The organism is Aeromonas sp. Marseille-Q5825, assembly GCF_946892685.1.
In the GTDB taxonomy this organism is placed as follows: Bacteria; Pseudomonadota; Gammaproteobacteria; order Enterobacterales; family Aeromonadaceae; genus Aeromonas; species Aeromonas rivipollensis.
The window spans coordinates 173015-229934 of sequence record NZ_CAMPOU010000002.1; the positions used below are offsets into that span (position 1 = coordinate 173015).

At 62.7% G+C, this 56920-nt stretch carries 53 protein-coding genes, 1 tRNA gene and 1 other RNA gene (2 of these 55 cut by a window edge); 29 read left to right on the top strand and 26 right to left on the bottom strand.

What is annotated here, in order from left to right; all coding sequences use genetic code 11:
- Both rpsA and cmk read right to left on the bottom strand, forming a co-directional pair.
- Positions 1-238, bottom strand: partial view of a 30S ribosomal protein S1 gene (rpsA, locus tag OC537_RS07530; protein ID WP_005327816.1) — the start only. It extends 1433 nt beyond the left edge of the window; only the first 238 of its 1671 coding nucleotides appear in the window; its start codon is at positions 236-238; the stop codon falls past the left edge of the window.
- 93 nt (positions 239-331) lie between these two features.
- Positions 332-1024: a (d)CMP kinase gene (gene cmk / locus OC537_RS07535; protein WP_042649706.1), complete on the bottom strand. Its 693-nt coding sequence runs from the start codon at positions 1022-1024 to the stop codon at positions 332-334.
- 261 nt (positions 1025-1285) lie between these two features.
- On the opposite strand from cmk, the gene ribA reads away from it, so the two are divergent.
- Positions 1286-1879, top strand: a complete 594-nt coding sequence (gene ribA, locus OC537_RS07540) for a GTP cyclohydrolase II (protein WP_106886607.1) — start codon at positions 1286-1288, stop codon at positions 1877-1879.
- Positions 1880-1951: 72 nt separating this feature from the next.
- Here the strand turns inward: ribA and OC537_RS07545 are convergent, their stop codons facing one another.
- Positions 1952-2863, bottom strand: a complete 912-nt coding sequence (locus OC537_RS07545; RefSeq protein ID WP_262110646.1) for a LysR family transcriptional regulator — start codon at positions 2861-2863, stop codon at positions 1952-1954.
- A gap of 93 nt (positions 2864-2956) precedes the next feature.
- Here OC537_RS07545 and OC537_RS07550 point away from each other — a divergent pair, with 93 nt between their 5' ends.
- Entirely contained in the window at positions 2957-4177 is a 1221-nt protein-coding gene (locus OC537_RS07550) for an MFS transporter (RefSeq protein ID WP_262110647.1), read from the top strand.
- Positions 4178-4190: 13 nt separating this feature from the next.
- Here the strand turns inward: OC537_RS07550 and OC537_RS07555 are convergent, their stop codons facing one another.
- The 5 genes from OC537_RS07555 to OC537_RS07575 form a co-directional block, all read right to left on the bottom strand.
- Positions 4191-4745: a VOC family protein gene (locus OC537_RS07555; RefSeq protein ID WP_262110648.1), complete on the bottom strand. Its 555-nt coding sequence runs from the start codon at positions 4743-4745 to the stop codon at positions 4191-4193.
- Complete coding sequence (locus OC537_RS07560; protein ID WP_042650272.1) at positions 4739-5503, bottom strand: hypothetical protein; 765 nt, start codon at positions 5501-5503, stop codon at positions 4739-4741. Before OC537_RS07560 ends, OC537_RS07555 begins: the two co-directional genes overlap by 7 nt.
- Before the next feature lie 159 nt (positions 5504-5662).
- Positions 5663-6388 carry an oxygen-insensitive NADPH nitroreductase gene (gene nfsA / locus OC537_RS07565; protein WP_262110649.1) on the bottom strand — a complete coding sequence of 242 codons (726 nt, stop codon included), beginning with the start codon at positions 6386-6388 and terminating at the stop codon, positions 5663-5665.
- 67 nt (positions 6389-6455) lie between these two features.
- Positions 6456-8018 carry an AbgT family transporter gene (locus tag OC537_RS07570; protein WP_042650274.1) on the bottom strand — a complete coding sequence of 521 codons (1563 nt, stop codon included), beginning with the start codon at positions 8016-8018 and terminating at the stop codon, positions 6456-6458.
- 153 nt (positions 8019-8171) lie between these two features.
- Complete coding sequence (locus OC537_RS07575) at positions 8172-10112, bottom strand: putative bifunctional diguanylate cyclase/phosphodiesterase (protein WP_163157413.1); 1941 nt, start codon at positions 10110-10112, stop codon at positions 8172-8174.
- A gap of 322 nt (positions 10113-10434) precedes the next feature.
- Here OC537_RS07575 and OC537_RS07580 point away from each other — a divergent pair, with 322 nt between their 5' ends.
- The 4 genes from OC537_RS07580 to OC537_RS07595 all read left to right on the top strand — a co-directional run bounded on the left by OC537_RS07580 (position 10435) and on the right by OC537_RS07595 (position 13616).
- On the top strand, positions 10435-10983 hold the full coding sequence (locus OC537_RS07580) for a DUF2982 domain-containing protein (protein ID WP_234571021.1): 549 nt from the start codon (positions 10435-10437) through the stop codon (positions 10981-10983).
- 77 nt (positions 10984-11060) lie between these two features.
- Positions 11061-12005 carry a LysR family transcriptional regulator gene (locus OC537_RS07585; protein WP_106886601.1) on the top strand — a complete coding sequence of 315 codons (945 nt, stop codon included), beginning with the start codon at positions 11061-11063 and terminating at the stop codon, positions 12003-12005.
- 46 nt (positions 12006-12051) lie between these two features.
- Positions 12052-13074, top strand: coding sequence for a response regulator (locus OC537_RS07590; RefSeq protein ID WP_262110650.1), 1023 nt, complete (start codon positions 12052-12054; stop codon positions 13072-13074).
- A gap of 110 nt (positions 13075-13184) precedes the next feature.
- Positions 13185-13616, top strand: coding sequence for a PAS domain-containing protein (locus OC537_RS07595; RefSeq protein WP_042650276.1), 432 nt, complete (start codon positions 13185-13187; stop codon positions 13614-13616).
- A 66-nt stretch (positions 13617-13682) separates the two neighbouring features.
- Here OC537_RS07595 and ltaE read toward each other — a convergent pair whose 3' ends face one another.
- From ltaE to OC537_RS07610, 3 genes are all read right to left on the bottom strand, one after another.
- Entirely contained in the window at positions 13683-14699 is a 1017-nt protein-coding gene (gene ltaE, locus OC537_RS07600) for a low-specificity L-threonine aldolase (protein WP_262110651.1), read from the bottom strand.
- 86 nt (positions 14700-14785) lie between these two features.
- Entirely contained in the window at positions 14786-15493 is a 708-nt protein-coding gene (locus OC537_RS07605) for an SDR family oxidoreductase (protein WP_262110652.1), read from the bottom strand.
- A 74-nt stretch (positions 15494-15567) separates the two neighbouring features.
- The gene (locus OC537_RS07610) at positions 15568-15975 is read right to left on the bottom strand and encodes a transcriptional regulator (RefSeq protein WP_025327205.1); all 408 of its coding nucleotides are present in this window, start codon (positions 15973-15975) and stop codon (positions 15568-15570) included.
- 178 nt (positions 15976-16153) lie between these two features.
- On the opposite strand from OC537_RS07610, the gene OC537_RS07615 reads away from it, so the two are divergent.
- Positions 16154-17053: an aldo/keto reductase family oxidoreductase gene (locus OC537_RS07615; RefSeq protein WP_262110653.1), complete on the top strand. Its 900-nt coding sequence runs from the start codon at positions 16154-16156 to the stop codon at positions 17051-17053.
- 76 nt (positions 17054-17129) lie between these two features.
- Here OC537_RS07615 and OC537_RS07620 read toward each other — a convergent pair whose 3' ends face one another.
- Together OC537_RS07620 and OC537_RS07625 are read right to left on the bottom strand one after the other, a co-directional pair.
- Positions 17130-17408 (bottom strand): RNA recognition motif domain-containing protein, encoded by a 279-nt coding sequence (locus OC537_RS07620; protein WP_081805676.1) that lies wholly within the window; start codon positions 17406-17408, stop codon positions 17130-17132.
- Between the two features lie 211 nt (positions 17409-17619).
- Positions 17620-18162 (bottom strand): hypothetical protein, encoded by a 543-nt coding sequence (locus OC537_RS07625; protein WP_262110654.1) that lies wholly within the window; start codon positions 18160-18162, stop codon positions 17620-17622.
- Positions 18163-18325: 163 nt separating this feature from the next.
- Here OC537_RS07625 and mepA point away from each other — a divergent pair, with 163 nt between their 5' ends.
- The 21 genes from mepA to nuoN all read left to right on the top strand — a co-directional run bounded on the left by mepA (position 18326) and on the right by nuoN (position 38936).
- A complete protein-coding gene (gene mepA, locus OC537_RS07630; RefSeq protein ID WP_262110655.1) occupies positions 18326-19069 on the top strand; it encodes a penicillin-insensitive murein endopeptidase in 744 nt (247 codons plus the stop codon).
- 42 nt (positions 19070-19111) lie between these two features.
- A complete protein-coding gene (locus tag OC537_RS07635; RefSeq protein WP_262110656.1) occupies positions 19112-19717 on the top strand; it encodes a LemA family protein in 606 nt (201 codons plus the stop codon).
- Positions 19714-20436, top strand: a complete 723-nt coding sequence (locus OC537_RS07640) for a TPM domain-containing protein (RefSeq protein ID WP_163147524.1) — start codon at positions 19714-19716, stop codon at positions 20434-20436. Before OC537_RS07635 ends, OC537_RS07640 begins: the two co-directional genes overlap by 4 nt.
- Positions 20437-20456: 20 nt before the next feature.
- Complete coding sequence (locus tag OC537_RS07645; RefSeq protein ID WP_106886594.1) at positions 20457-21074, top strand: TPM domain-containing protein; 618 nt, start codon at positions 20457-20459, stop codon at positions 21072-21074.
- Between the two features lie 177 nt (positions 21075-21251).
- Positions 21252-21339 (top strand) — tRNA-Ser (locus OC537_RS07650).
- Between the two features lie 225 nt (positions 21340-21564).
- Positions 21565-21693: non-coding RNA, RtT sRNA (locus OC537_RS07655), on the top strand.
- Between the two features lie 348 nt (positions 21694-22041).
- Positions 22042-22800, top strand: a complete 759-nt coding sequence (locus tag OC537_RS07660) for a flagellar motor protein (RefSeq protein ID WP_025327212.1) — start codon at positions 22042-22044, stop codon at positions 22798-22800.
- Positions 22775-23653 (top strand): MotB family protein, encoded by an 879-nt coding sequence (locus tag OC537_RS07665; protein ID WP_041204280.1) that lies wholly within the window; start codon positions 22775-22777, stop codon positions 23651-23653. Before OC537_RS07660 ends, OC537_RS07665 begins: the two co-directional genes overlap by 26 nt.
- A gap of 258 nt (positions 23654-23911) precedes the next feature.
- Entirely contained in the window at positions 23912-24316 is a 405-nt protein-coding gene (locus tag OC537_RS07670; protein ID WP_025327214.1) for an NADH-quinone oxidoreductase subunit A, read from the top strand.
- Between the two features lie 29 nt (positions 24317-24345).
- Positions 24346-25020 (top strand): NuoB/complex I 20 kDa subunit family protein, encoded by a 675-nt coding sequence (locus OC537_RS07675; RefSeq protein ID WP_025327215.1) that lies wholly within the window; start codon positions 24346-24348, stop codon positions 25018-25020.
- Between the two features lie 2 nt (positions 25021-25022).
- The gene (nuoC, locus tag OC537_RS07680) at positions 25023-26828 is read left to right on the top strand and encodes an NADH-quinone oxidoreductase subunit C/D (protein ID WP_262110657.1); all 1806 of its coding nucleotides are present in this window, start codon (positions 25023-25025) and stop codon (positions 26826-26828) included.
- A 65-nt stretch (positions 26829-26893) separates the two neighbouring features.
- Positions 26894-27460, top strand: a complete 567-nt coding sequence (nuoE, locus tag OC537_RS07685; protein ID WP_262110658.1) for an NADH-quinone oxidoreductase subunit NuoE — start codon at positions 26894-26896, stop codon at positions 27458-27460.
- The gene (gene nuoF / locus OC537_RS07690; RefSeq protein ID WP_262110660.1) at positions 27457-28824 is read left to right on the top strand and encodes an NADH-quinone oxidoreductase subunit NuoF; all 1368 of its coding nucleotides are present in this window, start codon (positions 27457-27459) and stop codon (positions 28822-28824) included. Before nuoE ends, nuoF begins: the two co-directional genes overlap by 4 nt.
- 58 nt (positions 28825-28882) lie before the next feature.
- The gene (nuoG, locus tag OC537_RS07695; RefSeq protein WP_163147520.1) at positions 28883-31612 is read left to right on the top strand and encodes an NADH-quinone oxidoreductase subunit NuoG; all 2730 of its coding nucleotides are present in this window, start codon (positions 28883-28885) and stop codon (positions 31610-31612) included.
- Positions 31609-32577, top strand: coding sequence for an NADH-quinone oxidoreductase subunit NuoH (gene nuoH / locus OC537_RS07700; protein ID WP_262110661.1), 969 nt, complete (start codon positions 31609-31611; stop codon positions 32575-32577). The genes nuoG and nuoH overlap by 4 nt, the downstream gene beginning before the upstream one ends.
- A gap of 7 nt (positions 32578-32584) precedes the next feature.
- Complete coding sequence (gene nuoI / locus OC537_RS07705; RefSeq protein WP_005324242.1) at positions 32585-33127, top strand: NADH-quinone oxidoreductase subunit NuoI; 543 nt, start codon at positions 32585-32587, stop codon at positions 33125-33127.
- A 9-nt stretch (positions 33128-33136) separates the two neighbouring features.
- Positions 33137-33688, top strand: coding sequence for an NADH-quinone oxidoreductase subunit J (gene nuoJ / locus OC537_RS07710; RefSeq protein WP_163137819.1), 552 nt, complete (start codon positions 33137-33139; stop codon positions 33686-33688).
- On the top strand, positions 33685-33993 hold the full coding sequence (gene nuoK / locus OC537_RS07715; protein ID WP_041205926.1) for an NADH-quinone oxidoreductase subunit NuoK: 309 nt from the start codon (positions 33685-33687) through the stop codon (positions 33991-33993). The genes nuoJ and nuoK overlap by 4 nt, the downstream gene beginning before the upstream one ends.
- A complete protein-coding gene (nuoL, locus tag OC537_RS07720) occupies positions 33990-35837 on the top strand; it encodes an NADH-quinone oxidoreductase subunit L (RefSeq protein ID WP_262110663.1) in 1848 nt (615 codons plus the stop codon). Before nuoK ends, nuoL begins: the two co-directional genes overlap by 4 nt.
- Before the next feature lie 68 nt (positions 35838-35905).
- On the top strand, positions 35906-37423 hold the full coding sequence (gene nuoM / locus OC537_RS07725) for an NADH-quinone oxidoreductase subunit M (RefSeq protein WP_234566860.1): 1518 nt from the start codon (positions 35906-35908) through the stop codon (positions 37421-37423).
- Between the two features lie 49 nt (positions 37424-37472).
- Positions 37473-38936, top strand: coding sequence for an NADH-quinone oxidoreductase subunit NuoN (gene nuoN / locus OC537_RS07730; RefSeq protein WP_106886588.1), 1464 nt, complete (start codon positions 37473-37475; stop codon positions 38934-38936).
- A gap of 241 nt (positions 38937-39177) precedes the next feature.
- Here nuoN and purL read toward each other — a convergent pair whose 3' ends face one another.
- A complete protein-coding gene (purL, locus tag OC537_RS07735; protein ID WP_262110664.1) occupies positions 39178-43071 on the bottom strand; it encodes a phosphoribosylformylglycinamidine synthase in 3894 nt (1297 codons plus the stop codon).
- A 149-nt stretch (positions 43072-43220) separates the two neighbouring features.
- Between purL and mltF the strand changes: the two genes are divergently transcribed.
- Positions 43221-44714, top strand: coding sequence for a membrane-bound lytic murein transglycosylase MltF (gene mltF, locus OC537_RS07740; RefSeq protein ID WP_163137815.1), 1494 nt, complete (start codon positions 43221-43223; stop codon positions 44712-44714).
- A gap of 344 nt (positions 44715-45058) precedes the next feature.
- Here the strand turns inward: mltF and OC537_RS07745 are convergent, their stop codons facing one another.
- From OC537_RS07745 to pepB (OC537_RS07800), 12 genes are all read right to left on the bottom strand, one after another.
- On the bottom strand, positions 45059-45292 hold the full coding sequence (locus OC537_RS07745) for a zinc ribbon domain-containing protein (protein WP_106887926.1): 234 nt from the start codon (positions 45290-45292) through the stop codon (positions 45059-45061).
- An 87-nt stretch (positions 45293-45379) separates the two neighbouring features.
- Positions 45380-46879 carry a ribosome biogenesis GTPase Der gene (gene der / locus OC537_RS07750; RefSeq protein WP_106886585.1) on the bottom strand — a complete coding sequence of 500 codons (1500 nt, stop codon included), beginning with the start codon at positions 46877-46879 and terminating at the stop codon, positions 45380-45382.
- Between the two features lie 74 nt (positions 46880-46953).
- On the bottom strand, positions 46954-48138 hold the full coding sequence (gene bamB, locus OC537_RS07755; RefSeq protein WP_106886584.1) for an outer membrane protein assembly factor BamB: 1185 nt from the start codon (positions 48136-48138) through the stop codon (positions 46954-46956).
- Positions 48131-48781, bottom strand: coding sequence for a YfgM family protein (locus OC537_RS07760; RefSeq protein WP_262110667.1), 651 nt, complete (start codon positions 48779-48781; stop codon positions 48131-48133). The genes bamB and OC537_RS07760 overlap by 8 nt, the downstream gene beginning before the upstream one ends.
- Positions 48782-48784: 3 nt before the next feature.
- Positions 48785-50062 (bottom strand): histidine--tRNA ligase, encoded by a 1278-nt coding sequence (gene hisS, locus OC537_RS07765; protein WP_106886583.1) that lies wholly within the window; start codon positions 50060-50062, stop codon positions 48785-48787.
- Between the two features lie 139 nt (positions 50063-50201).
- Positions 50202-51317, bottom strand: coding sequence for a flavodoxin-dependent (E)-4-hydroxy-3-methylbut-2-enyl-diphosphate synthase (gene ispG, locus OC537_RS07770; RefSeq protein WP_025327232.1), 1116 nt, complete (start codon positions 51315-51317; stop codon positions 50202-50204).
- A 10-nt stretch (positions 51318-51327) separates the two neighbouring features.
- Entirely contained in the window at positions 51328-52257 is a 930-nt protein-coding gene (locus OC537_RS07775; protein WP_262110669.1) for a RodZ domain-containing protein, read from the bottom strand.
- Positions 52247-53038, bottom strand: coding sequence for a PilW family type IVa pilus biogenesis/stability lipoprotein TapF (tapF, locus tag OC537_RS07780; RefSeq protein WP_106886581.1), 792 nt, complete (start codon positions 53036-53038; stop codon positions 52247-52249). The genes OC537_RS07775 and tapF overlap by 11 nt, the downstream gene beginning before the upstream one ends.
- 12 nt (positions 53039-53050) lie before the next feature.
- The gene (locus tag OC537_RS07785; protein ID WP_025327235.1) at positions 53051-54154 is read right to left on the bottom strand and encodes a bifunctional tRNA (adenosine(37)-C2)-methyltransferase TrmG/ribosomal RNA large subunit methyltransferase RlmN; all 1104 of its coding nucleotides are present in this window, start codon (positions 54152-54154) and stop codon (positions 53051-53053) included.
- A gap of 168 nt (positions 54155-54322) precedes the next feature.
- Positions 54323-54751: a nucleoside-diphosphate kinase gene (gene ndk, locus OC537_RS07790; RefSeq protein ID WP_005324280.1), complete on the bottom strand. Its 429-nt coding sequence runs from the start codon at positions 54749-54751 to the stop codon at positions 54323-54325.
- 270 nt (positions 54752-55021) lie between these two features.
- On the bottom strand, positions 55022-56314 hold the full coding sequence (pepB, locus tag OC537_RS07795; protein ID WP_262110672.1) for an aminopeptidase PepB: 1293 nt from the start codon (positions 56312-56314) through the stop codon (positions 55022-55024).
- Between the two features lie 103 nt (positions 56315-56417).
- On the bottom strand, positions 56418-56920 hold the 3' end of the coding sequence (gene pepB, locus OC537_RS07800; RefSeq protein WP_262110674.1) for an aminopeptidase PepB. It continues 802 nt past the right edge of the window; 503 of the gene's 1305 nt are visible here — the last part of the coding sequence; its start codon lies off the right edge, out of view — the gene reads right to left on this strand; it ends in the stop codon at positions 56418-56420.

Consider the following 56920-nt stretch of genomic DNA (forward strand, 5'->3'; position numbering starts at 1 on the left):
CGAAACCATCTTCGATAGAGTCCAGAGCCACGTCAACGGTGTCGCCTACGTTGATTTCCAGTTCGCCCAGGGCGTTCTTGAACTCTTCAGCAGGAATGGCAGACTCGGATTTCAGACCGGCGTCAACCAGTACAAAACCGTTCTCGATAGCAACGACGGTACCCTTGACGATGGAACCTTGACGGGTTTCAACGGCGTTCAGGGACTCTTCAAAGAGTTGAGCAAAAGATTCGATCATTGTTTGTGTCACAAATGAAACATCCACTCGCAATCCGGCACAAGCGGGGTTGTTTTAAATTATCTGCGCCATCCATGGTGCAGACGACTGACATCAGCTGGTGCTGACATCACCAAGTTGTTGCTCCGCATAGGCGAGCACCGTTGCCAGTACGTCATCTATGGTCATAGACGTTGAGTCTACCACAAGAGCATCTTCCGCGGGTTTCAGGGGGGCAACGGCGCGATTTCTGTCGCGATCGTCACGTTCCCGAATCTCGGTTAAAAGACGCTCAAAGTTAACATCAAAGCCCTTATCTTGCAACTGCTTATAGCGGCGCTGCGCCCGCTCTTCCGCGCTGGCATCGAGGAAAATCTTCACCTCGGCCTCGGGGAAAACCACAGTCCCCATATCGCGGCCATCGGCAATGAGCCCCGGCAACTGGCGGAAGGCACGCTGGCGGCGCAGCAGCGCCTCGCGCACGCGGGGGAAGACGGCGACCTTGCTGGCGGCATCGCTCACTTCCTGGGAGCGGATGGTACGGGAGACATCCTCCCCTTCCAGCACCACCTTGACCTGTCCGCCGTCGACCTGGAACTGCACGTCCAGATTGGCGGCCAGGGGCACCAGCGCGGCTTCGGCGTCGAGCTCCACATCGTGGTGCAAGGCCGCCAGCGCCAGCACCCGGTAGATGGCACCGGAGTCGAGCAGGTGCCAACCCAGCTTCTCTGCCAACAGCTGGCACAGGGTGCCCTTACCGGCGCCACTCGGGCCATCAATTGTCATCACGGGGGCCATCTGAGGCATAACTTTTCTCCTGCGCACTCGGCATGTTGACTGGTTGCACACATCCCTGGCGGGATGGGGTAATGGGCGCCGATTATACCCGAATGCACCGGCGCTGGCAGTTGTCAGGGCGCACAATTGCGCAAAAGTCGTCGCGATTGCGCCTATTATGACCAATCCAGTAAACCATCCCTCCTGCAAGGTTTTGTTCTTATGGTTGTTATGGACAAGGCGCGCTAAACTGGCCGCCTTTTTTAAGCAGTTGTAGTCAGGAGCAACCCTATGAGCAGCATTAGCCTGGTGGCTAAATCCAAGTTGCCAACCCCCTGGGGCACCTTCACGCTAGTTGGCTTTCAGGAAACCGGTACAGGCAAGGATCACGCCGCACTGGTGATGGGCGATATCGCGGACGGTGAGCCCGTACTGGGCCGAATTCATTCCGAGTGTCTGACCGGGGACGCCCTGTTCAGTCTGCGTTGCGACTGCGGCTTCCAGCTACAGGCCGCCATGGAGAAGATCGCCAAGGCCGGTCGCGGCGTCTTGCTGTATGTCCGCCAGGAAGGTCGTGGCATAGGCCTGCTCAACAAGATCCGTGCCTATCATCTGCAGGATCAGGGCGCCGACACCGTCGAGGCCAACGTGGCACTGGGCTTTGCCGCCGACATGCGCGATTACACCATCTGTGCCGATATGCTGAAAGCCTTGGAGGTCAAGAGCCTGCGCCTGATGACCAACAACCCGCGCAAGCTGAAGGCGATGGAATCCTTTGGCATTCCGGTGGCCGAGCGCGTCCCCCTGCAGGAGGGTCGCAATCCCCACAACGAGTTCTATCTCTCCACCAAGGCGAACAAGCTGGATCACCTGTTCAAGAAATGATGGCTCGCAGCCTGGCAGCGGAATGAAAAACGCCTCCCATCGGGAGGCGTTTTTGTTGGCGATCTTGCTGCCTTATTGCTTGTCCATCAAGGCACCGTCTGGGGCTGACTCTGGATTGGCCTGTGCCAGCAGGAAATCCCGCAGCGCCCGGTTGGCCATGGAGAGGGGATCTCCCCGCCGCCAGGCCACGCAGAGATCGAGGAAGATGGGCGGAGCAAAGGGGATGCCGCAAAGCGCCGTCTCCTCCTCCAGCGCCATGCGCAGGAAGGTGGTCACGGCAAACCCCTGCCGCACCACCGCCTTGAGCAGGGGGATGAGGTTGCTCTCGAAGCCGATGTTGGGCTCGATCCCCAAGCCCTGTGCCAGCGCCTCCATGTGCTCTCTGTGGTAGAAACCCCGCCGGAACATGGCGAGCTCCTGGCTGAAGAATTGCGGCAGCGAGACGGCGCCGGCCCCGCGCAGGGGATGCTCCTCCCCCACCACCATCAGCATCTCTTCGCGCAGCAGCTGGGCCCCCTCGAGGGCAGGCGGCAAGTCGCTGGTGATAAGGATGGCCAGATCCAGGCTGCCGTCCACCATACGACTGAGCAGCTCGCGGGTGCCCGCCTCCTCCACCCGGATCTTCAAACCGGGGTAGCTATGCTTGAAGGCCATCAGGATCGGCGGGAAGTAATAGGAGCCCATCATGTAGGGAATGCCGATGCGCACCTCCCCCCGCTCCAGTCCCTTGAGCTCGGCCATCTCCGCCTCTGTCTGGTGCATCTGCAGCAGCAGCCGCTCGGCGTGACGGCAGAGCACCTCCCCCTCCGGGGTGAGCCGCACGCTGCGATCCTGCCTGTCGAACAGGCGCAGTTCGAGCTGTTGTTCCAGCTTGGCGATGGCCATGCTGACGGCCGGTTGCGCCACGTGCAGGCCCTGGGCGGCCTTGGTGAAGGAGCCCGTGTCCCGCACCGCCAGCAGGTAACCGAGCTGTTTCAGATCCATATCAATTCCATTTATCAGACTGATAACTTAAATATATTATATTTATATAGAGCGACCCACTACTCTGCACAAAAGTCGTCGGGACAACTCCATATGATCGAAGTAGGCAGTCGCGAATGGATACGCGCCACCCTGGCCCTCAGCCTGGGCTCCTTCCTGGTATTTCTCAATCTCTATCAGACCCATCCCCTGCTGCCCCTGCTGGCACAGGTGTTCTCCGTCAGCTCCCTGTCGGCGGGATGGACCCTGGCGGGCTGCACCGCCGGGCTCGCGGGATCGCTGCTCATCTGCGCCCGCCTGGCGGACAGGTTCGGGCGTCGCCGGATCATGCTGTGGACCTTGACCTACGCCATACTGCTTTCCCTGTGCATTCCCTGGGTGACCCGCTTCGATCTGCTGGTGTGCCTGCGCATCCTGCAGGGGGCGCTCCTGGCCGGGCTGCCTGCCACCGCCATCGCCTACATGGGAGAAGAGTTCAGCAAACGCGCCCTGCTCTCGGCGGTGGGGGTCTATATCGCCGCCAACTCCCTCGGCGGCATCGCCGGCCGGGTGGTCGGCGGCCTGCTGGCGGGCTGGTTTGGCGACTGGCAACATACCTTCCTCGGGATCGGGCTTATCAGTCTCGCCCTGCTGCCGCTGGTCATCTGGTTGCTACCCGCCCAGACCCGCTTCGTGGCCGTGGAGGCCGCCCCAGGGCAACTGCGCCGCGCCATCCAGAGCCACCTCGGCAACCCCTTGCTGCTGGGGGCCTATCTCATCGGCGGGCTCAACTTCATGGTGTTCCTGAACCAGTACAGCTACCTTACCTTCCTGCTGGCCAAGGCGCCCTTCTCCCTGCCGACCCAGTGGCTCGGCATGCTGTTTCTGACCTACCTCACCGGCACCCTCGCCTCCTCCCTGAGCGGCCGCTGTGCCCATCGCTTTGGGGCGCAGCGCCTGTTGCTGGCGGGGATAGCCCTGATGGCACTCGGCAGTCTCGCCCTGCTGCAGGGGACCCTTGCCGCCATCATAGGTGGGCTGCTGGTCTCGAGTTTCGGCTTCTTCCTCGCCCACGCCTGCGCCAGCGCCTGGGTCGGCCAGCATGTGGAGCACAACAGGGCGCTCGCCTCGTCGCTCTATCTGGTGGGGTATTATCTGGGGGCCAGTCTGGGGGGGCTTTACTTGCATCCCTTCTGGGAGCGGGGGGGCCTCTGGGGATTGGTGCTCGGCATAGAGCTGGTCTTGTGCGTCACCGCCGCCTTGAGCCTCTGGCTCGGTCATCTCAAGGGGCGCGCGGCGCCGCCCCTCTCCTGTCACGCCTCGTCACGTCAGTGACGGGGCCCTCGACTCACTGGGCGTCGTAATAGTCCGCCGGCACCGGCACCACGGCACCTGTGTGCAGCTCCTCGTCGATCACCTCGCTCAAAGGGCGCAGATGAAACTTGATTTGCCCCGACGGCAGCATCAGCCCCACATCAGGGTTGCGCCCGTCGTCCATGTTGGCTGTCTTGAACGCAAGCCCGGGATGCGCGGCCACCAGCGCCGGCAGTGAGGGCACCACCAGCTCTATGTGCTCCAGCCCCGCCTGATGGGCGCGGCCCGCCTTGGGGGCGGCCAGCTCGATGCAAGGGACTGTGACCTGCTGCCAGCAGACGGGCTGATGCAGGCGATAGGTGGCGATGGGGCGGCCCCCTATCATCCCCTCCACCAGCAGCACCCCATGGCGCGCCAGCGTCTCTTTCAGGGCCAGGTATTCCGGCAAGCTGGCGGCGCGGTAACAGAGATGATCCACCACAGGGGCATCGCACTCCCCCATGAGGGCGTGCATTTCAGTGAGCAGTTGGCAAACGAATGGGGCCATGGGCCCCAGTGTGGTATCCAGTGGATGAGACATGATCACCATTTCTTCTTGGGTTGGAACAGGACATCGAGCTCGTCCGCTTCTTTGTCCTTGATGTTTTGCAGCTCCTTCTCGCTGTGCTGCTGCAGATGCTCTTCCAGCTGGCGCATCCCCTGGCGCATGTCCTCTTCCCGCGCCAGCAGGTAAGGGTCCTTGTCGGAGACATTGGCCAGGGCGCCGAGCCCCTTGGTATAGAGCTGACGGCAGGTGCCGTACTGCCCCTGGATCTGGGCATCCATGGCCCGCTTGATCAGGTTGGCGATGTTGATCTTGAGCTGCATCAGCTCGAGGCGGCGATCTTCCTGGGCAAACCCCTGGGGATCTATCTTGCCCTTGTTGTGCTCGACCCGCAGCACGGCCCGCATCTTCTTGGCCAGCTGCAACATCTGGATCGCCTGACGGTCGGACTCAGGGGTCTTGAAGTGCCCCTCGTCCTGACTGCTGTAGTTCTCCTGCACATTCTTGATCTGGGTCTGGACGTCGATGATGCGCTGTTTTACCTGGGGGTTAGGCATGACCTGCACTATGGCGCGGTAGGCATCCAGGATCCTGTGTTGCAGCAGCAGCACCATGTTCTTGGAGAAGGGCACCAGGTTGACGTTCAACAGCACCTCCTCCGTCTCGTCCGCCACGGCCTTGTGGCGGGCGATGGCCTGGCGCTTGTCGGCTTCCGCTTTCTGTTTGTATTGCTGCACCACGTTATAGGCGATGACCAGAAACAGGAGTGCGCCAATCGACAGCAATATCAAGGTTAAAATCATAGGGTATTCACACTCCTGTCCCAATCCAATTGCGTGATCCTACAACAGCTTACCCGCATAGGGTAGCGCCCAGATCGCACCTTGCCTCACAACAACGCAAGGGAGCCGCGGCGATGGCGATGGCCGGGGCCTCATGCTCCATATCGCCCGCCGCCCCCATTACTTGAGGCAAAACCCCTTCGACTGGAGGAAGCCCAGCATGAAGGGACGCGCCTCCTTGCCGAGGATCGCCTTGATCTGTCCGCTCCAGGTCTGCACCTTGTTGTTGCTGCTGCGGGCCAGGTAGTAGTCGTGGATTTGGCTGTCGTATTGCGCCAGCAGGGCGCGATCGAGTGTCTCTGGATAGCGATTCTCGTGCACCACCAGCGCGCGGGGCAGCCTGGGCTTCTGCTCCGGCTGCTGGGCGGGATGGCCAAGGCAGAGGCCGAACAGCGGGATCACCTGATGGGGCAGCCCCAGCAGCTCGCTCACCGCGGCCGGGTTGTTGCGAATGCCGCCGATGTAGACGCCGCCAAGGCCCAGAGACTGGGCCGCCAGCAGGGCATTCTGGGCCATCAGGGCTCCGTCGATGGCGCCTATCATGAGCTGCTCCACGAAGCCGGTCTGGGCGTCCGGCACTATCTGGCTGTGGCGTTGATAGTCGGCGCAAAACAGCAGGAACTCCGCCGCCTCGGCCACATAGGCCTGGTGCCCGGCCAGCTCGGCCAGGGTGGCGCGCAGCCCCTTGTCGGTCACCCGGATGAGGCTGTTTGCCTGCAGGAAGCTGGAGCTGGAGGCGCTCTGGGCGGCGCTCAGTATCTGATCGAGCTGCGAGGCGCTGATGGGCTCTGGGGTGAACTGACGAATGGAGCGATGGGAAAGGATGAGATCTATGGTCGGGTTCATGGTGCCTCCAAAATGAAGGTCACACTGTACCCAAAAAAAGCGAGGGGCCCAAGGCCCCTCGTCACCCTCAAGGGGCAGGATACACATAGGGGGCCTGCAGCCCGAGCGGGAAGCCCAGCGCCCAGTAGAGCAGCAGGAAGCAGGTCCAGCTCACCAGGAAGGCCAGGGAGTAGGGCAGCATCATGGAGACCAGGGTGCCGATGCCGGTGCTCTTCACATACTGCTGGCAATAGACCACCACCAGGGGGAAGAACACCATCAGCGGGGTGATGATGTTGGAGGCGGAATCCCCCACCCGATAGGCCGCCTGGGTCAGCTCGGGGGAGATCCCCACCGCCATCAGCATGGGCACCAGGATGGGGCTGATGAGGGCCCACTTGGCCGAGGCCGAGCCCACCACCAGGTTGACGCTGGCGGTGAGCAGTATCATGCCGACTATGGTCACCTCCCCCGGCAGCGCCAGGGCGTGGAGCACCTCGGCGCCGGAGAGGGCCAGCAGGGTTCCCAGGTTGGAGTCACCAAACGCCTTGATGAAGAGGGCGCAGAAGAAGGCCATCACCATGTAGGAGCCCATCTTGTTCATGGTGGCCGACATGGCATCGATCACGTCCTTGCCGCTCTTGAAGCTCCCCGCCACGAAGCCGTAGACGATGCCGGGCAGGATGAAGAGCAGGAAGATGAGGGGCACTATGGACTTCATCACGGGTGCCGCGAAGGTGGTGAGCGATCCATCCGGTGCCCGCATCGGCGAGTCGTCCGGGGACAGGGCCAGCCCCAGCAGCACCACGGCCGCCAGCATGGCAAACCCGGCCCAGTTGAAGGCCCGGCTCTCCTGCGCGCTGTAGCGCCCCATCTCGTCGGCACTCTCCAGATCCTCGTTGAGGGGCACCTGCTTGAGGCGCGGCTCCACTATCTTCTCGGTGACAAACCAGCCCACACAGATGATCAGCAGGGAGGAGGCGCCGGTGAAGATGATGTTGCACAGGGTGTTGACCATGTAGTCGGGATCGAGCAGCTGGGCCGCCGACTGGGTGAACCCCTGCAGCAGGGCATCCCCGCCGGAGGGCAGGAAGTTGGCGGCAAAGCCGCCGGAGACCCCGGCAAAGGCGGCGGCTATGCCCGCCAGCGGATGACGGCCCGCCGCGTGGAAGATGATGCCGCCGATGGGGATCACCAGCACATAGCCCGCATCTGCCGCCGTATGGCTGACAATGGCCACCAGGATCAGCATGGGGGTCAGGAAGCGCGCTGGCGTCACCTTGAGCAGCTTCTTCAGGCCGGTGTTGATGAAGCCGGACTGCTCGGCCACCCCGACCCCCAGCATGGCCACCAGCACTATGCCGAGCGGCGCAAAGCCAGTGAAGGTGGTGACCATGCTGGCGAGAAACTCGGCCAGCCCTGCCCCGGTCAACAGGTTGTTGACCACCACGGCCTCCCCGGTTCGGGGGTTGACCAGATCGAAGGAGAACTGGGAGCCTATCCAGGAGCCGACCCAGACGATCAGCAAGGCATAGAGGAACAACATGGCGGGATCCGGCAGCTTGTTGCCCGCCTTCTCGACCCCATTCAGGAAGCGGTTCAACCAGCCATTGGGACTGGCCGGACGCTCGTTCACTGCGGCTTGACTCATTATGGTGATACTCCATTACCAAGGAATGAGCGCGCATACTAGCGATAACGTCTAATGAATCCCATGATATGAGACAAAAATTCGATTAATTATGTTTAATTTGGCATGTCGCGCTCCTGAAATGGGACATGCCGCACATTGTCAGCGGCGGGATCAGCCGCCGATCAGCGGATAGTGACCAAGCTTGCACCGGATCCCGAAGCCTGCCGCCGCCACCTCCTCCGGGGTCATGGGAGGGCTGAACAGGAACCCCTGGAAGACGTGACAGCCCTGGGCCCGCAGGGCCGCCAGCTCGTGCTCGTCCTCCACCCCTTCCGCCAGGATCCCGAGCCCCAGACTGGTGGCCATGGCCACGGTGGCCCGGATCACCGGCAGGTTCAGCCCCACCACGAAGGAGCGATCCAGCTTGATGGTGTCGATGGGCAGACGGTTGAGGTAGGCGAGCGACGAGTAGCCGGTACCAAAATCGTCGATGGCGATCTTGATCCCTTGCTCGCTCAGGGCGTCGAGGATCTCGATGCAGCCCTTCATGTCCAGCATCAGCACGGTTTCGGTCAGCTCCAGCGTCAGCAGGCCCGCCTCGACCCCGGACTCCCTGAGCTGCTGCGCCACCTGCCCCGGCAGGGAGGCGGAGAGCTGGAAGCCGGAGAGGTTGACCGACACCGGCACCCGCACCTGCCATTGGCGCTGCCACTCCCCCATCTGGGCCAAGGCGGTGGCGAGCACCCAGCTCCCTATTTCACGAATGAGCCCCATCTCTTCGGCCAGCGGAATGAACTCCGCCGGCGAGACGTGCCCGAGCACGGGGTTGTACCAGCGCAGCAGGGCCTCCAGACCGATGAGCTTGCCCTGGGCCACGTCCACCTGGGGTTGATAGCGCAGGCTCAGCTCCCCCCGGCCGACGGCCTTGGCCAGAAACTGCTTCAGGGTCAGCTTGCGGTGCAGGCTCTGCTGCATGCTGGGGGTGAAGCGCTGCCAGCGCAGGCGCCCCATCTGCTTGGCCTGGTACATGGCCATGTCGGCGCGGGTGATGAGGTTGTCCCCGTCGTCCGCGTCGTCCGGATAGATGGCGATGCCGATGCTGCCGCCTATGGTGACCTCGGGCACCCCGCTCAGCTGCAGCGGCTTGCTCATCTGGGAGAGCATGAGATCCGCCACCTCCTGCGCCCGCTCGCTGGCCTGACTGAGGGGCACCAGGGCGGTGAACTCGTCCCCGCCGAGGCGCGCCAGCTCCACGTCCCGCGGGCAGATCTGCTTGAGCCGGCCGGCCACCCGCTCCAGCAGGCGATCCCCCGCCTTGTGGCCATAGTTGTCATTGACCAGCTTGAAGTTGTCCAAGTCCATGAACACCAGGGCAAAGCGCCCCCCCAGGCCGCAGTAGGCCTCGAGGGACTTCATCAGGCCGTAGCGATTGAGCAGGCCGGTGAGGGAGTCGTGCCAGGCCAGGTGACGGTGTTCGAGCTCCTCGAGCTTGCGATCCGTGATGTCCCGCATGGTCAGCAAGATCCGCGCACCCTGCTGGATGTGGCGGAACTGATACTGGAACCAGCGCATCCCCTTCTGGGTTCGGCACTCCCCCTCGGCCACCACCTCCCCCACCCGGGAGAGCCGGGTGTAGAAGGCCTCGTCGTCACCGGAGAAGACCTGGGCCAGCCGAGTGATACCGGTGCCGAAGCACATGTCGAAGTGGTGGTTGCCGCTCTCGAGAGCCCCCTCGTTGTCGAACAGGCAGGCCAGGGTATCGCCGGTGGCGAGGGAGGACTCCTGATAGAGGGTATCGGCATCGATGACCGCCTCTGTCATCATCATCTGGCGCCCGGCGAGCTGGATCCCGGAGAGGCGCAGATAGACCTGCTTCTTGACCCCCTTGGGGGAGAGGGTCCACCACTCGTTGTAACTGCGATCCTGTTGAAAATCACCGAGATAACGCTGCAACAGCAGATCGATGGCGGCGGCCATGTCGGCCGAGAAGTCGCGGGATTGCAGCTCGGCCAGGGAGCTCGCCTCCCACAACCCCAGGGCGGAGCCATTGGCCCAGTAAATGTGGTGACGCTGGATGTCATAGACCCAGATGGGCGTATGGAGCACGTCCATCGCGGTAAGCAGGCGTTCGTCTAGCGTATTCATGTTGCGTGATGATTCATGCTGAAAGCTCATGGCAGAACCAGCCTGGACCCGTCTTTGGCAAACGCGTCCGTGCTGGTACAAAATCCGTTCCGACCCATAATCTGGAAACAGGCAGGTGAAAAAGGGCCGAAATCATATGAAAACGCTACATGTGATCCCCATGGTCAGAAGAAATGGGCTCACACTGGTATTGTTGGGCATGGTCATAACCATTGCTATGATTTTTATACTTTTTTTCTTTCCTGAACAACTACTAATGCCGGTCATCTTCCTCCTGCTGACTGGTCTGATGACAATTCTTGTCGGGGCGCTGAAACTGGCTGAGCCTCATTTTAGTCTCTCCCTGTGTCAGGATTGTCTGCAATATCACCATAAGTACGGTGGCTGGATCCTGAAATGGAGAAATATTCAGCGAATTGACCAACCACGTATCCATTTAGGGTGGGATCTGGTGCCCCTGCCCTACATTGGCTTGAAGATTAAGGATTACGACGATTTTTTGACGCTGATCACACCCAGGCTGGCCGTTCGCCTGCTGACCGAGCAGCGCGCCGTGCTGTTGCAGGCCATCAGCAGCGAGCGCCCCGACTGCCTCACCGGAGGCTGCGGCAGCGGGCTGCTGGGCGAGGGGCTGCTGGAGGAGAGCCGCTTTCGCTCCCCCTCAGGCCAGCAGTACGATGGGGTGATCGCCATGTTGGGCAACCGCATGGCCAGACTGCGGGATCTGCTGGGTTATGATCTCCTGGTGCCGGACAACAGCCTGGACCGGCCCCCCGCCGACTTCGTCCATTTGCTCAATCAGTACCAGCGCGAGTCGAATCTAATCCAGATCAATTAAACGCCGGATTGCGCTTGCCAAGCCTGGCGACTCTTCATAAGGTCACGGGCTTGTTACAAACACCCCCTAAGCCGCTTATGAAGTACATCGAAGAGTTCTATCTGTTCGTCAAGGTGGTGCAAGAGGGCGGTTTCTCCCACGCCGCCGCCGCGCTGGGCATGCCGACCGGCACCATCAGTCGACGCATTTCACAACTGGAAGAACAGCTCGGGTGCGCCTTGCTGCACAGATCCACCCGCAAGCTGCGCCTCACCGACGAGGGGCTGCGCTATTACGAGCGCCTGTGCACGCCGCTGGCCGAAATCGAACAGGCGACCGGCGAGATCCAGGGCCAGGAGAGGGACATCAGCGGCCTCATCCGCCTCGCCGCGCCCATCGCCCTCTCCAATACCATACTGGTCGACATGCTGGCTGACTTCGGTCTGCGCTATCCCGGGGTGCAGTTCGACATCAGCCAGACCAACGATCACGCCCCCCTCTGTGATCAGGACAGGGATCTGGTGTTTTTCAACGGCGAGCTCTCCCAGACCCTGCCCAATGCCCTCTGCCTCGGCCACATCGAGTACGGCCTGTTTGCCTCCCCTCTCTATCTGGAGAAGATGGGCATCCCCTCCCACCCGGCGCAGCTGGAAGAGCACGATCTCATCTACTGCTGGCCCCACCAGCACTGGCAACTGAGCGGGCGGGACCAGCAGACGGTGCAGGTCAAGCGGACACCGCGCCTGAACGTCAACCAGACCCAGGCCGCCGTGCGGGCGGCCCGGCGCCACCTCGGCATCGTCAATGCCCCCCTGCATTATGTGCACCCCTTTCTGCAAGACGAGCAGCTGGTCGCCGTGCTGCCGGACTGGCAGTCGGGCAAGCGCCCCTTCTACATGCTCCATTGCCAGCCCCAGTTCACCCCGTTGCGTGTTAAGATGTTTGCCGATTTCGTCGAGAAATACTCTGCACGCTATCGCCATCATCAGCGGGACGATCAATTTTTGCCGGCCATGCCACTGCCCGTTGCATCTGACGGTTGATCGCCCACACTTAGCGCAATCCTCGTTGCACAGGTCGGCTAACACTATGAATGTATTGATATGTGATGACTCGGGGTTCGCTCGCAAGCAGTTGATGCGCGCCCTGCCTGCCGGCTGGAATGTCACCCTGCATCAGGCCGCTGACGGCCTGGAAGGGGTTGAACAGATCCTGATGGGCCACGGCGATCTGATCTTTCTCGATCTGACCATGCCGGAGATGGACGGCTATGGCGTGCTGGAGACCCTCAAGCGCGAGGGACTGCGCAGCAAGGTGATTGTGGTCTCCGGCGACATCCAGCCGGAAGCCCACGCCCGCGTCATGGCCCTCGGGGCCCTCGATTTCATCAAGAAACCGGCCTCACCGGAGAGCCTGCTCGCCCTGCTCAGCCGCCACGGCTTGTGGCAAGCGGCGCCCCACCCGACCGCCGCACCCGCCCTTGCCACCGCCGGTCACGCCCCCCTCGAGAGCACCATCCAGTTCACCCCCGAGCTGCGGGATGTCTATCAGGAGCTCGCCAACGTCGCCATGGGCCAGGGGGCCGATCTGCTGGCTCGCCTGCTGGATGCCTTCGTGCTGCTGCCCATCCCCAACGTCAACGTGCTGGAGGTCTCCGAGCTGCACATGGCCCTCTCGGCCGCCGCCGAGTCGGATACCCTCTCCGCCGTCTGCCAGGGGTTCATCGGGGCCGGTATCGCCGGCGAGGCGCTCCTGCTGTTTCACGATGCCAGCTTCCAGGATCTGGCACGCCTGATGAACCATCAGGGGGTGCTGGATCACAACGCCGAACTGGAACTGCTGATGGATACCGCCAACGTCTTGATCGGGGCCTTCCTGCGCGGTTATGCCAACCAGCTCGACACCCCCTTCAGCCAGGGCCATCCCGTGGTACTCGGTCAGCACAGGCCCATTAGGGATCTCATTCGCACCAACCAGAGTCGCTGGCGCCGCACCCTGGCCATCGAGATCAACTACCGGGTGCAGGGGTATGCGGTGCAGTGCGACCTGCTGCTGCTCTTCACCGAAGACTCCATCGCCACCATGAACAACAAGATCATGCATATGCTCTAGCGGTGTTATCCCATCGCCAGCATCAGTAACAAGTTCATGCATATGCTCTAACGGTTGCCAATCAGCACCTTGCAGCATCAACAACACAGGCTCAGGCACCAGGAGTGACCATGGAAATCCGGGAATTTCATTGGCTGATGAACATAGTCCAGAACCTGGACGTGGGGCTGGTCGTGCTCGACAAGGGCTACCGGGTTCAGGTATGGAACGGCTTCATGGAGAGCCACAGCGGCCGACTGGCCGGCGAAGTGCGGGATCAGGTGTTGTTTGACCTCTTCCCCGACGTCGACAGGGCCTGGCTGGAACGCAAGGCGAACATGGTGTTCAAGCTCAACAACCGCGCCTTCAGCACCTGGGAGCAGCGCCCCTATCTGCTGCGCTTCTCCAACTATCGCCCCATCACGGGCTCGGCACCCCACATGTACCAGAACCTGACTCTGGTGCCCCTGGCCGATTTTGGCGGCGAGGTCACCCATCTGGCCATCATGATCTACGACGCCACCGACGAGGCCATGCTGATCACGGGCCAGCGCCAGGGGTGATTCTTCGGCACAGAGACACAAGAAGGGCGCCATCAGGCGCCCTTCTTCGCTTCATGCAGATCAGGCTCAGCCATTCAGGAACTCGGTGAAGGCATCTATCACCTCGTCGATGTCGTCATCGGTGATCTGCAGATGGGTCACCAGCCTCAGCTCTCCATAGCCGGAGAAGAGGATGCCGCGCTCCTTCATGAAGCCGAGCAAGGTGGCGGGATCCCCCCGGGTCAAGCGCAGGAACACCATGTTGGTCTGCACCTCTTCCATATTGAGCGCTATGCCGGGCAAGGGGGCCAACCCCTCAGCCAGGCGTCTGGCGCGGCGATGATCGTCCGCCAGCCGGGTGACGTGCTGATCCAGGGCAAACAGGGCGGCCTGGGCCAGGATCCCCCCCTGACGCATGCCGCCCCCCAGCATCTTGCGCAGCCGTCTTGCCCGCGCGATGAAGCCATGGGAGCCCACCAGCAATGAACCGACCGGCGCCCCCAGCCCCTTGGAGAGGCAGACGGAGATGCTGTCGAAGGGGGCCGCTATCGCCGCGACCGGCTCGCCGCTCGCCACCACCGCATTGAAGAGGCGGGCCCCGTCCAGGTGCAACAGCAAGCCGTGCTCATCCACAAAGTCGCGCATCTCGCGCAGGTAATGCAGCGGCAGCACCTTGCCATTGTGGGTATTTTCAAGGCACACCAGCCGGGTCTGGACGAAGTGGGCGTCATCGGGGGCAATGGCGGCCCGCACGTCGCTCAGCGCCAGGGTACCGTCGGCCTGCATGGGGACAGACTGCAGGGCCACCGAGCCCAGCACGGCAGAGCCCTGCGCCTCGTAGCGATAGATGTGGGAGGCTGAACCCAGCACGGCCCCTTCCCCGCGCTGGCAGTGGCTCATCATCGCCAGCAGGTTGGACATGGTGCCGGATGGCACGAACAGTGCCGCCTCTTTGCCCAGCAGTTCGGCACCTTTGTGCTCGAGCGCATTGATGCTGGGATCTTCCCCGTAGACATCATCGCCCACCTCGGCATGCAGCATGCTCTGGCGCATGGCTTCCGTGGGTTGGGTCACGGTATCACTTCGTAAATCGATATAGCGCATGTCATCCTCCTGATGCAGGAGCATGACATTAACCAGCCGGCATCATGCTGGCAAGGGATGGGGGGCGGGAATGTGAGCCCGGCGGCTCACCAGGGCAGCGGCTGGCCGCGCAAGTCCACGAAACGGCCGGAGTGCGCCAGTGTCAGCGAGGCCAGGAGATCCAGCAACTGCGGTGCCACCAGGGCGGGATCCTGCAACAGGGCCGGGTCAAGCCCCTGCCGGAAGGGTTGCTGCATGGGGGTATCCATGAGCCCGGGGTGAACCGTGATGACGCCGGCGCCGGGGAAGCGCTCGGCCCACTCGGCGGCCAGGATCCTGGCCCCCATGTTGAGGGCCGCCTTGCTCATCCGGTAGCTGTAGCGCCCGACGGCCTCCAGGTTGCCCGTCCCCAGGCTGCCCGCCAGATCCGAGAGAGAGCAGAGCCACAGCCGGCTCTCGGGGGTCATGAGCCGGCTCAGGCTGGCCCCCAGGGCCAGGTGGGGCCAGGCATTGACCTGCAGGCTCTCCCCAAGCCACTGGGGGCTCACCTCCTCCACCCGCCGCTCCGGCATGTGATTGAGATCGTGCAGCAGACCTATGGTGTTGATCACCACCCTCGGCAATGTGGTGGCGTCATAGAGGGTGAACAGAGCCTCGAAGGAGAGCGGGTCCACCTCCTGCAACGGGAAATAGCAGGCAGGATCCAGCCCTTTTGGCAACTGCCTGCCCGCCAGCAACCACTCTTCGCCACGGCTGGCGAGTTCATGGGCCAGGGCCCCCCCCAATCCGCCACTGCCCAGGATCAGATAACTCATCTGCGTGTCCTTGGATTTGTCCATTGCTTAGAGGGTATCAGAAGAATGGCGCCCTGCCGGGGACCCCGGCGGCCTCAGGCCTCTGCCAGATGGCGGCCGAACTCCCGCGCCCGCGCCAGATCCAGAAAACCGTCCGCCTGCTTGTGGCTGCGCAGGAACTGGTAATAGGCGAGCAGGGTCACCAGATGCTGCTCGTCCGGCAGCGGCTGGCCGGGGAGCTTCTCCTGCACCAGCGCCCCCGCCGCCGCCAGCGCGTCCCTGTCCACCACCTCGGCCTGGCGATAGAGGTAACCGCAGCCGGTGGCGAGCCACTCCAGGGAGCAGTTGGCCCCCATGGCGATCTGGTTCGCCTTGCCAAGACCGGGCTCGGCCCCTTTCAGATACTTGCGGATCAGGGCCTCACTCAGGCCCACCTTGCGGGCGAAGGCGCTGACGCTGCCCTCCCCGATCAGGCTCTGCAGCCTGGCGGCAAATCCTTCCATCACACCCTCTCCATCGTCTTTTTGGCCCGTCTCTGCGCCCGGGCCCCTGTGTCGGTCAGAACCATAGTTCGAATTCGCGAGGGGGGCATTATTGCCTTGTCCGCCAGAAGAGACCAAGATGCTGGCAGCATTGATTCTGCCTTTATTTGTCCGTCTCTTTATCCGTAGAGGAGTCACCATGTCCGTATCCCGTCTTGCCCTGCACCATCAAGGCCCCACCTTCTCCCGCCTCATCATGGGCTACTGGCGCCTGATGGAGTGGCAACTCTCCCCGGCCGCCCTGCTGGATCTGATGAAATACCACCTGGATCTCGGGGTCACCACCATAGATCACGCCGACATCTACGGCGGTTACCAGTGCGAGGAGGCCTTCGGCCAGGCCCTGCGTCTGGAGCCCTCCCTGCGCAGCCGGATGGAGCTTGTCAGCAAGTGCGGCATCGCCCTCACCGCCAAGCCGGAACACGCCCTCAATCACTACAACACCAGCAAGGAGCACATCGTCGCCAGCGCCGAGGCTTCCTTGCAAAAGCTCGGCACCGATCACCTGGATCTGCTGCTGATCCACCGCCCTGACCCTCTGATGAATGCCGACGAGGTGGCCGAGGCCTTCATCAGTCTCAAGCAGGCGGGCAAGATCAAACACGCCGGTGTCTCCAACTTCACGCCCCACCAGTTCTCGCTGCTGCAATCCCGCCTGCCCTTCCCCCTGGTCACCAACCAGCTGGAGATCTCGCCGCTGCATCAGGAAGGAACGCTGGATGGCGCCCTGGATCAGTGCCAGCAACTGGGCATCAAGCCCATGGCCTGGTCCTGCCTCGGTGGCGGACGGCTGTTCAACGATCCCGCCTATGCCCCGCTGCGGGCCGAGCTCGAGCAGATCCGCCAGGAAGTGGGCGCTCAGCACATAGAGCAGGTGGTCTACGCCTGGGTGATGATGCTGCCGAGCCAGCCGCTGCCGCTCATCGGCTCGGGCAAGCGGGAGCGGATCGCCGCCGCCGTGGCGGCCGAGTCCATCCAGCTCAACCGCCAGCAGTGGTTCCGTATTCGCAAGGCCGCCCTGGGTTACGATGTGCCCTGATCCCGCCAGCCACTGAGCGCGAGGCAAACAAAAACGGCATGGATTGCTCCATGCCGTTTTTCGTTATCGAGACGATTCAACGATGGCGCTGGGGGCGACCACGAGGTGCATCTGTCTTCGGTTTGGCCTGGTTGACTGTGATGGTCCGGCCACCTATTTCGGTGCCGTGCAACTCGGCGATGGCCTTCTCGGCATCCCCGTTGACAGGCATTTCAATGAAGCCAAACCCCTTGGACTGACCGGTATCGCGATCGATGATGATATCGACCTTGTCTACCTGCCCAAATTGGCTGAACACATTTGTCAGTTCGTCGGCCGTCATCCGGTACGACAGATTACCTACGTAAATCTTCATGCCATCCACTCTCGATTCAAGGTGCCTTCTCTATGCATCCACCGACCTGGAGTAAGGGCACAACCCCCCTGCCGGACCAGCCATGGCATCATGCCGTGGCACTCCCTGCCTCGAGGCCCAAGTTGTTGATCTCTTGGACTATCGGAGCAGGAAAGATCAATTCGAATCAGAGGGAGTATCTGAGCTTTGCGATAAATTGTCGAGAAAATAGTCAGACTGGTTGCAGCGCGGCCAACAAGCTGCTCAGGGCACGGCGGCTATGCCAGGCCCGTTTAAAACCAAAGCGATAGACACCGGGGGCCACCTCATGGGTGCCTTCCCGGGTCAGCCCCAGCAAGGCGGTGGCGTCGGCCAGGGTTTCCCCATCCAGTACCAGATCCAGGCTGAAGTCGAGCCACTGACCGTCGTGCCCCACCTTGCGATCCCGCTCTATGCCCACCAGGGCCGCCCTCGGCAGGGCCAGGGCCCTGTCTTCGCCGCCGTTGAGCAGATAGAGGTGATGGTCGTCCCAGGCGAGCTCCGCCAACCGCCAGCGCTGCCAGTTGCGCGGCAACACCATCATCACCAGCACTATGCCGCCAAACACCAGACCGACCCAGGGCAGCAGCCCCATCTCGGGATACCCCAGCAAGAGCGCGGCCACCACAGTGCCCAGGCTCGCCAGCAACAGGCAGATCATGACCCCGTAGAAGCGCCGCGCCGGGGGCATCAGCCAGTTCACTCCCCCCCGCGATGCCAGTTCACTGACTCTCATTTCATCCTCCTCACATGATGGAAACGGCCCTGCCGCCCTGTGTTGGCCCGCATTGTGCTCGAGCCCGCCCATGGGTTGCAACCGGCACGGCGGCGCGGATGACGACTGGCCGCCACTCTTGGTATGCTTGGGGCTGTCTGAGCCCGCCATCTTCAGGAGTCCCATGTTCGCCACTGCCCTGCTGTTCACCACCAGCGCCCTCTATGCAGAAGCCATCGGCGGCTACGCGGCCGGTTGTCTGAAAAACGGCGTATCCCTGCCGCTGACGGGACCCGGCTATCAGGTGATCCGCACCAAGCGGCTGCGCTATTACGGTCACCCCGATCTCATTCATTACCTGCAGGGCCTGGCCAACCAGACCAGGCTGGCCGGCATGCCGGATCTCTATATCGCCGATCTCGCCATGGCGCGGGGCGGCCCCTTCACCTCGGGCCATCGCAGCCACCAGACCGGCCTCGACGCCGACATCTGGTTCCGGATGGCAAACCGCCCCATCAGCAAATGGGAGCAGGACGCCCCCAAGGAGTGGGCGCTGATCGATGAGCCCAGCTACAAAATGCTGCCGGGGCGCTTTGGCCCCCAGCAGCTCAATCTGCTGCGCCTCGCCGCCAGCAAGCCCGAGGTGGCGCGCATCTTCGTCAACCCCGTCATCAAGGCCGAGGTGTGCAAACGGGCGGCCGATGCACCCTGGGTCGCCAAGCTGCGCCCCTGGGTCGGCCACTTCAGCCACTTCCACGTCAGGTTGCGCTGCCCGGCGAATAGCCCGGATTGCCAGCCCCAGGCCCCCATCCCACCCGGCAATGGTTGCGATGCCGAGCTGGCCTCCTGGCTCAAGGACAAGCCCCAGCTGCCCAAGGTCTCCATGAGCTACCGTGCCCCCGTCTTACCGAGGCGTTGTGAGGGTTGACCACAAGCTGCTATGGTGAGCCGATATCCGTCAGAAATTTCAATGGAGAACAACAAGATGGCCACTTCACTCCGGCACAGGGCCACCCAGTGCCTGCTGACTTTCACCCTGCTGCTGGGATTGACCGGGTGCGGCATGAACAACATCCCCACCCTGGATGAGCAGGTCAAGGCGAGCTGGGGCCAGGTCGAGAACCAGTATCAGCGCCGCGCCGATCTCATTCCCAACCTGGTGGCCACCGTCAAGGGGTACGCCAGCCACGAGCAGGAGACCCTGAAAGCGGTCACCGATGCCCGCGCCCGGGTCGGCAGCGTGCAGTTGAGCGACCCCTCCCAGCTCAAGACCTTTGAAGCGGCCCAGGATCAGCTCTCCAGCGCCCTCTCCCGCCTGATGGTGGTGGTCGAGCGCTACCCGGATCTGAAAGCGGATCAGCAGTTCCTGACCCTGCAGGCCCAGCTGGAAGGCACCGAGAACCGCATCGCTGTGGCCAGGCGCGACTACATAGAGGCGGTACGCCAGTTCAATACCGAGATCCGCACCTTCCCGGGGGTCATCTGGTCCAAGCTGCTCTATTCGGATCTCGAGGCCAAACCCAGTTTCAGCGCCAAACCCGGTGCCGATGAGGCGCCCAAGGTCAGCTTCCAATGACCATGATGTTGCGCGCGCTGCTCCCCTTGCTGCTGCTCTGGACGGCAGCGCTGCAAGCCGCCCCCGCCTTTCCAACCTTGAGCGGGCGTGTGGTGGATGAGGCGGCCCTGATGTCCCGCAAACAGGCCCACCAGCTGACCCAGCAGCTGGCTGCCTTCGAGAAGCGCAGCGGTATCCAGCTGGTGGTGGTCTCCGTCGACAGCCTAGATGGGGAGACCATAGAGGAGTACGGCTACCAGCTCGGTCGCCACTGGGGCATAGGCCAGAAGGGCAAGAACAACGGCGTGCTGCTGCTGATCGCCCAGGATGAGCGCAAGGTGCGCATCGAGGTGGGCTATGGCCTGGAGGGCGCCCTGCCCGATGCCATCGCCGCCAACATCATCCAGACCCGGATCCTGCCCGCCTTCAAGCGCGGCGACATGGTGGCCGGCGTGGTGGCCGGCAGCCAGAGCATCATGAAGGCACTCGCCGGAGAGTATCAGCCGGCCGAGCAGCCGAAGAGTGACAGCGGTGGCGGCCCCTGGCTGTTTATTCTGGTGGTGATTGCGATGATAGTGCTGCACAACCTGCGTGGTGGCGGCGGTGGGCCGGGAGGACGACGTCGAGCGGCCTACATGGCCGGTGGATTTGGTGCCGGCTCCTTTGGTGGTCGCTCTGGCGGCGGATTCAGCGGTGGCGGCGGCAGTTTTGGCGGCGGCGGTGCCTCCGGTGGCTGGTAACAGGAGTAAAGAGACAAATCATGATTTCTAAACAGTTCTTCCACACGCTTCAGGCCAAGGTGCGCGAAGCGGAGCTAGAGACTGATGCTGAACTGGTCACGGTGCTGGCTCCGGCTAGCGATGGGTATCGCTACATTCCCACCCTCTGGGCGGCGCTGCTGGCCATGCTCACCCCCTTGCTGGTGTTCCAGCTCGGCTTCTGGCTCGGCTGGTACGAGATCCTGCTGGTGCAGTGGTCGGTCTGGTTGCTGCTGAGCCTGCTGTTCCACTGGACCCCCATCAAGATGCGGCTGATCCCGAAAAAGGTACGTCAGCACAGGGCTGCCCTGATGGCCCGCCTGCAATTTGTCGAGCAGGGGCTGCACCGCACCCGTGACCGGCTCGGGGTGCTGATCTTCGTCTCGGTGGCGGAGCACTATGTGGAGATCCTGGTGGATGACGGCATAGCCCAGCACATAGACAACGCGCAGTGGCAGCAGATCATCGACGACTTCGTGGTGCGAGTGCGCAACAAGGAGGTGGAGCAGGGCTTCCTCGAGTGCGTGGAGCGCACCAGCGCCATCCTGACCGATGCGTTTCCGGCGACCCGGGATCAAAACGAGTTGCCCGACAGCCTGATCATTTTGGACAAACCCTGAAGCGGCTTAAAAAACCGGCATTCTGTGCAAGGGATAGGCATTCGATAAAGATTCTGAAAAATAAGGGGAAAAGTGTTTGACCCCGAGTCAGCTTTCCCCTAAATTACGCCCCGTTCCAGCGCAACAGCGCAGCGAACCACGTGGCGATTGAACACGTTAAACAGCAGTCAAAAATTTGGTGAGGTGTCCGAGTGGCTGAAGGAGCACGCCTGGAAAGTGTGTATACGGCAACGTATCGAGGGTTCGAATCCCTCCCTCACCGCCAAATAAAGTAAAAGGGCCTGTCGCAAGACAGGCCCTTTTACTTTATCCGGTGATGGGCGGCTCGGTTCTAACCCTGGTTCGACAAGGGGGCAGGACAGCCCCCTTGGACAGCCGCAGGCTGCCCGCAGGGCGAGCGCCAGGGATGGCGCGAGTCAATCCCGACCCACCGCCAAATTGAAAAACCGACCTCAGGGTCGGTTTTTTGCATCTGGTGGCGCAGCAAAATCTGATGCCCATGGAGGGAGGGTGAGAACCCTCGCCGGGTTCGAGCAGAGCAGCTTGCTGCGATGAACGGCCAACGGCCGCCCCGAAGGGGTGAGCCACGCAGTGGCGAATCATCCCTCCCCACCGCCAAATTATAAAAAACCGACCTCAGGGTCGGTTTTTTGCGTTTGAACTCCTGCGCCCCCAGAACCGAGGGGGAAAGACCGATCTCCACCACTCCTCGCCCATCACTCTCTTTTTATCACCGACCTGTCCGCACAATCTCTCTCCACTTGAGCAGGGCGCCAGGATACCCGGTTGCCCCTTGCTGCCATGCTGGTGCTTGCCAGCCCTCATGATCCCGCGACTCGGGCCGACACAGTAGGGTAACCCCGTGCCGGTTAGCTCCCGGATATTGCTCACCGATTGTATTTCGTTTTGAAAAACTGATAGTTAAATGGCTACACTAGCCACACACAACGCATAGGGATATGGACAAATGAGTCTTATTGGTTTGCTGCTGGCCCTGGCTGCCATCCTGGGTGGCAACATCATCGAGGGTGGGCACCCCAGCGCCCTGCTCGATCTCCCCGCCTTTCTCATCGTGATCGGGGGCACAGTGGGTGCCGCCCTGACCCAGTTCCCCTTCTCAGTGGTCGGCAAGACCTTCAAGCGTTTCAAGTGGCTCATCTCTCCCCTGCGCCTCGACATGCTGGAGCAGGCCCAGTTGCTGGAGACTCTGGCAGGCAACGCCCGGCGCAGCGGCATGCTGGCGCTGGAGGGGATGATCGATGACATCAAGGATCCCTTCCTGAAAAAGGGGGTGCAGATGATGGTGGATGGCTACGAGAAGACCAAGATCCACGAGGTGCTGGAAAACGAGATCGAATTCGAGCAGGAAGATCTCGAGCAGACCGTCAAATTCTACGAAGCCATGGGAGGCTACTGCCCGACCATGGGGATAGTCGGTGCCGTGTTCGGCCTGATCCATGCAATGGGGCTGCTGGATGCGCCGGACAAACTCGGTGGCGCCATCGCGGTGGCCTTCATCGCCACCATCTACGGGGTCGGTGCCGCCAACCTGATCTTCCTGCCCTTTGGCAACCGCTACAAGGGATTCGCCCACCAGATCCGCCACTACAAGGAGATGACCCTGACCGGCATCCTCTGCATAGTGGACGGCGAGTCACAACAGCGGCTGCAAGTGACCCTTGAACCCTATCTCGGAGGCCATGGTGGCGAAAAAGAAAAAGGCTGAGGCACCGGAGAACCATGAACGCTGGCTTGTCTCCTATGCCGACTTCATGACCCTGCTGTTTGCCCTGTTCGTGGTGCTCTACTCCTTCGCCATGGCCAAGCAGTCGGAGACCCGGGTGCTGATCCAGGGCTTTATCGAGTCTCTTGGCAAGATAGGTCTCATCTCTCTGCCCGCGGGCTCTCCCGTGATGCAGGGGGGGACCGGCATACTGGAGCCGGAATCCAAGACCACCCCGGGTACCTCCCAGAAGGAGGAGCTGCTGGACACCCAGAGCCCGGCCGCCGCGGCCGACCCCTTCAACGAGACCATAGGCGCCTCGGAGAAGCCCAGCGCCACCGAGTCATGGCCGCACAAGACCAAGGAGCAGGATTGGGCCACTGTCACCAAGCAGAAACTGCAGCAGCAGCTCAAGAGCCAGATTGAATCCCAGGAGATCGAGGTGGAGCAGCTCGGCAGCCAGCTGGTGATCCGCATCGGCGAGAAGACCCTGTTCCCTGCCGATTCGGCCTTCCTGCAGCCCCAGTTCATCCCCCTGGTCAACAAGGTCTCCGATGTGCTGGCCGATATTCCGGGCATGGTGGTGGTCACCGGCCACACCGACAACTCCCAGGCGCCGGTGGAGCTCTATCGCAACAACTGGGAGCTGTCGGTGCTGCGGGCTGCCACCATAGTCCATACCCTGCTCACCAACCCCAAGCTGGATTCGCGGCGTGTCATCGCCCAGGGCGTGGCTGACACCCAGCCCCGCTTTGCCAACGATACCCCAGCCCACCGCCAGGCCAACCGCCGGGTGGAGATAGTGCTCTCCCAGGGCAAGGCGGCGGAGCAAGCCCTCCCCCTCCTCGCCCCCTGATGAAAAGACCCCGCCATGCGGGGTCTTTCGTTTTGTCGATTAGTTTATTTTTCAAGCGAATCAGCTGTTTTCCCCACCGCGTAAAAGCAATTGAAAATAATTCTCAAATGAGAAAATTGACCCCGCTAGCAAAACGCGATTTTCCTCCCGTTGATTAATAATTAATCCTTTGAAATGACATGTAAATCAGTATGGAACTGGCATAATACGTAGCATCCTTGTTAAGTCACATGATTAATTCGGTTAGGGAAAACTCCTATGTTTGCTGATATTGCTGTCCAGCATTGGGCCTTTGCTGTCTATGTCATTGGGGCCATCTGCATCTGCCTGACCATGATAGGCGTCGCGGCCTTGCTGGGGGGACGAGCCTATGGCCGTGCCAAAAACAGGCCCTTCGAATCCGGCATAGATTCCGTCGGCAATGCCCGTCTGCGTTTCTCCGCCAAGTTCTATCTGGTCGCCATGTTCTTCGTCATCTTCGACGTCGAGGCACTCTATCTCTTCGCCTGGTCCGTCTCCGTTCGGGAAAGCGGCTGGGTCGGCTTTATCGAAGCCACCATCTTCATCACCCTGCTGCTGGTAGGCCTCATCTACCTGTGGCGCATCGGTGCCCTCGACTGGGCCCCGAAGAAACGCGTCCTGACTGACAAGAAGCCAGACTGATTTACCGATTATCCCTTTGAGGTTGCACCATGAAGTACACCCTGACCCGGATTGACCCGGATGCGCCCGTTGAGCGCTACCCCCAGGAACAGCGCCAGACCGTCGATGACCCGCTGGCGCAGCAGGCGACCCGCGGCATCATGATCGGGCGCCTCGAAGAGGTGCTGCAAGACACCGTCAACTGGGGCCGCAAGAACTCCCTCTGGCCCTACAACTTCGGCATCTCCTGCTGCTATGTGGAGATGTGTACCGCCTTCACCTCCCCCCATGACGTGGCCCGCTTCGGCGCCGAAGTCATCCGGGCTTCGCCCCGTCAGGCGGATTTCATGGTGATCGCCGGTACCCCCTTCATCAAGATGGCGCCTGTCATCCAGCGCCTCTATGAACAGCTGCTCGAACCCAAGTGGGTCATCTCCATGGGCGCCTGTGCCAACTCGGGCGGCATGTATGACATCTATTCAGTGGTGCAGGGTGTGGACAAGTTCCTGCCGGTCGACGTCTACATTCCGGGCTGTCCGCCCCGTCCCGAAGCCTTCCTGCAGGCCCTGATGCTGCTGCAGGACTCCATCGGCAAGGAGCGCCGCCCCCTCTCCTGGGTGGTGGGTGATCAGGGGATCTACCGTCCCCAGATGCAGGCCGAGAAGGATCGCAAGCGGGAAGAGCGCATCCAAGTCACCAACCTGCGCACGCCGGATGAGATCTGACCATGAAACTGACTCGAGAATTCCCAAGCAACTACACCATGGCCCAGGGGCAGACGGCGGATCACGCCGATGCCCAGGTGGTCGGCGAACTCTTCGCCCACTTCGGTGCCGAGCGCTTCACGGTGCAGAGCACCCGTACCGGGGTGCCGGTGATCTGGCTCTCCCGTGATCTGCTGCTGGACGTGATGGGCTTCCTGCAAAAGCTCCCCTCCCCCTTCGTGATGCTGTTTGATCTCAGCGCCACCGACGAGCGGATGCGCAGCCATCGCCACGGCCTGCCGGGCAGCGACTTCACCGTCTTCTATCACCTCATCTCCATCGACCGTAACGCCGATGTGATGCTGAAGGTGCCGCTGATGGAGAGCGATCTGCACCTGCCCACCGTCAGCCGTCACTTCCCCAACGCCAACTGGTACGAGCGGGAAGTCTGGGATCTGATGGGCATCACCTTCGACGGTCACCCCCATCTCACCCGCATCATGATGCCAAAGAGCTGGCAGGGACACCCGCTGCGCAAGGACTACCCGGCCCGCGCCACCGAGTTCGATCCCTTCATGCTCGATGCGGTCAAGCAGGATCAGGAGCAGGACAACCTGCTGTTCAAGCCCGAAGAGTGGGGCATGGCCCGGGGCAACGAGAACGAGGACTACATGTTCTTGAACCTCGGCCCCAACCACCCCTCGGCCCACGGCGCCTTCCGCCTGGTGCTGCAGCTCGACGGGGAAGAGATCCGCGACTGCGTGCCCGACATCGGCTATCACCACCGCGGCGCCGAGAAGATGGGCGAGCGCCAGTCCTGGCACAGCTACATCCCCTACACAGACCGGGTCGAGTACTTAGGCGGGGTGATGAACAACCTGCCCTATGTACTGGCGGTCGAGAAGCTGGCGGGGATCAAGGTTCCCAACCGGGTCGATATGATCCGGGTGATGATGGCGGAGCTGTTCCGCATCCAGAGCCACTTGCTGTTCCTTGGCACTTACATCCAGGACGTGGGGGCCATGACCCCTGTCTTCTTCACCTTCACCGACCGGCAGAAGATCTACACCATCATCGAGGCCATCACGGGCGCCCGCATGCACCCGGCCTGGTTCCGCATCGGTGGCGTGGCCCACGACCTACCCATCGGCTGGGCCCGTCTCATCCAGGACAACCTGCTGAGCTGGCTGCCCAAGCGCCTGATGGAGTATGAGAAGGCCGCCATGCGCAACAGCATACTGCGCGGTCGCACTATGGGCGTCGCCGCCTACAACACGGCGCAGGCGCTCGCCTGGGGCACCACGGGGGGCGGTCTGCGGGCCACCGGCCTCAACTTCGACGTGCGCAAATGGCGCCCTTATTCCGGCTACGATCAGTTCGAGTTCGAGGTGCCGGTGGGCAGCAATGGGGATGCTTACGATCGCGCTACCGTGCGCATCGAGGAGATCCGCCAGAGCATGCGCATCATAGAGCAGTGCATGAAGAACATGCCGGAGGGCCCCTTCAAGGCGGATCACCCGCTCACCACGCCGCCGCCCAAAGAGCGCACCCTGCAGGACATCGAGACCCTGATCACCCACTTCCTGCAAGTCTCATGGGGCCCTGTGATGCCGGCCGCCGAGTCCTTCCAGATGATAGAGGCGACCAAGGGGATCAACAGTTACTACCTGACCAGCGACGGCTCCACCATGAGCTACCGGACCCGGATCCGGACTCCGAGCTTTGCCCACCTGCAGCAGATCCCCTCGGTGATCCGTGGCCAGATGGTGTCGGATCTCATCGTCTACCTGGGCAGTATCGATTTCGTCATGTCGGATGTGGATCGTTAAGTCCCCGCCGCGCCCACAGGAGGGCGCAACGGGACAAGAAGAATAAACGACAAAAGGTTAAGTTCATGAGCCAGCAATGTCAGTGCAAGAATACATCGTCCCCAGCGGGACAGAGCGCATGCCAGAGCAAGGGGGACGGCCTAGTCCCAAGCCAGAAGGACGGCTTCGTCCTGAGCCAGGCCGAGCGCGATGCCATAGAGCATGAGACGCACCACTACGAAGATCCCCGCGCCGCCAGCATAGAAGCACTCAAAATCGTGCAGCAGGCCCGCGGCTGGGTGCCGGACGGTGCCATCCATGCCATCGCCGCCGAGCTCGGCATCCCCGCCAGCGATGTGGAAGGGGTCGCCACCTTCTACAGCCAGATCTTCCGCCAGCCGGTAGGCCGCCACATCATCCGTGTCTGTGACAGCATGGTCTGTTACATCAACGGCCATGAGCAACTGCTGGCCGGCCTGAAAGAAGTCATGGATCTGGCCCCCGGCCAGACCTCCCCTGACGGCCGCTTCACCCTGCTGCCGGTCTGCTGCCTCGGCAACTGCGACAAGGGGCCGGCGCTGATGATCGACGACGATACCTACGGTGGGCTCGACGCCGTCAGTCTGCTGAAAACCCTGGAGGCTTATCCATGAGTTTGGCATCCTTTGGCACCGCCAACCGCATCGCCCGTGCCCCCGAGACCCATCCGCTCACCTGGCGGTTGCGCGATGACGGCCAGCCGGTCTGGCTGGACGAATACCAGAGCAAGCAGGGCTACGAAGCGGCCCGCAAGGCACTGAGTCAGATGAGCCCCGATGAGATAGTCGGCACCGTCAAGGACGCCGGCCTCAAGGGGCGCGGCGGCGCCGGCTTCTCCACCGGGGTGAAGTGGGGCCTGATGCCCAAAGACGAGAGCATGAACATCCGTTACCTGCTCTGCAACGCCGACGAGATGGAGCCGAATACCTGGAAAGACCGGCTGCTGATGGAGCAACTGCCCCACCTGCTGATCGAGGGGATGATCATCAGTGCCCGTGCCCTCAAGGCCTACCGCGGCTACATCTTCCTGCGTGGCGAATATGTCGATGCCGCCATCAACCTGCGCCGCGCGGTGGAAGAGGCCAAGGCCGCCGGCCTGCTCGGCAAGAACATCCTGGGGTCGGGCTTTGACTTCGAGCTGTTCGTCCACACCGGCGCCGGACGCTACATCTGCGGCGAAGAGACGGCGCTCATCAACTCCCTGGAAGGGCGCCGCGCCAACCCGCGGGCAAAACCCCCCTTCCCCGCCGTCTCCGGCGTCTGGGGCAAGCCGACCTGCGTCAACAACGTCGAAACCCTGTGCAACGTGCCCGCCATCATAGGCAACGGCGTCCCCTGGTATCAGGGGCTGGCGCTGCCAGGCTCGGAAGATCACGGCACCAAGCTGATGGGCTTCTCCGGCAAGGTGAACAACCCGGGTCTGTGGGAGCTGCCCTTTGGCATCACCGCCCGCGAACTGTTCGAGGGCTATGCCGGCGGCATGAAACCCGGATATCGCCTCAAGGCCTGGCAACCGGGCGGTGCCGGCACCGGCTTCCTGCTGCCCGAGCACCTGGATGCCCAGATGTATGCAGGTGGCATCGGCAAGGTCGGCACCCGCATGGGCACCGGCCTCGCCATGGCGGTGGATGACAGCATCAACATGGTCGGACTCTTGCGCAACATGGAAGAGTTCTTCGCCCGCGAATCCTGCGGCTGGTGCACCCCCTGCCGCGATGGCCTGCCCTGGAGCGTCAAGATCCTGCGGGCCCTGGAGCGAGGCGAAGGCCAGCCCGAGGATCTCGCCACCCTGGAGCAGCTGGTCAGCTTCCTGGGGCCGGGCAAGACCTTCTGCGCCCATGCCCCTGGCGCCGTCGAGCCCCTTGGCAGTGCCATGAAGTACTTCCGGTCCGAGTTCGAGGCCGGGGTCAAGGCCCCCCATGACAATCACAAGCTGTTCAAGGGTATCCAGCCCAATCTGCTGGGCGAGCGCTGGTAATACGCCAGAACGCATCGGGCAATAGCCGATTTCACAAAACAGGTTTCAGGGAAGTTGTATGGCAACCATTCATGTAGACGGTAAAGAGTTCGAGGTAGACGGGGCAGATAACCTGCTGCAAGCCTGTCTGTCGCTGGGTCTGGACGTCCCCTATTTTTGCTGGCACCCGGCGCTCGGTAGCGTCGGCGCCTGCCGCCAGTGTGCGGTCAAACAGTATCAGAATGCCGACGACAAGCGCGGCCGCCTGGTCATGTCCTGCATGACCCCCTCCACAGATGGCACCTATATCTCCATCGAGGACGAAGAGGCGAAGGAGTTTCGCAAGACTGTGGTGGAGTGGCAGATGACCAACCACCCCCACGACTGCCCTGTGTGTGAAGAGGGTGGCGCCTGCCACCTGCAAGACATGACGGTGATGACGGGCCACAACAGCCGTCGCTACCGCTTCACCAAGCGCACCCACCAGAATCAGGATCTCGGCCCCTTCATCAACCACGAGATGAACCGCTGCATCGCCTGCTATCGTTGCGTGCGTTACTACAAGGATTACGCCGGCGGCGAGGATCTGGGTGTCTACGGCGCCCACGACAACGTCTACTTCGGCCGGGTCGAGGATGGCACCCTGGAAAGCGAGTTCTCCGGCAACCTGGTGGAGGTCTGCCCCACCGGCGTCTTCACCGACAAGACCCATTCCGAGCGCTACAACCGCAAGTGGGACATGCAGTTTGCCCCCAGCATCTGCCAGCAGTGCTCGGTCGGCTGCAACATCAGCCCGGGTGAGCGATATGGCGAGCTGCGCCGCATCGAGAACCGCTTCCACGGCGCCCTGAACCACTACTTCCTCTGTGATCGTGGCCGCTTCGGTTACGGCTATGTCAACCAGGCCGACCGCCCGCGCCAACCCCTGCTTCAGGATGGCAATGACAAGCTGGCCATCACTGTGGATGGCGCCCTCAACCGCGCCGCCGATGCCCTGCGCACCGCCTCCGGCATCATCGGCATCGGCTCGCCACGAGCCTCGCTCGAGAGCAACTTCGCCCTGCGCGAGCTGGTGGGCGCCGCCAACTTCTACGCAGGGGTCGAGCAGAGTGAATGGGCCTGCCTGCAGAAGATGCTGCATGTCCTGCACCAGGGCGGGGTACGTACCCCCAGCCTGCGTGACATGGAAGAGGCCGACGCCGTGCTGGTGCTGGGTGAAGATGTCACCCAGACGGCCGCCCGGATCAGCCTGGCCCTGCGTCAGGCAGTCAAGGGCAAGGGCCGCGAGATCGCCCGCAAGCTGAAGGTGGACCTGTGGCAGGTCGCCGCGGTGCAGACGCTCGCTCAGAATGAGCGTTATCCGCTGCTCATCACCAGCCTGGATCAGACCCGTCTCGACGACGTGGCCGCCGATACCCTGCATGCCCCTCACGCCGATCAGGCCCGCCTCGGCTTTGCCATCGCCCACCTGCTCGACGGTTCCGCCCCTGCCCCGCAGGATCTGGGCGCCGATCAGCTGGCTCAAGCGACCCGCTGGGCCGAGCTGCTTGGCAACGCCAAGAAGCCGCTCATCATCGCAGGCTCCGGTGCCCGCAGCCAGGCGCTGATCGAGGCGGCCAGCAACATAGCCCACGCCCTCAAGGGTCGTGGTCAGACCGTCGAACTGGCACTGGTGGCCCAGGAGGCCAACAGCCTGGGGCTGGCCATGCTGGCCGGCAACGCCGCTCCCCTGGAAGCCGCCCTCGAGCGCATCGAAGGGAGCGAGTCCCTTGCGCTGATCACCCTGGAGAACGATCTCTATCGCCGTGCCCCCCGCAACCGGGTCGATGCCGCCATCAAGCGCCTGCAGCATCTGCTGGTGGTGGATCATCAGGACACCCGCACCGCCCAGCAGGCCCATCTGGTACTGCCTGCCGCCAGCTTTGCGGAGGCCGATGGCACTGTGGTGAACATGGAAGGCCGTGCCCAGCGCTTCTTCCAGGTCTATGCCCCCGCCTTCTACGACGCCGACATCCAGGTGCGCGAAGGCTGGCGCTGGCTGGCCGCGCTGCAAGGCACGCTGGACGGCAAGTCCCCCCGCTGGAGCAGCTTCGACGAGGTGAGTGCGGCCTGCGCCGCCTCTGCCCCGCTGCTGGCCACCATGGGCGAAGCCGCCCCCAATGCCGGGCTGCGTATCCGCGGCATGAAGCTCGCCCGCGAGCCGCACCGCTACAGCGGCCGCACCTCCATGCTGGCGGATCAGAACGTGAGCGAGCCCCGGGTGGCGCAAGACCCCGACTCCCCCTTCAACTTCTCCATGGAAGGCTACGCCGGTGCCCGCCAACCCCTGCAACAGGTGCCGTTCGCCTGGGCACCGGGCTGGAACTCCCCCTCCGCCTGGAACAAGTTCCAGGACGAGGTGGGTGGCAACCTGCGGGCCGGGGATCCCGGTCGTCGCCTGCTGGAGCCGGGCAGCGAGTCCCTCGGCTGGTTCGACACCATTCCCGCCCCCTTCACCGCCCAGGCGGCGCTGCAAGTGGTGAGCTATGACCAGCTGTTCGGTGGCGACGAGCTCTCCGCGCGCAGCCCCGTCATCCAGGCCCGCATGGGGGACCCCGAGCTGGTGCTGAACCCGGTCGATGCCGCCCGTTTGGCCCTTCATGCCGGCAACCTGGTGGCCTTCTCCTGGGGTGGTCACCACTGGCGGCTAACCCTGCGGATAAGCGAACGGTTGGCACCGGGTCTGCTCGGCCTGCCCCTGGGCGCCCATGGTCTGCCGACCGCGCTGCACCAGGCCTATGTGACTGACTTGCAGGAGGCCATCGCATGAACAATGAGCTGATCGATCTGTTGCTGGAGGTAGGCAAAGCCTTGATCGTGCTGGTGGGGATTGTGGGGGCTGGCGCCTTCATGAGCTTCATCGAGCGCCGTCTGCTGGCGCTCTGGCAAGACAGGTACGGCCCCAACCGGGTGGGTCCCTTCGGCCTGCTGCAACTGGCGGCCGACATGGTCAAGATGTTCTTCAAGGAGGACTGGATCCCGCCCTTCGCGGATCGCCGGATCTTCGTGCTGGCCCCCATCATCGCCTTTACCGCCTTCATCCTGGCGTTTGCTGTGGTGCCCATCACCCCCACCTGGGGCGTGGCGGATCTCAACGTGGGGCTGCTCTACATCCTGGCCATAGCGGGGCTGGCGGTCTACGCCGTGCTCTTTGCCGGCTGGTCGAGCAACAACAAGTACTCCCTGCTCGGCAGCCTGCGCGCCTCGGCCCAGACCCTCTCCTACGAGGTGTTCCTCGGCCTCTCCTTGATGGGGATCGTCATCCAGACCGGCAGCTTCAACCTGCGGGAGATCGTGGAGGCGCAAGCCGGATTGTGGAACGTGGTCCCCCAGTTCCTGGGTTTCATCACCTTCCTGTTTGCCGGGGTTGCCGTCACCCACCGTCACCCGTTTGACCAGCCGGAGGCCGAGCAGGAGCTCGCCGACGGCTATCACATCGAGTACGCGGGCATGAAGTGGGGTCTGTTCTTCGTGGGCGAGTACATCGGCATAGTGCTGATCTCCTCCCTCATAGTGACCCTCTTCTTCGGTGGCTGGCACGGCCCCTGGTTGCCGCCCTTCATCTGGTTTGCCCTGAAGACCGCCTGTTTCATGGTGTTCTTCATCCTGCTGCGGGCCTCCCTGCCCCGCCCGCGCTTTGACCAGGTGATGTCCTTTGGCTGGAAAGTCTGCTTACCGCTTACCTTGCTCAACATGCTGGTAACCGGCGCCGTCGTGCTTATGAACGTGCAGTGAGGCACCAATGAAAATTACGAGCATTATCAAGGGTGTTGGCACCCAACTGCGCAGTCTGGGGATGGTCTTCTCCCATGCCTGGCGCCCCCGCGAGACTCTGAGCTACCCGGAGCAGCAGGTCTATGCCGCGCCCCGTTTCCGTGGTCGCATCGTGTTGACCCGGGATCCGGACGGTGACGAGCGCTGCGTGGCGTGCAACCTGTGCGCCGTGGCCTGCCCGGTCGGCTGTATCTCGCTGCAAAAAGCGGAGCGGGACGACGGTCGCTGGTACCCGGAGTTCTTCCGCATCAACTTCTCCCGCTGCATCTTCTGCGGTCTGTGTGAAGAGGCCTGCCCCACCACCGCCATCCAGCTGACGCCGGATTTCGAGATGGGTGAGTATCGCCGCCAGGATCTGGTGTACGAGAAGGAAGATCTGCTGATCAGCGGCCCCGGCAAATACCCGGACTACAACTTCTACCGCATGAGCGGGATGGCCATCGACGGCAAGCCCAAAGGGGATGCCGAGAACGAAGCCAAACCCATCGATGTCAAGAGCCTGCTGCCCTAGGAGTCAATCATGGAACTGGCATTTTATGCCGCGGCCCTGGTCGCCGTTTACAGCACGCTGCGGGTCATCAGCACCAGCAACCCCATGCATGCGCTGCTCAATCTCATCATTTCGCTCATCGCCGTGGCCATGATCTTCTTCTGCCTGGGAGCCTCCTTTGCTGGCGCCCTGCAGGTGATCGTCTACGCCGGCGCCATCATGGTGCTGTTCGTGTTCGTGGTGATGATGCTGAACCTGGGTTCATCCCAGGATCAGGAGCGCAACTGGCTCACCCCCATGACCTGGGGTGGGCCTGCCCTGCTCTCCCTCATCCTGCTCGGCTTCCTGGCCTACGGCATTCTCGGGGTCACCGGCGGTGAGCTCGGGCAGACCGACGTCAGTGCCAAGGAAGTCGGCATCGCCCTGTTCGGCCCCTATGTGCTGGCGGTGGAGCTCGCCTCCATACTGCTGCTGGCGGGTCTGGTCACCGCCTATCACCTTGGCCGTGAAGACAAGAGCGGGGAAGTGCTTTCCGTCCCCAAACCCACCGCTCGCCCATCCCAGGAAGGAGGTCAGCAATGAGTGGCATACCCATGGAACACGGTCTTCTGCTGGCCGCCATCCTGTTCTGCATCGGTTTGTGCGGTCTGCTGATCCGCCGCAACCTGCTGTTTATCCTCATGAGTATCGAGATCATGATGAATGCGTCCGCCCTGGCGTTCGTGGTGGCGGGTAGCCGCTGGGCCCAGGCCGACGGCCAGATCATGTACATACTGGTGATTTCTCTGGCGGCAGCGGAGGCCAGTATCGGCCTCGCCCTGTTACTGCTGCTCTATCGTCGTTACCACACCCTGAACGTGGACACTGTGAGCGAGATGCGCGGATGAGCCTCCTATATCTGACTTTCCTGTTCCCCCTGCTGGGGTGGCTGCTGCTGGCCTTCTCCATCGGCCGTCTCGGCGAGCGCAGCGCGGCACTCATCGGTGTCGGCAGCATAGGCCTGTCGGCCCTGACCACAATCTGGGTCGGGTTAGACTTCCTCAATCACACCCCCGAGGGCGGCGTCTATACCCAGACCCTGTGGCAGTGGATGTCGGTGGGTGAATTCCAGCCCACCTTCCGTCTGGCGCTGGATGGGCTGTCGCTGACCATGCTGGGGGTGGTGACAGGGGTGGGCTTCTTCATCCACCTGTTCGCCTCCTGGTACATGCGCGGAGAAGAGGGGTATTCCCGCTTTTTCACCTACACCAACCTCTTCATCGCCAGCATGGTGTTCCTGGTGCTGGCCGATGATCTGCTGTTCGTCTACCTGGGCTGGGAAGGGGTGGGGCTGTGCAGCTACCTGCTGATCGGCTTCTACTACCGCAACCCGGCCAACGGCGCCGCCGCCCTCAAGGCGTTCGTGGTGACCCGGGTCGGTGACGTCTTCCTCGCCATCGGGCTCTTCGTGCTCTACCGGGAGCTCGGCACCCTCAACATCCACGAGCTGCTGGTGCGCGCCCCAGTGGTCTTTGCCGAGGGCTCCCCTGCCCTGTCGTTCGCCTGCCTGATGCTGCTCGGCGGCGCGGTCGGCAAATCCGCCCAGCTGCCCCTGCAGACCTGGCTGGCAGACGCCATGGCGGGCCCAACCCCGGTCTCGGCACTGATCCACGCGGCCACCATGGTGACCGCCGGTGTCTACCTCATCGCCCGCACCCACGGCCTCTTCCTGCTGGCCCCGGAGATCCTCCATCTGGTGGCTCTGGTCGGCGCCATCACCCTAGTGCTGGCAGGTTTTGCCGCCCTGGTACAGACCGACATCAAGCGGATCCTGGCTTACTCCACCATGAGCCAGATAGGCTACATGTTCCTGGCCCTGGGGGTCGGTGCCTGGGAAGGGGCCATCTTCCACCTGATGACCCATGCCTTCTTCAAGGCGCTGCTGTTCCTCTCCGCCGGGGCCGTCATAGTCGCGACCCACCACGAGCAGAACATCTTCAAGATGGGGGGCCTGCGCAAGAGCCTGCCCCTGGTCTATGCCTGCTTCCTGGTGGGGGGCTCGGCCCTGGCCGCGCTGCCGCTGGTCACCGCCGGCTTCTACAGTAAAGACGCCATCCTCTGGCAGGTGCAGGCCAGTGGCCAGAGCGCCCTGCTGTGGGCCGGTCTGGGTGGGGCCTTCCTGACCTCCCTCTACACCTTCCGCCTCATCTTCATCGCCTTCCACGGCAAGGCACAGACGCAGGCGCACAAAGGCCACGGCCTGGCCCACCAGCTGCCGCTGCTGGTGCTGCTGGTGCTCTCCACCGGGGTCGGTGCCCTGATAGTGCCGCCGCTCGCCGGAGTACTGCCGGCAGGCCCGGGGGATCATATCGAAGAGGGACGCCACAGCCTCGAGATCCTCTCCGGCGTCATCGCCGTGGCAGGCATTGCGCTCGCCGCCTTCCTCTTCCTCGGCGAACGTCGCCTGGCGAAGGGGATCGCCGAGAGTGCCGCCGGCCGCGCGCTCAGCACCCTCTGGTTCAATGCCTGGGGCTTTGACTGGTTGTATGACTGGATCTGGGTCAAGCCCTACCTGCTGGTGACCCGCTTGCTCGGCAAGGACCCGCTGGATCGGATGATGAACCTGCCCGCCGTGCTGGCCCAGGGCGGCCACCAGCTGCTGGCCTGGACAGTGTCCGGCAAGCTGCGCTGGTATGCCGCCTCCATGGGGATGGGCGCCGCCCTGATCCTGGCCCTGCTGCTGCTCGGCTGATCCATGAGCCCAATATGTGTGGCAGGCCCGGGGCCTGCCCGACTAGAACCTAGACGAGAGCTGATATCGTGACCTTACTCTGGATCTTGTTAATTCCTTTTATCGGCGGCTTGCTCTGCTGGCAGATGGAGCGGCTCGGCGGACAATTCGTTCGCTGGGTAGCCCTGCTCTCCATGAGCGCCTGCCTGGTGCTCTCCGGTGCCATCTGGCTGGGGGGTGACTTCTCCCTCGCCAGCCCCGGCCTCCCCGTCTGGGCGGCCGAGTGGCAGCAACCCTGGATCCCCCGCTTCGGCATCTCATTGCACCTGGCGGTAGACGGCTTGTCCCTCCTGATGGTGATGCTCACCAGCTTCATCGGTGTGCTGGCCATCCTCTGCTCCTGGAAGGAAATCGTGCAGCGCATCGGCTTCTTCCACCTGAATCTGCTGTGGATCCTGGGGGGCGTGCTCGGCGTCTTCATGGCGGTGGACCTGTTCCTCTTCTTCTTCTTCTGGGAGATGATGCTGGTTCCCATGTACTTCCTGATCGCACTCTGGGGCCACTCGGTCACCGACGGTAAATCCCGGATCAACGCGGCCACCAAGTTCTTCATCTACACCCAGGCGAGCGGCCTCATCATGCTGGTGGCCATCCTCGGGCTGGTGCTGACCCACCACGCCAGCACAGGGGTCTTCACCTTCAACTACCTCGACCTGCTCAATACCCCGATGAGCAAGGGCGTACAGTGGCTGCTGATGCTGGGCTTCTTCATCGCCTTCGCGGTCAAGATGCCCCTGGTGCCGCTCCATGGCTGGTTGCCGGACGCCCATAGCCAGGCACCGACCGCGGGTTCTGTGGACCTGGCGGGCATCCTGCTCAAAACCGCCGCCTACGGCCTGCTGCGCTTCACCCTGCCGCTGTTCCCGGAGGCCTCCGCCGAGTTCGCCCCCTACGCCATGCTCCTTGGCCTCTTCGGCATCATCTACGGCGCCCTGCTGGCGTTCGCCCAGACTGACATCAAGCGTCTGGTGGCCTACACCAGCATCTCCCACATGGGCTTCGTGATGATCGCCATCTATTCGGGCAGCGAGCTGGCCCTGCAAGGGGCAGTGGTGCAGATGATCGCCCACGGCCTCTCCGCCGCCGGTCTCTTCATCCTGTGCGGCCAGCTCTACGAGCGCCTGCACACCCGGGACCTGCGCCTGATGGGCGGTCTCTGGGGTCGACTGCGCTACCTGCCCGGCGTCATGCTGTTCTTCTCGGTGGCCTCCCTTGGCATGCCGGGCACCGGCAACTTCGTCGGCGAGTTCCTGATCCTCATCGGCAGCTTCCAGGTGGCCCCCATCATCACCATCATCGCCACCTTCGGCCTGGTGCTGGCCTCGGTCTACTCCCTCATCATGCTGCAGCGCGCCTGTTTCGGTGCCCCCAAGGACGAGAGCGTCCTCAAGGGCCTGGACAGACGGGAGCTGGCCATGATGCTGACCATAGCCGGTCTGCTGGTGCTGCTCGGTCTCTACCCGCAACCCGTGCTCGACACCGCCAGCAGCAGCCTGCTGAGCGTGCTGCACTGGTACGCGCTGCCAGCCACAGGAGCACTGCAATGATGCCCTCTGTTTCTCTCTCCCTTTCCTTGTCCACACCGGGAGCCTTGTCATGACGTTTACCGCCGCCCAACTATTGGCCCTGCTGCCCCTGTTGCTGACCACGGGGGCCATGGTCGCCCTGATGCTCGCCATCGCCTGGAAGCGCTGCGATGACACCGCCTTCGTGGTGACCATCACAGGCCTCAACCTGGCGCTCTTCTCCCTGCCCATCGTCATGGCCCAGGGGGATCAGGGGGTCACTCCCCTGCTGCAAGTGGACAGCTATGCGGTCTTCTACATGGGGCTGGTGCTCATCGGCGCCCTGGCCACCTGTACCTTCGGTCGCTCCTGGCTCAAGGGCTACCCGGACAACCGGGAAGAGTTCTACCTGCTGCTGCTGATCGCCACCGCCGGTGGCCTGGTGCTGGCGGGTTCCCGCCATCTCGCGTCACTGTTTATCGGGATCGAGATGCTGACCCTGCCCATGTTCGGTCTGGTGGGTTATGCCTATCGCGAGCGCCATTCCCTGGAGGCCAGCATCAAGTACATGGTGCTCTCCGCCGCCGCCACCGCCTTCCTGCTGTTCGGCATGGCGCTGCTCTATGCCCAGGCGGGCAGCCTGAGCTTCAGCGATCTCGGCCTGACCCTGGCCCAGAGCCCGGCTCACCACCCGCTGCTGATGGGGGGCTTTGGCCTGATGCTGGTGGGCTTTGCGTTCAAGTTGTCGCTCGCCCCCTTCCACCTCTGGACCCCGGATGTCTATGAGGGCGCCCCGGCACCTGTGGCCACCTTCCTCGCCACCGTAAGCAAGATAGCCGTGTTCTGCGTGCTGCTGCGCTTCTACCTGGCGGTGCCGGCCACCTCGGATCCCATGATCCACTGGCTGCTGGCGGCCATGGCGGTCATCTCCATCGTGGTCGGAAACCTATTGGCGCTGATCCAGACCAACATCAAGCGGATGATGGGTTACTCCTCCATCTCCCACTTCGGCTACCTGCTGGCGGTGATAGTGGCGAGCCGCCTCGGCCAGATGCCGGTGGAAGCGGCCGGTGTCTACCTGCTCATGTACCTCTTCACCAGCCTGGGGGCCTTCGGCGTCATCAGCATGATGTCCAGCCCCTATCGCGGCAAGGATGCGGACTCCCTGCACAGCTATCGCGGCCTGTTCTGGAAGCGCCCCTACCTGACAGCCGTCATGACGGTGATGATGTTGTCGCTCGCGGGCATCCCCATGACGCTGGGCTTCATCGGCAAGTTCTACCTCATCGGGGTGACGGTCGATGCCAAGCTGTGGTGGCTCTCCGGCGCCATAGTGCTCGGCAGTGCCCTGGGGCTCTACTACTACCTGCGCGTCATGGTCACCCTCTACCTGCGGGAACCCGGCATGCAGCTGCGCGATGCCAAGGCCGACTGGGCCTTCTCCTCCGGCGGGCTTGTGGTGCTGCTCTCCGCCATCCTGGTGGTGGCACTCGGCATCTATCCCCAGCCTGTCATCAGCCTGGTGCAGGGCTTCCAGCACGTGGTGCTGCGCTAGCCTCAGCGTCAGTCCACAGAGCAAAACCGGCCCCCGTGGCCGGTTTTTTTATCTCGCCAGACTGCCGGGCCCAGGTATCAACCCGGCAAGGGAGCCCGGCTCACAGTGCCCTCCTCTCTGCTCTCTCCCCCTTGCTCTCCTTCCCTCTGCCACCAGCCCAAGGCTCGCAGAGCGCCTCACAGGCCCATAAAAAAACCGGCCACGAGGCCGGTTTTTGATTCTCTAGAACGTCAGCGCGGGATTAACCCAGACGCACGCGAGCGTTTCTGAACATCCGCATCCAGGCGCCATCTTCGCCCCAGTTGTCCGGGTGCCAGGAGTTCGCCACTGTGCGGAACACCCGCTCCGGGTGCGGCATCATGATAGTCGCGCGGCCGTCCGTGGTGGTGACCGCAGTGATGCCCGCCGGTGCCCCGTTCGGGTTGGCCGGGTACTGCTCGGTGACCTGGCCGCGGTTGTCCACGAAACGCAGCCCCACCAGGCCGCTCTGTTGCAGCGCGGCAAGGTGAGCGGCATCGCGCACTTCCACCCGTCCTTCCCCGTGGGAGACGGCGATGGGCATCACAGAGCCCGCCATGCCGGCGAAGAAGGCGGACGGGGAGTCCTGCACTTCCACCAGGCTGAAGCGCGCCTCGAAGCGCTCGGAGCGGTTGCGCACGAAGCGCGGCCACAGATCGGCCCCCGGGATGAGATCCCGCAGGTTGGACATCATCTGGCAACCGTTGCACACCCCCAGGGAGAGGGTGTCGCCACGCTCGAAGAAGCGCTGGAACTGCTCGCGGGCGTTGTCGTTGAACAGGATGGACTTGGCCCAGCCTTCCCCCGCCCCCAGCACGTCGCCGTAGGAGAAGCCGCCACAGGCCACCAGGGTCTGGAACTCTTCCAGCTTGATGCGACCGGACAGGATGTCACTCATGTGCACATCCACCGCCGCGAACCCGGCGCGGTCGAACGCCGCTGCCATCTCCACGTGGGAGTTGACCCCCTGCTCGCGCAGCACCGCCAGACGGGGGGAGACCCCGCGGGCGATATAGGGCGCGGCCACGTCCTCGGACGGGTTGTAGGTCAACCTGGCCTGCAGACCCGGGTCGGTGGCGTCCTGACGGGCGGCATGTTCCTGATCCGCGCACTCGGGGTTGTCCCGCAGGCGCTGCATCTGCCAGCTGGTCTCGCCCCAGAGGGTGCGAAGGGCGGTGCGGCTGGCGCGGTACACTTCGGTCCCGGCACGCTGGAACAGGATGAGATCGTCTTCACGCACAGTACCCAGCACATGGGAGCAGGCCGCCAGACCGTGACCGGCCAACAGGGTCAGCACGGCTTCCTTGTCGTCGCGGCGCACCTGGATGACGGCACCCAGCTCCTCGTTGAACAGGGCCGGCAGCAGTTCGCCACCCACGCGGTCGAGCTGGATGTCGAGGCCGCAGTGACCGGCGAAGGCCATCTCGGTCAGGGTGACGAAGAGACCGCCATCGGATCTGTCGTGGTAGGCAATCAGCTTGCGATCCGCCACCAGCGCCTGGATGGCGTTGAAGAAGCCCTTCAGCTGGACGGGGTTGTCCAGATCCGGGGCGCTCTGACCAAGCTGGCGATAGACCTGGGCCAGGGCGGAGGCGCCAAGGCGCTGCTTGCCGTTGCCAAGGTCAATCAGGATAAGGTCGGTTTCCCCAAGGTCTGTGCGCAGCTGCGGCGTGACGGTATTGCGCACGTCTTCCACGCGCGCGAAGGCGGAGATAAGCAGGGAGAGCGGCGAGGTGACGCTGCGCTCTTCCCCGTCCTGCTGCCAGCGGGTCTTCATGGACATGGAGTCCTTGCCCACCGGGATTGTGATGCCAAGGGCCGGGCAGAGCTCCTCGCCCACCGCCTTGACCGCCTCATAGAGGCCGGCATCTTCCCCCGGGTGACCGGCGGCAGACATCCAGTTGGCGGAGAGCTTGACCCGCTTGAGGGAACCGATATGAGCCGGCGCCAGGTTGGTCAGGGCCTCGGCCACCGCCATACGGGCAGAAGCCGCGTGGGAGAGCAGCGCCACCGGGGTACGCTCCCCCATGGACATGGCTTCGCCGTGGTAGCTGTCGTAGGTGGCGGCGGTGACGGCGCAATCGGCTACCGGGATCTGCCAGGGGCCGACCATCTGGTCACGGTTGACCAGACCGGTCACGCTGCGATCACCTATGGTGATGAGGAAGGATTTCTCCGCCACGGTCGGCAGACGCAGTACCCGCTCGGCTGCCTCGGAGAGGGTGGTGCCATCGAGCTGCAACGGCTTGCCCTGGGCAGGCAGGGTGACAACGTCGCGGTGCATCTTGGGCGCCTTGCCGAGCAGCACGTCCAGAGGCAGATCGATGGGCTGGTTGTCGAAATGCGCATCCGAGAGAGTGAGGTGCTTCTCTTCGGTGGCGGTGCCGATGACCGCATAGGGGGCGCGCTCACGCTCGCACAGGGCCTTGAACAGGGGCAGCTTGTCCTGGGCGACCGCCAGCACGTAGCGCTCCTGGGATTCGTTGCACCAGATCTCCAGCGGGCTCATGCCCGGCTCGTCGCTGGCGATGGCGCGCAGGTCGAAGCGACCACCGCGATCGCCGTCGTTCACCAGCTCCGGCATGGCGTTGGAGAGGCCGCCGGCACCCACGTCGTGGATGAAGACGATGGGGTTGTCATCGCCGAGCTGCCAGCAGCGATCGATCACCTCCTGGCAACGGCGCTCCATCTCGGGGTTGTCCCGCTGCACAGAGGCGAAATCGAGGTCTTCGGCAGACTGGCCGGAGGCCATGCTCGATGCCGCGCCACCACCCAGACCAATGTTCATGGCCGGGCCGCCCAGCACGATCAGGGCTGCCCCCACCGGGATCTCCCCTTTCTGGACGTGTTCGCTGCGGATGTTGCCTATGCCGCCCGCCAGCATGATGGGCTTGTGGTAACCGCGCACTTCGACGCCGTTGTGGCTCGGCACCTGCTCTTCGAAGGTACGGAAGTAGCCGAGGATGGCCGGACGACCGAATTCGTTGTTGAAGGCGGCGCCGCCAAGGGGCCCCTCCTGCATGATGTCAAAGGCGCTGACGATGCGGCTCGGCTTGCCGAAATCCTGCTCCCAGGGCTGCTCAAAACCGGGGATGCGCAGGTTGGAGACGGAGAAACCTACCAGGCCCGCCTTGGGCTTGGCGCCACGGCCTGTCGCGCCCTCGTCGCGAATTTCGCCGCCGGAGCCGGTGGCCGCCCCCGGAAAGGGGGAGATGGCGGTCGGGTGGTTGTGAGTCTCCACCTTCATCAGGATGTCGACGCGCTCCTGGTGATACTGGTATTCGCCACTGGCGGGGCTCGGGAAGAAGCGGCCACCCTGGCTGCCTTCCATCACGGCGGCGTTGTCTTTATAGGCAGACAGGACATGATCCGGCGTCTGCTCGAAGGTGTTCTTGATCATCTTGAACAGCGACTTGGGCTGCTGCTCGCCGTCTATGGTCCAGTCGGCGTTGAAGATCTTGTGACGGCAGTGCTCCGAGTTCGCCTGGGCGAACATGTAGAGCTCGATGTCGTTGGGATTGCGATCAAGGCGGGTGAAGTTCTCCACCAGGTAGTCGATTTCGTCATCGGCAAGCGCCAGGCCCAGCTCGATGTTGGCCGAGGCCAGGGCGCTGCGGCCACCGCCCAGCACATCCACCTGGGTGAAGGGGCGCGGCTCGTGATGGGCAAACAGGGCGGCAGCCTGGCTCGGCTCATCGAACACCACCTCCATCATGCGATCGTGCAGCAGGGCCGCGACCTCGCCACGTTGGGCTGCGGTCAGCTCACCCTTGGCCTGCACGTAATAGGCAATGCCGCGCTCCAGCCGCTTGACCTGGTTCAGGCCGCAGTTGTGGGCGATGTCGGTTGCTTTGGAAGACCAGGGGGAGATAGTGCCGGGGCGGGGGGTAACGAGAAACAGCTGACCGCTGGGGGTGTGTTCCGGGATGGTCGGGCCGTAGCGCAGAAGCTGGCCCAAGGTCGCTCGCTCCGGGGGAGAGAGCGGGCTCGAAAGCTCGGCAAAGTGCACGTATTCGGCATAGACGTCTGCTATCTCTACTCCTCTCTGTGCGCAGCTCTGCAGCAGCTTGTGGACACGAAACTCAGACAGTGCTGGGGCACCACGCAAGATTTCCATATACCTTTCTCACCAAGTTTTAGAGTGTGGGGGGATTTGAGACGCGCGTATTATAGGGATCAGGCTCACCGCGAACAAACGTTTTTCTCATCTCCCACGATGTGACTCCCTCCACACTCTCTGGTATAAAGGTGCCTCTCTTTTGACAAATGCCGATTTTTTCAACAAGGGTACTCACCTACTTGCGCTGCATTTTTCGACTGTTTATCGGGATGTTGCTGACACTGGCCCTGGCCGGCTGTGACTTCTATTCCCCCTCCAGCCAGCTGGAGCAGATCCGCCAACGGGGCGAGATCCGTGTTGGCACCCTCTATGGTCCCACTTCCTATTACCAGCGTGACGACACCGCCCAGGGGTTCGATTACGAGCTGGCGCAGCACTATGCCGACTGGTTGGGGGTCAAGCTGACCATAGTTCCGGCCTACTCCACCGCCGAGCTGGTCGAACAGCTGCAGAAGGGGAGCCTGGATCTCGCCGCCGCCGCCATCGTGGTGACCCCGGAGCGACGCAAGCTGTTTCGCTTCGGCCCCGGCTTCTACCAGGTCTCCCCCAAGCTGGTCTATCGCAACGGCTCCCCCAGGCCCAAGGATCTCGGCGACATCAAGGGCACCATAGTGGTGCCTGCCGGCTCCACCGGTGAGGATCTGATGAAGGAGCTGGCCAGCCAGTACCCCAATCTGAGCTGGCGCATCAACCGGGACGCCGACGTGGAAGAGCTGCTCAAGCAGGTCGCCGATGGCGAGGTGGACTACACGGTGGTGCAGGATACTGTGCTGGCCCGCACCCAGCGCTACTACCCCGAGCTCACCGAGGGGCTGACCCTGGCCAGCAAGCAGACAGTGGCCTGGGCCATGACCAAGCTGCCCGATGACAGCCTCTACGCCAGCATCATCGACTTCTTCGGCCAGCGCTTCATGGATGGCTCCATCGCCAAGCTCGACGAGAAGTACTTCGGCCACGTGCAAAACTTCGATTTCGTCGACACCCGCACCTTCCTCAAGCGGGCCAAGAGCCTGCTGCCCAAGTATCAGGCGCTGTTCCAGACCCATGCCAAGGACATAGACTGGCGCCTGCTGGCCGCCATCAGCTATCAGGAGTCCCACTGGGACCCCCAGGCCCGCTCCTACACAGGGGTGCGCGGCATGATGATGCTGACCGAGCCCACCGCCAAGGCGATGGGGGTAAACGATCGAACCCACCCGGAAGAGAGCATCAAGGGGGGTGCCCGCTACTTGCAGGAGATGATGGAGAAGGTGCCGGACTCGGTGCCGGCGGACGAGAAGGTGTGGTTTGCCCTCACCGCCTACAACATCGGCTATGGCCACATGATGGATGCCCGCCGCCTGACCAAGCAGCTCGGCAAGAATCCCGATGCCTGGAGCGACGTGAAAGAGGTGTTGCCCCTGCTGCAGCAGTCACGCTGGCATCGCAAGGTGCGCTATGGATATGCCCGGGGTGGCGAGGCGCGCAACTACGTCAACAACGTGCGCCAGTACTACCAGAGCCTGCTCTGGCTCGACAACGAGCAGCAGAAGGCCCATCGCCGCGAGGCCCTGGACGAAGACGACGGCAGCGAGCCGGCAGCCCCGGCACAGCGCCCCGCCATCATCGCCGAGGTAGTCAGCCAGATCATCACCCCCTGAGCCCTGCGGGGTGTGTCGCCTGGGGGAATTCTCTGTTACCATTGCCCCAGACCAGAGCCTGTCTGAGAGAGGCTTATCGCAATACATTCATCAACTTGCGATACCGATGGCCGCCCATCTCAGGGGCCGTCAGCGTCGCCGGGATGACCAGGGAGGAAAACCAGATGCGAACACGCAGAAGAGCCACGTTGACCAGAAAGACCAGATGCGCCTGGAGCCCCAGACGCAAGCTGAAACTGGCCGACATGAAACGCAAGATATGGCACCGAAACCGCTCCTATACCTTGCTGATTGCGGAGCACACAACAGCATAAACCCGGCCAAGGCCGGGTTTTTTTATTCCATCAGCTCGCCTCGGCCGGGATCGCCTCGAACCGCACGGCACGCTTGGAGACCAGGCTGTTGCAGTGGTTGCAGAAGTAATCCACGGCGCCGCAGGCCCGAAGCCGCTCCAGGCTCTGCTGACAGGTCGGGCACAGGGCCCGGATCCGATAGCGGGCATGACACTGGCCACAGCTCACCTCGGGGCTGCGGCTGTCCAGCTCGGCCTGGCAGGCCGGGCATGTCAAGAGACTCATGGTCATCTCCTCTCAAGGGCAGAAGCCTGGGCTCATCCCTCGTTCGACAGATAGAAAAACGGCTGCCACCAGGGCAGCCGTCAGGGCTTATTTCTTGCTCTTGTTCTTCGCCTTGAGCAGGCGATCCCGTTGCCGCTCCTGGCTCAGGGTCAGGGTGTTCTTCTTGCCCTCGAAGGGGTTGACCGACTCCTGGAACTCGACCCGGATCGGGGTACCCATGATCTTCAGGGACTTGCGGAAGTAGTTGATGAGATACCGCTTGTAGGAGTCAGGCAGATCGTTCAACTGGTTGCCGTGGATCACGATACGCGGCGGGTTGTAGCCACCGGCGTGGGCATACTTGAGCTTGACGCGGCGACCGTTGACCATGGGCGGCTGGTGATCTTCCTGCGCCATCTGCATTATGCGGGTCAGCATGGCGGTGCTGGTACGACGGGTGGCGGACTGGTAAGCCTCGTTGATGGACTCGAACAGATGGCCGACGCCGCTGCCGTGCAGGGCGGAGATGAAGTGGACGCGGGCGAAGTCGATGAAGCCCAGGCGTCTGTCCAGCTCGTTCTTGATGTCTTCCTTCACCTTCTGATCCAGACCGTCCCACTTGTTCACCACCAGCACCACGGAGCGGCCGCTGCTCAGCACGAAGCCGAGGATGCTCAAGTCCTGATCCGTGATGGTCTCGCGGGCGTCTATCACCAGCAGGCAGACGTTGGCATCCTCAATGGCTTTCAAGGTCTTGATGACGGAGAACTTCTCCACCGTCTCGTGCACCTTGCCACGGCGACGCACGCCAGCGGTGTCGATGACCACGTACTTCTGCTCGTCACGCTCCATGGGGATGTAGACGGAGTCGCGGGTGGTGCCCGGCATGTCATAGACGATGACGCGGTCTTCACCCAGCATGCGGTTGGTCAGGGTGGACTTGCCGACGTTGGGGCGACCGACGATGGCGAACTTGATGGGCAAGTCGGCGAACGGGGTCTCCTTGGTGTCTTCCCGGGTATCGAGATCACCGGCGGCCACCATGCGCAGCAGGGCTTCTTCGTCGAAGTCCTCCTCTTCCTGCGCCTCTTCTTCGGCGGCGGCCTCGACCAGGGTCTCAAGGTGGGGGGCCAGCGCCAGCTCCAGCAGGCTCAGCACCCCACGACCGTGGGCGGCGGCGATCTGGTAGACCTCCCCCAGCGCCAGACCGTAGAACTCGGAGACCGCGGAGTCACCGTCGATGCCGTCGGTCTTGTTGGCGACCAGGAACACCTTCTTGTGGGTCTTGCGCAGGTGCTCGGCGATGGCCTGATCCGCGGCGGTCAAACCGGCACGGGCATCCACCATGAAGAGCACCACATCCGCTTCCTCGATGGCCAGCAGGGACTGCTCGGCCATCTTCAGCTCGATCCCCTCCTCGGTGCCATCGATACCGCCGGTATCGACCACGATAAATTCCAGCTCGCCCAACTTCGCCTGGCCGTATTTGCGGTCCCGGGTCAGGCCGGGGAAATCGGCAACCAGGGCATCCCGGGTACGGGTCAGGCGGTTAAACAGGGTGGATTTCCCCACGTTGGGGCGGCCCACCAGGGCTACTACAGGAGTCATAAAAGCCTCATTCTCAAGACGACAAAGGCTCCGGGTCCGAAGACCAGGAGCCGGATATTCAGATTGACGGGCGATCAGGGACGCTTGATAGCGTACAACTTGCCGCCACGGCTCTGCACATACAGGGTGTCACCGTCCACCAGGGGCGCGGCATAGAGACCACTGCTGTCGAGCTGCTGCATGGCCTTAATGGACCCGTCGGTCCGATCCAGCCAATACAGGTAACCTTCCACATCGCCGACCACCACGTAGTCACCCAGGACGACGGGAGCGGTCACGGTGCGGTTTTCCAGCTGGGTGTTGGACCACAGCTCAAGACCATTGCGACGATCCACCGCAAACAGATGACTGCGGCTGTCGGTCAGCACTATGGCATTGCCGGTAACCGCCATGTCGCGGTAGCCGGAATACTTGCGCTTCCACACCTCGTCACCTGTCATCAGCTTGCGGGCCATCAGCTGGCCATTGTAGGCGATGGCATAGAGCTCATCACCGGCAATCAGCGGACGGGCGTCCACATCGACCATGCGATCCAGCTCGGTGGCACCGCGCGGGTCGGCCACCTTGGACTGGCGCACCGGCTGGCCGTTGCTCAGCAGGGCTATGCCCACCTTGCCATCGGCACGGCCATAGAGCACGGCGCCGTTGGTGATGACAGGGGTGCTGGCGCTGCGCAGGGTCAGGGGCGGCTGCTCTTCGGACAGGGTCCACTGCAGCTTGCCCTCATCGGTATCGAGCGCCATCAGACGGCCCGAGGTGGTCAGCACCACCACGCGACCATCCTCGACGGCGGGGCTCGCCACCACTTCACCGGGCACAGTGGTCTGCCACAGCACTTCCCCGTTCGCTTCGTTCAGGGCGTAGACCACCCCGTTCTCGGAGCCGAGGAACAGCTTGCCATAGCGGGAGACCAGACCGCCGGAGAGACGGGCGCTGCGCTTGTCGGCGTTGATGGGCAGGTCTGCCAGATCCACGCTCCACAGGGTCTCGCCACTGTTGCGATCGAAGGCGGTCACATCCCCATCACGGGCGGCGGCATAGATGTGATCCTCTTCCACCACGGGTTGCAGCTGGGAGTAGAAATCACCTATGCCATCCCCGACGGAGGAGGACCACTGGGTATCGGCACTGAAGGCGGACTCCACCACGGGCAGAGGCGCCATCGGGGTCAAATCTTCCTCTGAACTGAACAGGGAGCAACCCTGCAGGGCCAGGGAGACTGCCACCCCCAGCGCCATTTTCTTGTACAGATTACGCATCCGGAGCCTCACCCGCAGTGACCGCTGGCAGCGCCAGATCGTCCATCTTCAGCTTGAGTTCGGCGCTGCTCTGCAGGCCACCGGCATCGGCCGCCACCTGATAGGCATCGCGCGCCTCTTCGGGCTTGCCCTGCCCCAGCAGCACGTCACCACGCACTTCCGCCACCTGAGCCTTGAAGGCGTCGTTGTTGATCTTGCCAAGCTGGGCCAGGGCCGCGTCGGCCTTGCCCTGATCCTTGAGCACCCGTGCCAGGCGCAGGGCGGCGATGGGCTTGATGCTCTCGTCGCCGTTCGCGGCCACCTGGGTCAGCTGCTCGGCGGCCAGATCCAGCTTGCCCGCCTTGACCGCAGCCGCGGCCAGTTGCAGGGCAGCCAGCTCCGCATAGGCGTCGCCCTGATGGGCGCTGATGAAGCTCTTGGCCTGCTCAAGGGCGGCATCGTCACCCTTGGCGAGCTGGGCTGTCATGGCGTTATAAGCCTGGGAGGCGGCTTCCTGGTTGGTCTGCTGCAGCTCGTTGTAGTAACGCCAGCCAAAGAGGCCGACCAGACCGATCACAGTCCCGGCGAGTACCGAGGTGCCGTTCTCTTTCCACCAGCTCTTGATGACCTCAACCTGTTGTTCTTCAGTGGTATACACTTCCACAGCTTACTCTCCTTTAGCTGCCAGCAGGGCGATGGCGGCATCGACCGAGACGGTCTGTTGCTCGGCCTGGCCACGCAGATATTTGATGGTGATCTCCCCGCTTTGCACCTCGGTCTCGCCGAGGATCAGGGCAATGGCCGCGCCGCTCTTGTCGGCACGCTTGAGTTGTTTCTTGAAGTTGCCGCCACCGCAGTGGCTCATCAGGCGCAAGTCCGGCAGTGCATCGCGCAGGCGCTCGGCAAGCTGGAAGCCAGCCTGCTCGGTGCCCTCGCCCACCATGGCCAGATAGACATCCACCGCCGGGCGGATGTCGGCGTTGAGCTCGAGGGTTTCGAGCATCAGCACCAGACGCTCCATGCCCATGGCAAAGCCCACGGCCGGGGTCGCCTGACCGCCGAGTTGCTCCACCAGGCCGTCGTAACGGCCTCCGGCCAGGACTGTGCCCTGGGCGCCCAGGCTGCTCGTCACCCACTCGAACACGGTGAGGTTGTAGTAGTCGAGGCCGCGCACCAGACGCTCGTTCACCTCGTATTGGATGCCGGCAGACTCGAGCAGGCGCTTGAGCCCCTCGAAGTGGGCCAGGCTCTCTTCACCCAGGTGATCGAACAGACGGGGGGCACCCACCAGAATGGCCTGTACCTTCTCGTCCTTGGAGTCGAGCACCCGCAGCGGGTTGCTGTACATGCGGCGCTGGCTCTCTTCGTCCAGCTCGCTCTTGTACTGCTCCAGGTAGGCCACCAGGGCATCGCGGTAAGCGGCGCGCTCGTCGCTCTGACCGAGCGTGTTAAGCTGCAGGGTGACGTGATCGCTGATGCCGAACAGACGCCACAGGCGGTGGGTCAGCATGATGAGCTCGGCGTCGATGTCAGGCCCGTTGATGCCAAACAGCTCGACCCCGAACTGGTGGAACTGGCGATAACGGCCCTTCTGGGGACGCTCGTGACGGAACATGGGGCCCATGTACCACATCCGGCGTTCCTGGTTGTAGAGCAGGCCGTGCTCGATGCCTGCACGGACGCAGCTGGCGGTCCCTTCCGGACGCAGGCTCAGGCTGTCACCGTTGCGGTCTTCAAAGGTGTACATCTCTTTTTCGACCACGTCGGTCACTTCACCGATAGCGCGCTTGAACAGATGGGTCTGCTCGACGATGGGCATGCGCACTTCGCTGTAGCCGTAGCTGGCGACGACCTGGCGCAGGATCTGTTCCACTTTCTGCCATACCGGGCTCTGCTCCGGCAGGCAATCATTCATACCGCGAATAGCTTGGATCTGTTTTGCCACGTTGATACTCGAGAAAAAGAGGTAAAATTTGGCCGCATTATAGGGATTTTCGGCCCCGAGGTAAAATCAGGGTGCCCGGATGCGGGATTTAAAATCAACAACCTAAAGCCGGGGCCACCCCAGGTGGCCCCTCAATGGTTCAACCTTTGTCCACCTGGATCTGGTTGGCCGGATCCAGCATGGCCGCCCGGGCGCGGATACGGCGCTCCAGGGTCGGGATGAGATCCTTGTTGTCGAGCCGGTCGACCCGCTGGCCCCCTTCGTAGAAAGCACTCTTGTTGGCGGCGCCCGCCAGCCCCAGATCCGAGACCAGGGCCTCGCCCGGGCCGTTCACCACGCAGCCGATGATGGAGACATCCATCGGGGTGATGATGTCCTCGAGCCGCTCTTCCAGAGCGTTCACCGTCCCTATCACATCGAACTCCTGACGGGAGCAGGAGGGACAGGCGATGAAGTTGATGCCGCGGGAGCGAATGCGCAGGGACTTGAGAATATCGAAGCCCACCTTCACCTCTTCCACCGGATCGGCGGCCAGGGAGATGCGGATGGTGTCGCCTATGCCATCGGCCAGCAGCATGCCGAGTCCGATGGCGGATTTCACCGCGCCGGCACGGAAGCCGCCCGCCTCGGTGATCCCCAGGTGCAGCGGCTGGTCGATCTGCTTGGCCAGCAGGCGATAGGCACCGACCGCCAGGAAGACGTCGGAGGCCTTGACGCTGACCTTAAAGTTCTCGAAGTTGAGGCGATCCAGGTAATCCACGTGGCGCATGGCCGACTCGAGCAGGGCTTCCGGGGTCGGCTCGCCATACTTCTCCTGGATGTCACGCTCCAGGGAGCCACCGTTGACGCCGATGCGGATCGGAATGTTGTAATGACGGGCACAGTCGACCACGGCGCGCACCCGCTCTTCGTTGCCTATGTTGCCCGGGTTGATGCGCAGGCAGTCGGCACCGTATTCGGCCACTTTCAGGGCGATGCGGTAGTCGAAGTGGATGTCGGCGACGATGGGAATGCGGGTCTGCTGCTTGATGAGCTTGAAGGCTTCCGCCGCTTCCATGGTGGGTACAGAGACCCGGACTATGTCAGCACCGACCCGCTCGATCCGCTGGATCTGCTCGACGGTGGCGGCGACATCCGTGGTCTTGGTGTTGGTCATGGTTTGCACCGTGATGGGGGCATTGCCCCCAACCGGCACATTGCCGACCATGATCTGCCTGGATTGACGACGAATAATGGGGGATTCGTGAGCGGACATGGCGGACAGATTACTCCTGCGGCAGTGAGAAGCGAGCAGTCCGGCCGTTGTTGTAACGGCTCATGTCGAAGGACTTGCCCTGGTATTCGAGATTGACCGCCATGGGCGCGCCAACGATGAATCTGAGTGGCTCGGGTCCTTCCAGCACAAGCTCGTCGTTCGCCTTCTTCAGACCGCTGAACAGGGTCTTGCCGTTGGCATCCTTGACATCCAGCCAGCAGTCGGCGGTGAAGCTCATCTTGAGCTGGGGCGCCTTGCCAGGTTCGGTGGCGGCCGGCTCTGCCGGTGCCAGGGTCGCCTCAGCAGCCGAGGCCTCGGTAGACAGGGCGGCACTGGTCGCGGCAACGACGGCCGGCACAGTGGCGGCGGCGTCACTTACCACAACTTCCGTCGCCACGGCGTCGGAGGCCACGGGCAATACGGGGTCGGCCACGTCCACAGCGGGCGTCACGCTGGCGACAGACATCGTCTGATCCGTGCCCATCTCGCTCGCCGCCAGGGCTTCATCCCCGGCGGAACGACGTGCCGTGCTCTGCCACCACCAGGCGATGGAGAGCGCGATCAGCACCAGGATCACCAGCCAGGTCACCACCTTGAGCCGACTGTCGTTGGCTTGCTGGCGGGAGCGACGGGAGAAGCTCTGCATGTCGATGTTATCGGGTGGCGTCAGTCCCAGCTTGTCGTAGGCCGCGAGTATGGTCTCCTCGGGAATGCCGACCAGCTTGGCATAGGCGCGCAGATAGCCGCGAATGAAGGTGTGGGACGTATGCTTGTCGTAGGTATCCGCCTCGATGGCGGCGATCAGGGTCAGACGAAGGTGAATGCGGGACGCAACCTGCTCTCGCGTCCAGCCAAGCTGTTCACGGGCGTTGCGCAGCAGCTGGCCTGGGCCCACTGCCTGGGAGTCGTCTTGAAAATCGTGTGGCTGTTCAGTAGTCATTGGCTAAGTAACGCTTGGCTTGTTGCGAAGTGGGATATTGCCTTACCAGCTCAGTCCCGAATTGGTGAAGTAATGCCGGTTTGTCCATGGCCTGGGCCAGCCGCAGCCGGAGCCAGAGGCTCTCCTCGTTTTCGTCTGCCACTTCGGCAAAACGCACGAGGTAAGACTGCACATCAGGCAGCTTGCCATCTTTCATGGAAAGCTCGGCCATGTCCAGCAATAACCTTGGATTGCGGGGATTATACCCCAAGGCCAGACGATAGTACTCGTTGGCCTTGTCATTTCTGTTATTTTGCACCGAGCAGAGCGCCGCATTCTCGTAGGTATCGGCGATCTTGACGTAATCTGGCTGGCTGACCGCCTGCAGGAATGCCTTCTCTGCCTCCTCGAAACGCCCACGGTTGCACAGGAAGGCACCGTAGTTGTTCATCGCGTCAGCATTGGTCGGATCCATGGCCAGCGCCTTCTTGTAGTTCTCCTCGGCCGCCTTGAAATCGGATACCTGCTGGTAGAAATAGGCGAAGCCGATATAGACCTGAGGGTTGCTGGGATCGTACTGGAGGGCCCGGTCAAGGTTGAATTTGGCCTGTTCGGCATTGCCCTGACGCAGGTATTGAATACCCAGATCGAGACGGGTCTGGGCAGCCGCCTTGAAGTCGGGACCCACTTCACGCTGGGTCGAATTCTGGCCAGCGTAAGTGGTCTCGGTGACACAGCCAGGCAGCGCGCAGAGCGCTGCCACTACGATCAATGTACGGATATCCATTTCCTGTCTATACAATGGCTTAGCGAGTTAAACCATTTTGACGGAAATCCCATCCTGTTGCATCCGATTTTTCATGGTGCGCTTGGTGCGGTCGATCACCTCCCCCACCAGCTGGCCACAGGCGGCGTCTATGTCATCCCCGCGGGTCTTGCGGACGATGACGGTCAGGCCGTATTCCATCAGCACCTTGGAGAAACGGTCGATACGGCTGTTGCTCGGCTTGCCGAATGGGTTGCCCGGGAAGGGGTTGAAGGGGATCAGGTTGATCTTACAAGGGGTCTCTTTGAGGACCTGCGCCAGCTCGTGGGCATGCTGCATGTCGTCATTAATATGATCGAGCAGCACATACTCCACCGTCACCCGGCCGCCATTGGCGTTGGATTTGGCCAGATAACGGCGCACCCCCGCCAGGAAGGCCTCGATGTTGTACTTGTCGTTGATCGGCATGATCTCGGAACGCAACTTGTCGTTCGGCGCATGCAGGGAGATAGCCAGGGCCACGTCGATCTGGTCCCCCAACATGTCCAGTGCCGGTACCACACCTGAGGTGGAGAGGGTGACGCGGCGCTTGGAGATGCCAAAACCAAAGTCATCCATCATCAGGCTCATGGCCGGTACCACGTTGGCGAGGTTCAGCAACGGCTCGCCCATGCCCATCATCACCACGTTGGTGATGGGGCGCTTGCCACCGACTATCTTGGCGGCGCGCCAGACCTGGCCGATGATCTCGGAAACCTTCAGGTTGCGGTTGAAACCTTGCTGGGCGGTGGAGCAGAAGGTGCACGCCAAGGCGCAGCCGACCTGGGAGGAGACACAGAGGGTCGCACGATCCGCCTCCGGGATGTAGACGGTCTCGACTTCCTGATCCCCGACCTGCAAGGCCCACTTGATGGTGCCATCCGCAGAGCGTTGCTCGCGGCTCACCTCGGGGGCGCGGATCTCGGCAATGGCCTTGAGACGCTCACGCAACGCCTTGTTGACGTTGCTCATCTGATCGAAGTCATCACAACCGGAGTGGTAGATCCACTTCATTATCTGATCTGCCCGGAACGGCTTCTCGCCCAGCTCGACGAAGAAGGCACGCATGGCATCCCGATCGAGATCCAGCAGGTTGGTTTTTGTTTCGCTCATCAAGGGCCTCAGCTCACACACTTCATAAATTATCGGCTGACCTACGTCAGGGGGCGGCATTGTACAAATAATGGGTCTGCCTTTCCACCTGGAGAATAAGGGGATATTGACCGAATGACCAAAAAACAAAAGGGAGCCGAGGCTCCCTTGTTGATCTTCTGACGAAAATCAGCCGCGCGGGCAGATCTCGGCGTCGGAGAAGAAGTAGGCGATTTCACGGGCGGCAGAGGCCGGGGCATCGGAGCCGTGCACGGCGTTGCGATCTATGCTCTCGGCGTAGCAGGAACGCAGGGTGCCGGCCAGGGCCTCCTTCGGGTTGGTGGCGCCCATGATTTCGCGGTGACGGCGAATGGCGTCTTCCCCTTCCAGCACCTGTACCATGACGGGGCCCGAGGTCATGAAAGCGACCAGGCCATCATAGAAAGGCTTGCCCTGGTGTTCGGCGTAGAAACCGGCGGCCTGCTCGCTGCTCAGGTGCAGCATCTTGGCGGCGACCACTTTCAGGCCGGCGCTCTCGAAGCGGCTGTAGATGGCACCGATCAGGTTCTTGCTGACCGCGTCCGGCTTGACGATAGAGAAGGTACGTTCGATAGCCATTGAGTTCTTTCCTTAACTACAGAGTTTTATTGTAGGAATCCATGTTCGGCGGCGATTATACGTAAACAAAAAACGAAATAACACACAAAAAAGCAACTTTTTATTAAACAAAAAACTCCTTGAAACAACATGGTGACTCATCTTGTGCCATGGCACTGAGAAAAAATGTGCGCTTGTGCACGATAGCCACGCTAACCCGCTAAAACCCTGTCTATTGCTCATTTAACCAGCACCACTGAAAAGGGCACCCCGAGGTGCCCTTTCGCCTTGTCATGCCCCTCGGCGCGTCTCCGCCAGCAGGGTATGGGCTATGGTACGCATCCCCAGGGTGTTGGCCCCGGGGGCCCAGAGGTTGTCACCGTTCTCGCTGAAACAGGCGGCCAGATCCACGTGCAGCCAACCCCGCCCTTCATTGCCGACGAAGCGGGAGAGGAAGCCCGCCGCGTTGGAGGCGCCGCCCGGGCCACCGCCCGGCACCGGACGGCTGTTGGCCGTGTCGGCATAGTGGGACGGGCACTGCTGACGATGCCAGGGCTCGAGCGGCAGCGGCCAGGCCGGCTCCTGCTCCGCATCCGAGTAGGCCATGGCGCGGCTCACCAGCCCCTTGTCCAGACCAAACAGGGCGTTGTAGCGTCCCCCCAGCGCCATCACCGCGGCCCCCGTCAGGGTGGCAGCGTCTATGATGAGGGGCGCGCCGGATTCACCGGCGAGCTGCAGGCCGTCGGCCAGCACCAGGCGCCCCTCTGCGTCTGTGTTGACGATTTCGACCGTGGTGCCGTTCTTGTAGGTGAGGATGTCACCCAGCTTGTAGGCATGGCCGGAGACCAGGTTCTCTGCGCAGCAGAGGATGAGCTTCACCCGCTTGTCGAGGCCGCGCAGTATGGCCAGCGCCAGGGCGCCGGTGACAATGGCCGCCCCCCCCATGTCATGCTTCATGGTGAGCATGCCCTGTGAGGTTTTCATGGAGTAGCCGCCGGAGTCGAAGGTGATCCCCTTGCCCACCAGGGCCGCCACCACGGGGGCATTGCGATCCCCGGTGGGGTTATAGTCCAGCTCCAGCATCACGGGCTCGCGATCGCTGCCGCGGCCAACCTGATAGAGACCGACCCAACCCGCCTGTTGCAGCGCCTCCCCCTTGAGGATGCGATGGCTGATCCTGTCCGGCGCCAGCTCGGTGATGAAGGCCGCCGCCTCCACCGCCAGCTCCAGCGGGCCCAGCAGCTCCGGGGTCGCATTGGTCATCTCGCGCACCCAGCGCCCGCACAGCCAGCGCGCCTCCAGCTCCTCCCTGTCCTCTTCGGACGAGGTCGCCCACTGCAGCTCCACCTCTGCCTTGGGGGTCTGCAACCCCTGGGCGAAGGCCCACTGCTGCTCGCGCTCCCAGTGACCGCACAGGGCGACCTTCTGGATCCCCTGACCACAGAGGCGGCGGGCCGCCTGCTGGATATCCAGCAAGGGTGACGCCGTCACCAGGTGGATCACCATGCCATCGGGGCGATGGGAAAGCAGTGCCCCCTCTCCCCACTCGGGGGCAGCAAATTCACGGCTCAGCCAGATGTTCATTGAGTCACCTCCTGCAGCCAACCAGCTACCGATAATGCACAGGCCGTGACCCCTTGCGCAGGGTGTCCCAAACCATCACCAAGTTCTTGATTCAGCCAGACACTCATTCAGCCACCTCCTGCAGCCAGCGGGCGATAGTGCGCAGACCGTGTCCCTTGGCGCCGGTCGCCCACAGTTCGTTGCCGGATTTTTGATAAGAGGCGGCGAGATCCAGGTGCACCCAGCCCTTGCCCTCGTCACGCACGAAGCGCGACAAAAACGCGGCCGCCGTGGTGGCACCGGCTGTGCCTTCGGCGGAGGCGACGTTGCCCAGCTCGGCGAAGGCCGAGGTGAGCTGACCCACATGCCAGGGTTCCAGCGGCAGGGGCCAGGCCTTCTCGTTCTCGGCTTTAGCGGCGGCCAGGGCGCGCGCCTGCTCGGCTTCATCCAGCGCAAACACGGCGTTGTAGTCGCGGCCCAGCGCCGTCTTGGCGGCGCCGGTCAGGGTGGCGGCATCGAGAATGTGGGCCGCGCCGCTGTCGGAGGCCGCCAGCAGGCCGTCGGCCAGCACCAGACGCCCTTCTGCGTCAGTGTTCTGGATCTCCACCGAGATGCCGTTCTTGTAGG

Coding starts and splice junctions, on each gene's coding strand:
- nuoJ (WP_163137819.1), top strand. CDS start 33,137: ATGGAACTGGCATTTTATGCCGCGGCCCTGGTCGCCGTTTACAGCACG.
- bamB (WP_106886584.1), bottom strand. CDS start 48,138: ATGCGTAATCTGTACAAGAAAATGGCGCTGGGGGTGGCAGTCTCCCTG.
- OC537_RS07550 (WP_262110647.1), top strand. CDS start 2,957: ATGATCGAAGTAGGCAGTCGCGAATGGATACGCGCCACCCTGGCCCTC.
- mepA (WP_262110655.1), top strand. CDS start 18,326: ATGTTCGCCACTGCCCTGCTGTTCACCACCAGCGCCCTCTATGCAGAA.
- OC537_RS07625 (WP_262110654.1), bottom strand. CDS start 18,162: ATGAGAGTCAGTGAACTGGCATCGCGGGGGGGAGTGAACTGGCTGATG.
- OC537_RS07615 (WP_262110653.1), top strand. CDS start 16,154: ATGTCCGTATCCCGTCTTGCCCTGCACCATCAAGGCCCCACCTTCTCC.
- OC537_RS07665 (WP_041204280.1), top strand. CDS start 22,775: ATGGTGGCGAAAAAGAAAAAGGCTGAGGCACCGGAGAACCATGAACGC.
- OC537_RS07670 (WP_025327214.1), top strand. CDS start 23,912: ATGTTTGCTGATATTGCTGTCCAGCATTGGGCCTTTGCTGTCTATGTC.
- nuoH (WP_262110661.1), top strand. CDS start 31,609: ATGAACAATGAGCTGATCGATCTGTTGCTGGAGGTAGGCAAAGCCTTG.
- OC537_RS07570 (WP_042650274.1), bottom strand. CDS start 8,018: ATGAGTCAAGCCGCAGTGAACGAGCGTCCGGCCAGTCCCAATGGCTGG.
- OC537_RS07640 (WP_163147524.1), top strand. CDS start 19,714: ATGACCATGATGTTGCGCGCGCTGCTCCCCTTGCTGCTGCTCTGGACG.
- nuoG (WP_163147520.1), top strand. CDS start 28,883: ATGGCAACCATTCATGTAGACGGTAAAGAGTTCGAGGTAGACGGGGCA.
- OC537_RS07675 (WP_025327215.1), top strand. CDS start 24,346: ATGAAGTACACCCTGACCCGGATTGACCCGGATGCGCCCGTTGAGCGC.
- pepB (WP_262110672.1), bottom strand. CDS start 56,314: ATGAACATCTGGCTGAGCCGTGAATTTGCTGCCCCCGAGTGGGGAGAG.
- nuoI (WP_005324242.1), top strand. CDS start 32,585: ATGAAAATTACGAGCATTATCAAGGGTGTTGGCACCCAACTGCGCAGT.
- nuoL (WP_262110663.1), top strand. CDS start 33,990: ATGAGCCTCCTATATCTGACTTTCCTGTTCCCCCTGCTGGGGTGGCTG.
- OC537_RS07545 (WP_262110646.1), bottom strand. CDS start 2,863: ATGGATCTGAAACAGCTCGGTTACCTGCTGGCGGTGCGGGACACGGGC.
- nfsA (WP_262110649.1), bottom strand. CDS start 6,388: ATGAACCCGACCATAGATCTCATCCTTTCCCATCGCTCCATTCGTCAG.
- OC537_RS07575 (WP_163157413.1), bottom strand. CDS start 10,112: ATGGACGTGCTCCATACGCCCATCTGGGTCTATGACATCCAGCGTCAC.
- OC537_RS07745 (WP_106887926.1), bottom strand. CDS start 45,292: ATGAGTCTCTTGACATGCCCGGCCTGCCAGGCCGAGCTGGACAGCCGC.
- ltaE (WP_262110651.1), bottom strand. CDS start 14,699: ATGCGCTATATCGATTTACGAAGTGATACCGTGACCCAACCCACGGAA.
- nuoN (WP_106886588.1), top strand. CDS start 37,473: ATGACGTTTACCGCCGCCCAACTATTGGCCCTGCTGCCCCTGTTGCTG.
- purL (WP_262110664.1), bottom strand. CDS start 43,071: ATGGAAATCTTGCGTGGTGCCCCAGCACTGTCTGAGTTTCGTGTCCAC.
- nuoC (WP_262110657.1), top strand. CDS start 25,023: ATGAAACTGACTCGAGAATTCCCAAGCAACTACACCATGGCCCAGGGG.
- OC537_RS07590 (WP_262110650.1), top strand. CDS start 12,052: ATGAATGTATTGATATGTGATGACTCGGGGTTCGCTCGCAAGCAGTTG.
- nuoK (WP_041205926.1), top strand. CDS start 33,685: ATGAGTGGCATACCCATGGAACACGGTCTTCTGCTGGCCGCCATCCTG.
- OC537_RS07555 (WP_262110648.1), bottom strand. CDS start 4,745: ATGGTGATCATGTCTCATCCACTGGATACCACACTGGGGCCCATGGCC.
- OC537_RS07635 (WP_262110656.1), top strand. CDS start 19,112: ATGGAGAACAACAAGATGGCCACTTCACTCCGGCACAGGGCCACCCAG.
- cmk (WP_042649706.1), bottom strand. CDS start 1,024: ATGCCTCAGATGGCCCCCGTGATGACAATTGATGGCCCGAGTGGCGCC.
- OC537_RS07620 (WP_081805676.1), bottom strand. CDS start 17,408: ATGAAGATTTACGTAGGTAATCTGTCGTACCGGATGACGGCCGACGAA.
- OC537_RS07605 (WP_262110652.1), bottom strand. CDS start 15,493: ATGAGTTATCTGATCCTGGGCAGTGGCGGATTGGGGGGGGCCCTGGCC.
- ribA (WP_106886607.1), top strand. CDS start 1,286: ATGAGCAGCATTAGCCTGGTGGCTAAATCCAAGTTGCCAACCCCCTGG.
- OC537_RS07585 (WP_106886601.1), top strand. CDS start 11,061: ATGAAGTACATCGAAGAGTTCTATCTGTTCGTCAAGGTGGTGCAAGAG.
- der (WP_106886585.1), bottom strand. CDS start 46,879: ATGACTCCTGTAGTAGCCCTGGTGGGCCGCCCCAACGTGGGGAAATCC.
- OC537_RS07660 (WP_025327212.1), top strand. CDS start 22,042: ATGAGTCTTATTGGTTTGCTGCTGGCCCTGGCTGCCATCCTGGGTGGC.
- OC537_RS07645 (WP_106886594.1), top strand. CDS start 20,457: ATGATTTCTAAACAGTTCTTCCACACGCTTCAGGCCAAGGTGCGCGAA.
- ispG (WP_025327232.1), bottom strand. CDS start 51,317: ATGTCCGCTCACGAATCCCCCATTATTCGTCGTCAATCCAGGCAGATC.
- OC537_RS07580 (WP_234571021.1), top strand. CDS start 10,435: ATGACAATTCTTGTCGGGGCGCTGAAACTGGCTGAGCCTCATTTTAGT.
- OC537_RS07560 (WP_042650272.1), bottom strand. CDS start 5,503: ATGATTTTAACCTTGATATTGCTGTCGATTGGCGCACTCCTGTTTCTG.
- OC537_RS07595 (WP_042650276.1), top strand. CDS start 13,185: ATGGAAATCCGGGAATTTCATTGGCTGATGAACATAGTCCAGAACCTG.
- OC537_RS07610 (WP_025327205.1), bottom strand. CDS start 15,975: ATGGAAGGATTTGCCGCCAGGCTGCAGAGCCTGATCGGGGAGGGCAGC.
- nuoE (WP_262110658.1), top strand. CDS start 26,894: ATGAGCCAGCAATGTCAGTGCAAGAATACATCGTCCCCAGCGGGACAG.
- ndk (WP_005324280.1), bottom strand. CDS start 54,751: ATGGCTATCGAACGTACCTTCTCTATCGTCAAGCCGGACGCGGTCAGC.
- OC537_RS07775 (WP_262110669.1), bottom strand. CDS start 52,257: ATGACTACTGAACAGCCACACGATTTTCAAGACGACTCCCAGGCAGTG.
- nuoF (WP_262110660.1), top strand. CDS start 27,457: ATGAGTTTGGCATCCTTTGGCACCGCCAACCGCATCGCCCGTGCCCCC.
- OC537_RS07785 (WP_025327235.1), bottom strand. CDS start 54,154: ATGAGCGAAACAAAAACCAACCTGCTGGATCTCGATCGGGATGCCATG.
- mltF (WP_163137815.1), top strand. CDS start 43,221: ATGCCGATTTTTTCAACAAGGGTACTCACCTACTTGCGCTGCATTTTT.